This is a genomic window from Streptomyces lancefieldiae (assembly GCF_031845825.1).
Classification (GTDB): domain Bacteria; phylum Actinomycetota; class Actinomycetes; order Streptomycetales; family Streptomycetaceae; genus Streptomyces; species Streptomyces lancefieldiae.
On the sequence record NZ_JAVRFH010000033.1, the window covers coordinates 1 to 56,833 of the forward strand.

The 56,833-nt window shown below is 70.8% G+C and carries 55 protein-coding genes and 1 rRNA gene (1 of these 56 cut by a window edge); 33 read left to right on the top strand and 23 right to left on the bottom strand.

What is annotated here, in order from left to right:
* Window positions 1–3: 3 nt before the first annotated feature.
* Window positions 4–120, top strand: a 5S ribosomal RNA gene (gene rrf, locus RM812_RS27045).
* A gap of 82 nt (window positions 121–202) precedes the next feature.
* On the opposite strand, the gene RM812_RS27050 is transcribed toward rrf, so the two are convergent.
* Entirely contained in the window at window positions 203–868 is a 666-nt protein-coding gene (locus RM812_RS27050; RefSeq protein WP_311577304.1) for a response regulator transcription factor, read from the bottom strand.
* Window positions 865–2,133, bottom strand: coding sequence for a sensor histidine kinase (locus tag RM812_RS27055; RefSeq protein ID WP_311577307.1), 1,269 nt, complete (start codon window positions 2,131–2,133; stop codon window positions 865–867). The genes RM812_RS27050 and RM812_RS27055 overlap by 4 nt, the downstream gene beginning before the upstream one ends.
* Before the next feature lie 94 nt (window positions 2,134–2,227).
* Between RM812_RS27055 and RM812_RS27060 the strand changes: the two genes are divergently transcribed.
* Window positions 2,228–2,791, top strand: coding sequence for a GNAT family N-acetyltransferase (locus tag RM812_RS27060; RefSeq protein WP_311577310.1), 564 nt, complete (start codon window positions 2,228–2,230; stop codon window positions 2,789–2,791).
* 39 nt (window positions 2,792–2,830) lie between these two features.
* Here RM812_RS27060 and RM812_RS27065 read toward each other — a convergent pair whose 3' ends face one another.
* From RM812_RS27065 to RM812_RS27100, 8 genes are all read right to left on the bottom strand, one after another.
* Window positions 2,831–4,333 (bottom strand): type IV secretory system conjugative DNA transfer family protein, encoded by a 1,503-nt coding sequence (locus RM812_RS27065; protein WP_311577313.1) that lies wholly within the window; start codon window positions 4,331–4,333, stop codon window positions 2,831–2,833.
* 23 nt (window positions 4,334–4,356) lie between these two features.
* Entirely contained in the window at window positions 4,357–5,769 is a 1,413-nt protein-coding gene (locus RM812_RS27070) for an ATP-binding protein (RefSeq protein ID WP_311577316.1), read from the bottom strand.
* A gap of 12 nt (window positions 5,770–5,781) precedes the next feature.
* Window positions 5,782–7,341 carry an SCO6880 family protein gene (locus RM812_RS27075; protein ID WP_311577319.1) on the bottom strand — a complete coding sequence of 520 codons (1,560 nt, stop codon included), beginning with the start codon at window positions 7,339–7,341 and terminating at the stop codon, window positions 5,782–5,784.
* On the bottom strand, window positions 7,338–8,690 hold the full coding sequence (locus RM812_RS27080; protein ID WP_311577322.1) for a hypothetical protein: 1,353 nt from the start codon (window positions 8,688–8,690) through the stop codon (window positions 7,338–7,340). Before RM812_RS27080 ends, RM812_RS27075 begins: the two co-directional genes overlap by 4 nt.
* Window positions 8,680–9,495: a hypothetical protein gene (locus RM812_RS27085; protein WP_311577327.1), complete on the bottom strand. Its 816-nt coding sequence runs from the start codon at window positions 9,493–9,495 to the stop codon at window positions 8,680–8,682. Before RM812_RS27085 ends, RM812_RS27080 begins: the two co-directional genes overlap by 11 nt.
* Before the next feature lie 166 nt (window positions 9,496–9,661).
* Window positions 9,662–9,970, bottom strand: a complete 309-nt coding sequence (locus RM812_RS27090; RefSeq protein ID WP_190204669.1) for a hypothetical protein — start codon at window positions 9,968–9,970, stop codon at window positions 9,662–9,664.
* Between the two features lie 218 nt (window positions 9,971–10,188).
* Window positions 10,189–10,587, bottom strand: a complete 399-nt coding sequence (locus RM812_RS27095) for a DUF397 domain-containing protein (RefSeq protein ID WP_311577334.1) — start codon at window positions 10,585–10,587, stop codon at window positions 10,189–10,191.
* Window positions 10,588–10,598: 11 nt separating this feature from the next.
* Window positions 10,599–11,444, bottom strand: a complete 846-nt coding sequence (locus tag RM812_RS27100) for a helix-turn-helix domain-containing protein (RefSeq protein ID WP_311577337.1) — start codon at window positions 11,442–11,444, stop codon at window positions 10,599–10,601.
* Between the two features lie 198 nt (window positions 11,445–11,642).
* Here RM812_RS27100 and RM812_RS27105 point away from each other — a divergent pair, with 198 nt between their 5' ends.
* The 5 genes from RM812_RS27105 (at window position 11,643) to RM812_RS27125 (ending at window position 16,727) form a co-directional block, all read left to right on the top strand.
* Window positions 11,643–12,068, top strand: coding sequence for an ATP-binding protein (locus RM812_RS27105; RefSeq protein WP_311577340.1), 426 nt, complete (start codon window positions 11,643–11,645; stop codon window positions 12,066–12,068).
* A gap of 210 nt (window positions 12,069–12,278) precedes the next feature.
* Window positions 12,279–12,884 carry a Uma2 family endonuclease gene (locus tag RM812_RS27110; protein WP_311577344.1) on the top strand — a complete coding sequence of 202 codons (606 nt, stop codon included), beginning with the start codon at window positions 12,279–12,281 and terminating at the stop codon, window positions 12,882–12,884.
* 86 nt (window positions 12,885–12,970) lie between these two features.
* Window positions 12,971–14,695, top strand: coding sequence for a serine/threonine-protein kinase (locus RM812_RS27115; RefSeq protein WP_311577347.1), 1,725 nt, complete (start codon window positions 12,971–12,973; stop codon window positions 14,693–14,695).
* A 66-nt stretch (window positions 14,696–14,761) separates the two neighbouring features.
* Window positions 14,762–15,766: a C40 family peptidase gene (locus RM812_RS27120; RefSeq protein WP_311577350.1), complete on the top strand. Its 1,005-nt coding sequence runs from the start codon at window positions 14,762–14,764 to the stop codon at window positions 15,764–15,766.
* 250 nt (window positions 15,767–16,016) lie between these two features.
* Complete coding sequence (locus tag RM812_RS27125; protein WP_311577353.1) at window positions 16,017–16,727, top strand: phosphatase PAP2 family protein; 711 nt, start codon at window positions 16,017–16,019, stop codon at window positions 16,725–16,727.
* 15 nt (window positions 16,728–16,742) lie between these two features.
* Here the strand turns inward: RM812_RS27125 and RM812_RS27130 are convergent, their stop codons facing one another.
* Window positions 16,743–18,347 carry an FAD-binding oxidoreductase gene (locus RM812_RS27130; RefSeq protein ID WP_311577356.1) on the bottom strand — a complete coding sequence of 535 codons (1,605 nt, stop codon included), beginning with the start codon at window positions 18,345–18,347 and terminating at the stop codon, window positions 16,743–16,745.
* Between the two features lie 491 nt (window positions 18,348–18,838).
* Here RM812_RS27130 and RM812_RS27135 point away from each other — a divergent pair, with 491 nt between their 5' ends.
* Both RM812_RS27135 and RM812_RS27140 read left to right on the top strand, forming a co-directional pair.
* Window positions 18,839–19,753, top strand: a complete 915-nt coding sequence (locus RM812_RS27135; RefSeq protein ID WP_311577360.1) for a hypothetical protein — start codon at window positions 18,839–18,841, stop codon at window positions 19,751–19,753.
* A gap of 68 nt (window positions 19,754–19,821) precedes the next feature.
* The gene (locus tag RM812_RS27140) at window positions 19,822–20,016 is read left to right on the top strand and encodes a hypothetical protein (RefSeq protein WP_311577362.1); all 195 of its coding nucleotides are present in this window, start codon (window positions 19,822–19,824) and stop codon (window positions 20,014–20,016) included.
* 68 nt (window positions 20,017–20,084) lie between these two features.
* Here RM812_RS27140 and RM812_RS27145 read toward each other — a convergent pair whose 3' ends face one another.
* On the bottom strand, window positions 20,085–20,486 hold the full coding sequence (locus RM812_RS27145; protein WP_311577365.1) for a metal-sensitive transcriptional regulator: 402 nt from the start codon (window positions 20,484–20,486) through the stop codon (window positions 20,085–20,087).
* A gap of 226 nt (window positions 20,487–20,712) precedes the next feature.
* On the opposite strand from RM812_RS27145, the gene RM812_RS27150 reads away from it, so the two are divergent.
* Complete coding sequence (locus RM812_RS27150) at window positions 20,713–21,333, top strand: DUF47 domain-containing protein (protein ID WP_132852521.1); 621 nt, start codon at window positions 20,713–20,715, stop codon at window positions 21,331–21,333.
* Window positions 21,334–21,340: 7 nt separating this feature from the next.
* Window positions 21,341–22,339, top strand: coding sequence for a low-affinity phosphate transporter PitH (gene pitH, locus RM812_RS27155; RefSeq protein WP_311577372.1), 999 nt, complete (start codon window positions 21,341–21,343; stop codon window positions 22,337–22,339).
* 243 nt (window positions 22,340–22,582) lie between these two features.
* Here the strand turns inward: pitH and pstB are convergent, their stop codons facing one another.
* The 7 genes from pstB to RM812_RS27190 all read right to left on the bottom strand — a co-directional run bounded on the left by pstB (window position 22,583) and on the right by RM812_RS27190 (window position 30,928).
* On the bottom strand, window positions 22,583–23,359 hold the full coding sequence (gene pstB, locus RM812_RS27160) for a phosphate ABC transporter ATP-binding protein PstB (protein ID WP_311577377.1): 777 nt from the start codon (window positions 23,357–23,359) through the stop codon (window positions 22,583–22,585).
* A gap of 53 nt (window positions 23,360–23,412) precedes the next feature.
* On the bottom strand, window positions 23,413–24,471 hold the full coding sequence (gene pstA, locus RM812_RS27165) for a phosphate ABC transporter permease PstA (protein WP_311577380.1): 1,059 nt from the start codon (window positions 24,469–24,471) through the stop codon (window positions 23,413–23,415).
* Window positions 24,468–25,487 (bottom strand): phosphate ABC transporter permease subunit PstC, encoded by a 1,020-nt coding sequence (gene pstC, locus RM812_RS27170; protein WP_311577383.1) that lies wholly within the window; start codon window positions 25,485–25,487, stop codon window positions 24,468–24,470. Before pstC ends, pstA begins: the two co-directional genes overlap by 4 nt.
* 130 nt (window positions 25,488–25,617) lie before the next feature.
* Entirely contained in the window at window positions 25,618–26,748 is a 1,131-nt protein-coding gene (pstS, locus tag RM812_RS27175) for a phosphate ABC transporter substrate-binding protein PstS (protein WP_311577386.1), read from the bottom strand.
* 243 nt (window positions 26,749–26,991) lie between these two features.
* A complete protein-coding gene (locus tag RM812_RS27180; protein WP_311577389.1) occupies window positions 26,992–27,429 on the bottom strand; it encodes an NUDIX hydrolase in 438 nt (145 codons plus the stop codon).
* A gap of 57 nt (window positions 27,430–27,486) precedes the next feature.
* Entirely contained in the window at window positions 27,487–28,707 is a 1,221-nt protein-coding gene (locus RM812_RS27185) for a CHAD domain-containing protein (RefSeq protein WP_311577392.1), read from the bottom strand.
* Window positions 28,688–30,928: an RNA degradosome polyphosphate kinase gene (locus RM812_RS27190; protein WP_311577395.1), complete on the bottom strand. Its 2,241-nt coding sequence runs from the start codon at window positions 30,926–30,928 to the stop codon at window positions 28,688–28,690. Before RM812_RS27190 ends, RM812_RS27185 begins: the two co-directional genes overlap by 20 nt.
* Window positions 30,929–31,208: 280 nt before the next feature.
* Here RM812_RS27190 and RM812_RS27195 point away from each other — a divergent pair, with 280 nt between their 5' ends.
* From RM812_RS27195 to RM812_RS27215, 5 genes are read left to right on the top strand one after another with little or no spacing between them, the layout of a single operon-like run.
* Complete coding sequence (locus RM812_RS27195) at window positions 31,209–31,751, top strand: RNA polymerase sigma factor (protein ID WP_311577398.1); 543 nt, start codon at window positions 31,209–31,211, stop codon at window positions 31,749–31,751.
* Window positions 31,748–32,608 carry a zf-HC2 domain-containing protein gene (locus tag RM812_RS27200; protein ID WP_311577400.1) on the top strand — a complete coding sequence of 287 codons (861 nt, stop codon included), beginning with the start codon at window positions 31,748–31,750 and terminating at the stop codon, window positions 32,606–32,608. The genes RM812_RS27195 and RM812_RS27200 overlap by 4 nt, the downstream gene beginning before the upstream one ends.
* 49 nt (window positions 32,609–32,657) lie before the next feature.
* Entirely contained in the window at window positions 32,658–33,518 is an 861-nt protein-coding gene (locus RM812_RS27205; protein WP_311577403.1) for an ABC transporter ATP-binding protein, read from the top strand.
* Entirely contained in the window at window positions 33,515–35,035 is a 1,521-nt protein-coding gene (locus RM812_RS27210) for an ABC transporter permease (RefSeq protein ID WP_311577406.1), read from the top strand. The genes RM812_RS27205 and RM812_RS27210 overlap by 4 nt, the downstream gene beginning before the upstream one ends.
* Window positions 35,023–35,703 (top strand): ABC transporter, encoded by a 681-nt coding sequence (locus tag RM812_RS27215; protein WP_311577408.1) that lies wholly within the window; start codon window positions 35,023–35,025, stop codon window positions 35,701–35,703. The genes RM812_RS27210 and RM812_RS27215 overlap by 13 nt, the downstream gene beginning before the upstream one ends.
* 63 nt (window positions 35,704–35,766) lie before the next feature.
* Here the strand turns inward: RM812_RS27215 and mshD are convergent, their stop codons facing one another.
* A complete protein-coding gene (gene mshD / locus RM812_RS27220; protein WP_311577410.1) occupies window positions 35,767–36,696 on the bottom strand; it encodes a mycothiol synthase in 930 nt (309 codons plus the stop codon).
* Between the two features lie 169 nt (window positions 36,697–36,865).
* Entirely contained in the window at window positions 36,866–37,465 is a 600-nt protein-coding gene (locus tag RM812_RS27225) for a TetR/AcrR family transcriptional regulator (protein WP_311577414.1), read from the bottom strand.
* Between the two features lie 116 nt (window positions 37,466–37,581).
* Between RM812_RS27225 and RM812_RS27230 the strand changes: the two genes are divergently transcribed.
* From RM812_RS27230 to RM812_RS27245, 4 genes are all read left to right on the top strand, one after another.
* Window positions 37,582–38,403 (top strand): SDR family NAD(P)-dependent oxidoreductase, encoded by an 822-nt coding sequence (locus RM812_RS27230; RefSeq protein WP_311577416.1) that lies wholly within the window; start codon window positions 37,582–37,584, stop codon window positions 38,401–38,403.
* Between the two features lie 394 nt (window positions 38,404–38,797).
* Window positions 38,798–40,636 (top strand): bifunctional metallophosphatase/5'-nucleotidase, encoded by a 1,839-nt coding sequence (locus RM812_RS27235; protein WP_311577419.1) that lies wholly within the window; start codon window positions 38,798–38,800, stop codon window positions 40,634–40,636.
* Between the two features lie 359 nt (window positions 40,637–40,995).
* Entirely contained in the window at window positions 40,996–41,181 is a 186-nt protein-coding gene (locus RM812_RS27240) for a phospholipase D-like domain-containing protein (protein ID WP_311577421.1), read from the top strand.
* Between the two features lie 32 nt (window positions 41,182–41,213).
* Complete coding sequence (locus RM812_RS27245) at window positions 41,214–41,504, top strand: hypothetical protein (RefSeq protein WP_311577424.1); 291 nt, start codon at window positions 41,214–41,216, stop codon at window positions 41,502–41,504.
* Between the two features lie 64 nt (window positions 41,505–41,568).
* Here the strand turns inward: RM812_RS27245 and RM812_RS27250 are convergent, their stop codons facing one another.
* Entirely contained in the window at window positions 41,569–41,859 is a 291-nt protein-coding gene (locus RM812_RS27250) for a hypothetical protein (RefSeq protein ID WP_311577426.1), read from the bottom strand.
* A gap of 126 nt (window positions 41,860–41,985) precedes the next feature.
* Between RM812_RS27250 and RM812_RS27255 the strand changes: the two genes are divergently transcribed.
* The 13 genes from RM812_RS27255 (at window position 41,986) to RM812_RS27315 (ending at window position 56,457) form a co-directional block, all read left to right on the top strand.
* Window positions 41,986–42,819: a helix-turn-helix domain-containing protein gene (locus tag RM812_RS27255; protein ID WP_311577429.1), complete on the top strand. Its 834-nt coding sequence runs from the start codon at window positions 41,986–41,988 to the stop codon at window positions 42,817–42,819.
* On the top strand, window positions 42,816–43,019 hold the full coding sequence (locus tag RM812_RS27260; protein WP_311577432.1) for a DUF397 domain-containing protein: 204 nt from the start codon (window positions 42,816–42,818) through the stop codon (window positions 43,017–43,019). Before RM812_RS27255 ends, RM812_RS27260 begins: the two co-directional genes overlap by 4 nt.
* Window positions 43,020–43,075: 56 nt before the next feature.
* On the top strand, window positions 43,076–43,621 hold the full coding sequence (locus RM812_RS27265; protein ID WP_311577435.1) for an RDD family protein: 546 nt from the start codon (window positions 43,076–43,078) through the stop codon (window positions 43,619–43,621).
* Window positions 43,622–43,728: 107 nt separating this feature from the next.
* Complete coding sequence (locus RM812_RS27270) at window positions 43,729–44,061, top strand: hypothetical protein (protein ID WP_311577581.1); 333 nt, start codon at window positions 43,729–43,731, stop codon at window positions 44,059–44,061.
* Window positions 44,062–44,107: 46 nt separating this feature from the next.
* On the top strand, window positions 44,108–44,419 hold the full coding sequence (locus RM812_RS27275; RefSeq protein ID WP_311577438.1) for a pore-forming ESAT-6 family protein: 312 nt from the start codon (window positions 44,108–44,110) through the stop codon (window positions 44,417–44,419).
* A 51-nt stretch (window positions 44,420–44,470) separates the two neighbouring features.
* On the top strand, window positions 44,471–44,857 hold the full coding sequence (locus RM812_RS27280; protein WP_311577440.1) for a DUF6507 family protein: 387 nt from the start codon (window positions 44,471–44,473) through the stop codon (window positions 44,855–44,857).
* Window positions 44,854–47,445, top strand: coding sequence for a hypothetical protein (locus tag RM812_RS27285; RefSeq protein ID WP_311577443.1), 2,592 nt, complete (start codon window positions 44,854–44,856; stop codon window positions 47,443–47,445). Before RM812_RS27280 ends, RM812_RS27285 begins: the two co-directional genes overlap by 4 nt.
* Window positions 47,442–48,293 (top strand): immunity 49 family protein, encoded by an 852-nt coding sequence (locus RM812_RS27290; RefSeq protein ID WP_311577446.1) that lies wholly within the window; start codon window positions 47,442–47,444, stop codon window positions 48,291–48,293. Before RM812_RS27285 ends, RM812_RS27290 begins: the two co-directional genes overlap by 4 nt.
* A complete protein-coding gene (locus RM812_RS27295; protein WP_311577449.1) occupies window positions 48,290–48,589 on the top strand; it encodes a hypothetical protein in 300 nt (99 codons plus the stop codon). The genes RM812_RS27290 and RM812_RS27295 overlap by 4 nt, the downstream gene beginning before the upstream one ends.
* A gap of 16 nt (window positions 48,590–48,605) precedes the next feature.
* Window positions 48,606–49,967 carry a type VII secretion integral membrane protein EccD gene (gene eccD, locus RM812_RS27300; RefSeq protein WP_311577584.1) on the top strand — a complete coding sequence of 454 codons (1,362 nt, stop codon included), beginning with the start codon at window positions 48,606–48,608 and terminating at the stop codon, window positions 49,965–49,967.
* 33 nt (window positions 49,968–50,000) lie between these two features.
* Window positions 50,001–51,095 carry a hypothetical protein gene (locus RM812_RS27305; RefSeq protein ID WP_311577451.1) on the top strand — a complete coding sequence of 365 codons (1,095 nt, stop codon included), beginning with the start codon at window positions 50,001–50,003 and terminating at the stop codon, window positions 51,093–51,095.
* The gene (gene eccCb, locus RM812_RS27310; RefSeq protein WP_311577454.1) at window positions 51,092–55,057 is read left to right on the top strand and encodes a type VII secretion protein EccCb; all 3,966 of its coding nucleotides are present in this window, start codon (window positions 51,092–51,094) and stop codon (window positions 55,055–55,057) included. Before RM812_RS27305 ends, eccCb begins: the two co-directional genes overlap by 4 nt.
* Window positions 55,054–56,457, top strand: coding sequence for a DUF6177 family protein (locus RM812_RS27315; protein ID WP_311577457.1), 1,404 nt, complete (start codon window positions 55,054–55,056; stop codon window positions 56,455–56,457). Before eccCb ends, RM812_RS27315 begins: the two co-directional genes overlap by 4 nt.
* A gap of 22 nt (window positions 56,458–56,479) precedes the next feature.
* On the opposite strand, the gene RM812_RS27320 is transcribed toward RM812_RS27315, so the two are convergent.
* Window positions 56,480–56,833: the 3' portion of a pectinesterase family protein gene (locus tag RM812_RS27320; protein WP_311577460.1), read on the bottom strand. The gene runs 1,710 nt beyond the window's last position; only the last 354 of its 2,064 coding nucleotides appear in the window; its start codon lies off the right edge, out of view; it ends in the stop codon at window positions 56,480–56,482.

Here is a 56,833-nt window from a genome sequence, read left to right on the forward strand (position 1 = left end):
TGTTTCGGTGGTCATAGCGTAGGGGAAACGCCCGGTTACATTCCGAACCCGGAAGCTAAGCCTTACAGCGCCGATGGTACTGCAGGGGGGACCCTGTGGGAGAGTAGGACGCCGCCGAACAATTATTGATAAGGGAAACCCCGCACCGTTCCGGTGCGGGGTTTTCTGCGTTTGTCCGGGCGGCTTCCCGCCCTGTTCTGCATCAGGACGGCTTCACCAGTTTCGTGTCGTACGCCAGGATCACCGCCTGGACGCGGTCCCGTGATCCCGTTTTGGCCAGGATGCGGCCGACGTGGGTCTTCACCGTCGACTCGGCGAGGTGGAGGCGTTCCGCTATCTCCGTGTTGGTCCAGCCCTGGCCCATGACCTTGAGGATCTCGCTCTCCCGGTCGGTGAGCGCGGCCAGGCGGGGATCGGGGACGTCCGCGGGCTCGGGGCCGGCCGGCAGGTGGTGGACGTACGTGTCGAGCAGGCGGCGGGTGAGGCTCGGGGCCACCACGGCGTCACCGCTCGCCACCGCCCTGATGCCGGAGAGGAGTTCCTCCGGCTGGGCGTCCTTGACCAGGAAGCCCGAGGCACCCGCGCGCAGACCCGCGTAGGCGTATTCGTCGAGGTCGAAGGTCGTGAGGATGAGGACCCGGGTGCGGGCGCCCTCCGCGACGATGCGGCGGGTCGCCTCGATGCCGTCCAGGCCGGGCATGCGGACGTCCATGAGGACGACGTCGGGGTGGAGGTCGGCCGTCATACGGGCGGCCTCGGCGCCGTTGGCGGCCTCACCGACGACCGTCATGTCGTCCTGGCTCTCCAGGAGCATCCGGAAGCCGAAGCGCTGCAGCGGCTGGTCGTCGGCGATGAGGACGGTGGTCACTGCGGGGATTCCTCCGGTAGGTGCAGGTGGACGCGCCAGCCCTGTTCCGGGCGGGGACGTGGGCCGGCCTCAAGTGTGCCGCCGTACAGGGACGTTCGCTCGCGCATGCCGGGCAGGCCGCGGCCGCGGCCGTCGGACAGGGCGGGGACCGGGGAGCCGCGGCCCGTGTCGGTGACCGTGAGGGCGACGGCGCCGCCGACCTCGTAGGAGAGGTCGATGTGGGCGGTGGCGTCGGGGCCGGCGTGTTTGAGGGTGTTGGTGAGGGCTTCCTGGATGACGCGGTAGACCGTGAGCTGGCGCCCCTCCGGGAGGGTGGCCCGGCCCCGGACGGTCGTGCGGACGGGGAGGCCGGCCCTGCGGACGCCGTCGAGGAGCTGGTCGAGGTCGGTGAGGGCGGGCTGCGGGGCCAGTTCGGCCGCCTGGGCGCCGTCCCGCTCCTCGTCGCGCAGGACGTCGAGCAGGCGGCGCAGTTCGCCCAGGGCCTGGCGGCTGGTGGTGGCGATGGCGTCCAGGGCCTGGGACGCGCGCTCGGGGGACTTGGCGGCGGCGTAGCGGCCACCGTCGGCGAGGCCGGTGATGACGGAGAGGTTGTGGCCGATGATGTCGTGCATCTCGCGGGCTATGCGGGCGCGTTCGGCGGCGGCGGCCAGCCGGAGCTGCTGGTCGCGCTCGGTCTCCAGACGGCGGGCGCGGTCCTCCAGGGCCTCCGTGTAGTTGCGTCGGGTGCGGACGGTGATGCCGATGAGGGCCGCGACGCCGATGGAGAGGAGCTGCGAGCCGACCTGCTGGTTCCAGGAGCCCGCGCTGTCCCCGTAGCGGGCCACCGCGACGCAGGTCGGGGTGGTGACCAGAGCCACCGCCCACCAGAGGTTGCGCAGGGGCAGGCGCAGGGCGACGTGGTGGACGAGGAGCAGTTGGAGCAGCGCCGCTTGGAGGGCGGGGCCCGACCAGGCGTTCACCAGGGCCGCCGGCATCGTGAGGAGGAGGGCCGCCTGAGGGTGGCTGCGGCGCCAGAGGAGCGGGACGGAGAGGGCGAGACTGAGGGCGACGACGAGGCCGGCGGGGACGTCGGGGTCGTGGGCGACGTTGCGCCAGCCGCCGGAGGCGTCGATCAGGGCGGCCAGCACCCAGAAGCCGGTGAGGTGCAGGTCCCACACGAGCGGTCGGCGTCGGTCGAAGGCGCGGACGCGTCGGTTGACGCGCTGGACGTACTCGGTGAGGGGTTCCGCCGCGCGCTCTTCGGGGACGGGGTTCACGGGCTCCATCCGACCATGGTCGGGGTTCCGGACGCGGAGGGCGTCCGTCCGGGGGGCGTATATCAGGTGAGGGACGTAGTACCCGGGTATTACGGTGACCCGCATGAGTGCCTCGGTCCCCGGTGACTACGTGATCCGCTCCATACGCGCCGACGAGTGGCCCGCCGTGAAGGGGCTGAGGCTGCGTGCGCTGCGGGACCCGCTCGCCCACCTGGCCTTCCTGGAGACGTACGACGACGCCGCGGCCCGGCCGGACTCGTTCTGGCAGGAGCGGGCCGCCAGGGGGGCCGCGGACGCGTCCGGGGTGCGGCAGATCATCGCGGAGGGGCCGGGCGGCCTCTGGCTCGGCACGCTGACCGTGCTGGTGGAGGAGGCGGGGGCGACGGACTGGGCCGGGTTCCCCGTCGAGCGGCGGCAGGGGCACGTGGTCGGCGTGTACGTGCGGCCCGAGTGGCGGGGGAGCGGGCTGACCAAGGCGCTGTTCGACGCCGGGCTGGAGTGGGCCTGGGCGAGCGGCCTGGAGCGGGTGCGGCTCATCGTGCACCCGGAGAACGGGCGCGCGCAGGGCGCCTACCGGAAGGCGGGGTTCGTGCCGAGCGGCCGGACGGTGCCGCTGGCGGGCGGGAAGCCCGGCGAGGTCGAGCTGGAGTTCGTGGTCGAACGCTGACACGTCACTGGCACGTCGTCACTGGCACGCCGTCAGCGGCTACGGGCGCTGCACCGGGAGCTCGTCGTGCGGCCAGCGGGCCCGGCCCTGTTCGCGGGACCGGAGCAGGGCCAGGGTCGGCATGCCCCGGTCCGCGCCCGTGGCCAGCAGCTCCGGGAGCTGGGGGAGGGGAGCGACGGCCGCGACGTCGTCCAGGACGAGCGTCATTGGTGGGTCGAGGCGACCGGAGGATGACCGTTCGGCCATGCGCCGGCCGCGCTCGACCACGCTGGAGACGAGCGCCGTCAGCAGCGGCATCGCGCCCGGGCTCGTACGGGGGTCCTCAATGGATTCACCCACCACGTAAAGGGTTCCCTGTTCGTCGACGAAGGAATCCAAGGCGAGGGCATCAATTCGGTTGGGAGTGCACGCCTCGCGGATGTTGACCATCGAGAGGGCGGCCAGGGCCCGGGTGGTCAGCTGCTGGGCCATGTCCCGCCGTTCGGGGTGGGCGGTGAGGGCCCCCTCGAGTTCGCCCGCGGCACCGGGTGCGGCCTTGGGGTTCGTACGGAGGATGCGTACGGCGTCCTGGATCTGGGTGCCCTGCGACCAGCGGTGGATGTGGCGGACGGTGCGGCCGTCGATGGCCGCGGCGTGGAGGTAGCTGCGCAGGAGCAGCTCGGCGGTGTCGCCGACCGCCTGGTCGAGTCGGGCGGTGGGGCGTACCGGCGCGAGGAGGGCGGCCGCTCTCGACGTGGCGGTCGGTCTGTCCTCGCAGCCGGTGGTGGGGGACCAGTGGAGGCGGGCCGGTGTGTCGCAGAGGTGGGCGGGGTCGTAGAGCAGGACCGGTCCGAGTTTGGACCGGGCGTCCTTGGTCTCCTGCCAGAGGGTGGGATTCGACGTGACGACGAGGGCGGCGCCTTCGGCGGCGCGCAGGGCGTGGGCCGCGGCGGAGTGGCGGGTGTCCGGCGGGCCGTAGTGCACCGCGCCTTCGGGGCGGTTCGTCTCCCACTCACCCGCCCGATCGCCGTCGGCCGCGGCGGCCGGGGGCTCTTCTTCCGCGCGCGTCTCGTGTTGCGGCACCCTCGGTGTCGGCACCTCGTGCACCTGCGTCGGCTGCGGGGTCGGGGCCGGTTCCCGCGTCGGCCGCGGGGTCGGCTCCGGTCCCCGTGCGTCCGCCGCCGCTGCCTTCCCGCGCCGTCGCTGCCGTACCGCCCGCCAGCGGGCCACCGTGCCCATCACGAACACGGCCAGCACCACCAGCACCATCAGCTGGCCGATGAACAGGCCCCAGAAGAGGCCGTACCCGGAGAGCGCGGCGTCGGGGGTGTCCGGCCAGGCGCCGGGGATGTCGTGGGGTTCGGCGATCAGGTGGCGCATGGCCGGGGGGGTGCCGGTGAAGGTGACGCCGGTGGGCCAGGCGCCGTGCGCGAACAGGCCGGCGAGGCCGGTCGCCGTCCACACCAGCAGGGTCATGCCGAGGAGGAAGGCCAGGATGCCGATCAGCAGGCCGTCCGGGATGCCGCCCCCCTGGCCGTCCCGCCGCTGGTCGTCCGGTCTCATCCGTTCCGTCCCTCCCCCTCCGCCTACGCCACCGTCGATTCGGACGCGTCGCCGAGGTGCTGCTCCATGAAGGCCGCGGCCCGTTCCTCCGCCTCCAGTTCGGCGGCGCGCAGGGCGTCGTCGTTGAAGTCGGCGGAGGACTCGGTCATCGCGCGGTCGGTGAAGACCAGGGGGCGTTCGGTCTCGGTGATCAGGTGTTTGACCACCTGCACGTTGCCGTTGACGTCCCACACCGCGATGCCGGGAGTGAGGGTGGGGATGATCTCCACGGCCCAGCGGGGGAGCCCCAGTACGCGGCCCGTGGACCGCGCCTCGTCCGCCTTCTGGGCGTAGATCGTCCGGGTCGAGGCCATCTTCAGGATGGCCGCGGCCTCCCGCGCCGCCGCCCCGTCCACGACGTCCGACAGGTGGTGCACCACCGCCACGAAGGACAGGCCCAGCCGGCGCCCGAACTTCAGCAGCCGCTGGAACAGCTGCGCCACGAACGGGCTGTTGATGATGTGCCAGGCCTCCTCGACCAGGAAGATGCGCTTCTTCCGGTCGGGCCGGATCCAGGTGTGCTCCAGCCACACCCCCACGATGGCCATGAGGATGGGCATGGCGATGGAGTTGCGGTCGATGTGGGAGAGGTCGAAGACGATGAGGGGGGCGTCGAGGTCGATGCCGACCGTCGTCGGGCCGTCGAACATGCCGCGCAGGTCACCGTCGACGAGACGGTCCAGGACCAGCGCCACGTCCAGGCCCCATGCCCGTACGTCGTCTATGGCGACGTTCATCGCCTCGGCCGACTCCGGCTCGGGGTGGCGGAGCTGCTCGACGATGTCGGTCAGGACCGGCTGGCGCTCGACGATGGTCTCGTTGACGTAGGCGTGCGCGACCTTGAGCGCGAAACCGGAGCGCTCGTCGAGGCCGTGCCCCATCGCGACCTCGATGATCGTGCGGAGCAGGGCCAGCTGCCCGGTCGTGGTGATCGCCGGGTCCAGGGGGTTAAGCCGGATGCCGTGGTCCAGGGCTGCCATCGGGTCCAGCCGGATGGGAGTTATCCCCAGCTCCTGGGCGATCAGGTTCCACTCGCCGACGCCGTCCTCGCCCTGGGCGTCCAGGACGACGACCTGGCGGTCCTTGAAGCGGAGCTGGCGCAGGACGTACGTCTTCTCCAGCGCCGACTTGCCGTTGCCGGACTCGCCGAGGACCAGCCAGTGCGGGGCGGGGAGCTGCTGGCCGTAGAGCTGGAAGGGGTCGTAGATGTACCCCTTGCCGGAGTAGACCTCGCGGCCGATGATCACGCCGGAGTCGCCGAGGCCGGGCGCGGCGGTCGGCAGGTAGACGGCCTGCGCCTGGCCGGTCGAGGTGCGGACGGGGAGGCGGGTCGTCTCCACCTTCCCGAACAGGAAGGACGTGAAGGCTTCGGTGAGGACGGACAGCGGGTCCCGCATCAGGCTCAGCCCCTACCTTCGGATGCCGGTGGCGAACGGAAGCGTGTTCACGAAGGCGCGATGGTGCTCGCGGTCGCACCACTCCAGTTTCAGGTACGACTTTCCGGCCGAGGCCCTGATCGTCCGCTTGTCGCGGGCGAGCGCCTCGGGGGTGCGGGAGGAGACGGTGATGTAGCCGACCAGGTTGACGCCGGCCGCGCCGCTGGCGAGGTCCTCGCCGCGCTGGTCGAGCCGGGAGTGGGCGGCGAGGTCGCGGGGGTCGACGGTCCGGTTCATCTTGGCGGCGCGGGACGCCTCGGCCTCGTCGTTCGTCTTCTCGGTCAGCATGCGTTCGATGGCCACCTCGGTGGGTTCGAGGTCCATCGTCACGGCGACCGTCCGGATGACGTCCGGGGTGTGGACGAGCAGCGGCGCGAGGAAGTTCACGCCGACCGGGGTCATCGGCCACTCCTTGATCCAGGCGGTGGCGTGGCACCAGGGGGCGCGGGTGGAGGACTCGCGGGTCTTGGCCTGGAGGTAGGTGGGCTCCATGGCGTCCAGCTCGGCCGGCCAGGCGTTGCGCTTGGTCATCGCCTGGAGGTGGTCGATCGGGTGGTCCGGGTCGTACATGGAGTGGACGAGCGAGGCGAGCCGGCCCTGGCCGAGCGGCTGCCGGACGCGGATGTCGGCCTCCTGGAGGCGGGAGCAGATGTCGGTCAGCTCCCGCGCCATGACGATGGCCAGCCCCGCGTCCCGGTCCGTCCTGCGCCCGTTCTTCGGCCGGGAGGCCCGGGCCATGGCGTTGGCCTCGGCGGCCAGTTCGCGGGTGTAGTGCATGCAGGCGACGAGGTAGGCGCGGTGCTGCTCGCTGCTGGTGGACACCATCGACTGGAGCTGGTCGTACGACTGCTGCAGCCACGGCAGCGCCCTGTCGTCGCCGCGCTGGGCGACGTCCTTGGCGTGCGCGTCGGGGTCGGCCGGGAGGGTGCGGGCGAGCATCTGGATGCGGGTGACGAAGCCGTCGCCGTTGGCCACGTGCTTGAGCAGGGTGCCGAAGCGGTCGACGAGGGCTTCCTGGTCCTCGGAGTCGCGCAGGCCCACGCCGGGGCCCTCGATCTCGATCGCGGCCGTCACCGTCTTGCGGTCGGCGTGCAGGAGTACGGCGATCTCGTCCGGCCCGAAGGGCGCGGCCAGCCAGGTGATGCGGCCGATGCCGGGCGGCGGGCCGATCTCGACCTCCCGGCCGTCGAGCCGGGTGCCGGCCTCGATGGCGCCGGAGCGGTAGGTGGTGCCGTTGCGCAGCGTCCGCTTGTAGCTGCGGTTGATCTCGAACCACTTGTAGAACGTCCGGTGCTTGTACGGCACGTAGACGGCGGCCAGCGCGAGCATGGGGAAGCCGACGAGCAGCATGATGCGCAGGGACAGGACGGGGACGAGGAGCCCGCACATCATGCCGAGGAACGCGCCCACGACGATCAGCGCGATCTCACCGGTCTCGCGGTTGCGGCCGACGATCGCGTTCGGCCGGGCGCGGCCGATCAGATACGTACGGCGGGGCGTGACCGGATGGGACACGTGGGACTCGGTCGTCAACGCCCGTCACCTCCTGTGCTGTTGCTACCGCGATTGGTGCGGCTGTTGCTGGCGTGGGGCGTGTTCACCGGGCTGCCGGAGCGCGGTGCGGGTGCGGCGGAAGGGATATTTCCGCCGCCGTTCGAGGGGCGCGAGCTGTGCGCGGCGACTCCGCCGGAGGCGGGGTTCGAGGGGCGGGCCGCGGCGGAGGAGCCCGCCTGGCCGCCGCCTCCGCCGTCGCCGTTGTGGCGGGTGCTGTGGGTTCTGATGCCCTGGGCGACCAGGTTCGCCGGGGAGCTGATCACGGCCGCGGCCTTGCCCTCGGCGCCCTGCATGATGCGGTTGTTGCGGCCGTTCGCGATCTCGTCGCCGAAGCCGGGGACGAAGCGGTAGATCATCGCCGAGGCGAAGATCGCGAGCAGGATGATGGCGAGGCCGGAGACGACGGCCGAGAAGGCGTCCGGTCCGTCGTCGGTGGACAGCGCGCCGGCGAGACCGAGCACGATGACGATGACGGGCTTCACCAGGATCACCGCGATCATGATGCCCGCCCAGCGGCGGACGTGCCCCCACAGGTTCTTGTCGACCAGCCCGGCGTAGACGACGGTGCCGAGCAGGGCGCCGACGTAGAGCAGGGCGGCGCGGATGACGAGCTCCAGCCACAGGACGCCGGCGGCGAGGATCGACACCAGGGAGACGACGATCAGCATGATCGGCCCGCCGCCGATGCCCTCGCCCTTCTCCAGGGCGCCGGAGAACGTGCCGAAGAACGTGTCCGTCTGGTTGCCGGTGGTCTTCGCGAGGACGTCGGTGACGCCGTCGGTCGCGGAGACGACCGTGTAGAGGATCAGCGGCGTGAACGCCGACGCCAGGACGGTGAGCCACAGGAACCCGATGGCCTCGGAGAGCGCGGTGGCGAGGGGGACGCCGCGCACGGCGCGCTTGGCCACCGCGAGGAGCCACAGGACGAGCGTCAGGACCGTCGACGCCGCGAAGACGACGGCGTACTGCTGGAGGAACTTCGGGTTCGTGAAGTCGACGTTGGCGGTGTCCTGCACGGCGGCACTGAGCTTGTCGACGGTCCAGGACGCGGCGTCGGCGCAGCCCTTGGCGAGGGAGGAGAGGGGGTCGAGGGTGGAGGGGACACCGTCGGGGGTGCTGCCACCTCCACCTCTGGTGGTGCCGCCGCCTTCGCCGCGTTCGCAGTAGTCCTTGGCGGGGCCGCGGATGAGGTCGCAGGGATCCTCGGTGTCGGTCGGCGTGGGTGTGGGCGTGGGTGCGGCGAAGGCACGGGTGGCCAGCAACACCATGGCGGCCTGCACCACGACAACGGCGGTCGTGGCCTTGAGGAGGCGGTGACTAGCGCGCATACGTGAATCCTCCGTACTCCTCGACGGCCTTCGTCATGTCGTCGGCGGTGGAGGCCCTTTGATCGCGCCCGACCGGCACTGGTCCGTCCTTCTGCTGGAAGTCGGTGACCTTCCAGTCGTCATTGGTCCACGTCAGTTGGTACGTGGTGGTGTACCAACTCTCGGTCACCGGGTTGGTGGACGTGCCACCGGAAAGACCGAAGAGGGACGTGTACCAAACCTCAACGGTGGCCTTCTCCAAGCTGGACGCGGTCACTTTCGTGCCTACCGGAATTACCCGCGAGACAAAGGTCTGACCGGTTGGTGCCTTGCCGTTCTTGTCGAGGCCGATGTTCGCCAGGAACTTCTGGCTCGAGTACGCGCCGTCCAGGTCTGCCTGCCGGGAAGCGGCGACATCGGGCGCGTAGACGGTGTTGACAATCTCGTGCCGTCTGGCCTTGTCGAACATGTCGGACGAGCCCAGAGCCACCGCATAGTTCGCCGCCGCGCTCTGCGCCCCCTGCTCGTCGTGGGCGAAGCCCGACTGGACCGGCTGCTTGCCGGTGGGTGCCGTCGCCGACGTCTTCGGCTTGTCGGCGGCGGTGTCGTCCGAGGATGAGGAATCGTCTCCTCCACGGTTCGCGAAGGCGATCGCGGCGATCAGGAGGACGACGACGCCGACCACGGTGACCAGGCTCCGCGAGGACGAGCGACCGCCGCGCCGGGGACCGCCGAAACCGTCGCCGCCCCCGTCGGGCAACCGCGTCCGCGTCTGGCCCGTGCCGCCGTAACCGCCGGAGGACTGGTGATCGTCTCCGAGACTCATGCCGCGTACGCCCCCTCGACGTCGTACCTGCCGTACGAGTACGACGGTAGCCGTGCTGGTTCCCGCGCGGGCGCGGTGTTATGACTCGACATCAGGGAAACGCAACCTCAGCCAGGTTGGCACGACGGGCGGGTGGGGTGGAGGGGACGGACGGATACGCGTTGGGCTACACGGCCATTCCGTACACGATGGTGAAGAGCGTGCCGAGCGAGCCGATGATGAACACGCCCGTCAGGCCCGCGATGATGAGGCCCTTGCCCTGCTCCGCGCTGAACGTGTCGCGGAGCGCGGTGGCACCGATGCGCTGCTTGGCCGCACCCCAGATGGCGATGCCGAGACAGAGCAGGATGGCTACGGCCATGACGACCTGGACCATCGTCTTCGCCTCGGTCCCCAGCGCACCGAAGGGGCCCCAGTCCGGAGCGATCCCGCCGATGATGGTGTTGATGTCTCCCTTGTCGGCCGCAAAGAGCATGTAAGTCACCGCCCCTGTTGGGTAGTTCCGCGCCCTCTGCGGACGTGCAGAGGTCAAGCCTCATTGTCGCCGACAACGGCGCCGTCGCATGTCGACTTGGCGTCATTGATTGGCGGGTTTCGTACGAACAGCTTGCCACCGGTCCGCTCCGACCCCTAGGAGGGCGGTGCGAACCGGTGTGTAAAGAGTCATATGGTCACTCTGTGTATCACGACATGTTACGTCGAGCAATGAGGCTGGGGTGCGATCTGCCCTGTGGTTGCCTCGTCGGGCTCTTCCGCGAAGTGATCGAACTCGCCCGCCTTCACGCCGAGCACGAAGGCTTCCCACTTCTGACGGTCCGTCGTGACGACGGCCCCCGGGGTGTCGGTGCCGTGGATACGGACGGGTGCGTCGGCGTCAGCCCCGTGAGCGAAGGTGACCTGGATGGGTTCCGGCCGGGTGCTCGACTTCAGCGCGGCGAGCAGGGCGCCGAAGGCGGTCGGGGTGGCGGTGAGTATGGAGCGGGTGGGGTCGCTGCTCTCGGTGAGATGGACACCGGTGGGGGTCGCGGCGACGTGGAGGCAGGAATCCCCCTCGCCGCAGTAGGAGGACTTCTGCCAGGTGCTCTCGCTCATGTGCGTTCCCTTCACAGGCCTTGGGCGATGTTGTGGATGAGGTCACGTGACTCCGCCGGGGGAAGAGCTTTGGCCTCGGTGCGGTCCAGCAGGACGCGGTACTTGGCCAGCTGCGCTTCGGCGTCGAGGAAGACGGGTCCGTGGGACTGATCGAGGTGGACTGTGTCCAGTTGCTGCACTGGGCCGGTCGAGTAGAAGATCGACTGGCCTGATCCCGGGAAGCCTCCGGCGGCGAAGGGGATCACTCTGATCGTCACGTGGTCTCGCTCGCTCATGTGGAGCAGGTGGCGCAACTGTGCCCGCGCTATCGCCCGGCCCCCGAACTGCATCCGCAGGGCGGCCTCGTGCACCAGGGCCAGGTAGGGGGTCGGAGGATCGCGGAAGAGCACGGTCTGGCGCTTGATGCGGAACGAGACGCGATGCTCGATGTCCGGTGGCGAGAGGTCGGGCACGACTTGGCGAAAGGTCTCGCGGGCGTGGTCCGTGGTCTGGAGCAGGCCGGGGATGTACACTGTGATGGCCGTGCGCAAGGCAACCGCGTGGTGTTCGACCTCGGCGAGATCGAGCAGTGAACTGGGAAAAATCTCCCTGTACTCCTCCCACCAGCCGCGTTTGCGTTCGGTGGTCATGGCGCTGAGTGCGTCGATGAGAGCCTGGTCGGAACAGGCGTAGTGGCAGGCGAGTGTGTGGATGCGCTCGGCGCTCACTCCCATGCGGCCGGCCTCGGTGTTGCTGATCTGGTTCTGCTTCACGCCGAGCAGTTGACCGGCCTGAGTGGAGGTCAGTCCCGCCCGCTCACGCAGTTTTCGCAGCTCCGCCCCGAGTCGCAGCTGCCGCCCCGTCGGGTTCGTCCTCACGGGCTTGCCGCCTCCTTGGCGCTACGGTCACCCACACGGGTGGAAGCTAAGCCAGATGCCGGGGTTTGGATAACTACTTATCCGGCCACCGCTACCTTACGAGTGGCGCCCCGCCCAGAAGCGCACCGGTCGACGGTCCGGCAGGCCACTGGGCGACCGAGCAGGCTGTCCAACGTCCTTCAACGACCGGAGGCTTCCATGGCCACCGTAAACCCGTCCTGGGGCTACACCCTCCATCTTCCGCACGATCCACGCGCACCGGGGATCGCCCGTACAACCCTCCGCGCGACCCTGGCCGCGCACGGGCTCGCGGAGCTGACGCCCACCGCCGAGCTGGTGGCCGCCGAACTCCTGGCCAACGCCCACCTCCACACCGCCGGGCCCTACGCCCTCCGCATCCTGTCGCGCGAACCGGGCCGGTTGCGGGTGGGCGTGTGGGACAGCGACTGGAGGGTGCCGCCCGGCTTCCGGGAGGGCGAACCCGGTGCCGTACCCCCTGAGGACGCCGAGAGCGGCCGGGGGCTGCACCTGGTGCGGGCCTGTGCGGTCGCCGTCGGGGTCTCCGTCCTCCGGGAGCACGGCGCGTCGAAGGGCGGGAAGCTGCTGTGGGCCGAGTGCCACTGAAGGGAGGGGCGTCTCATGGCGACGCTTGATCAGCCGCTGAACAAAGCGGCTCGGGCCCGGGCCCGTGCGCATGTGGAGCGCGGCGTGGAGGCGGGCACGGAACCCGCACAGTACGGTGGGCTCGGTGCCGAGCGGGGTGCCGGACCTCCCACCGAACCCGCCGGCGTGGTCGAAGGGACCGACGAGGCAGAGGGGCGGAGGCGACGAGCCATGTCCGGGTCAGCGAAGGACCGACCCCGTCCGCGTCCCGGTTACCTGCGTGGCCTCGCCGAGAGGATCGAGGACGCGACGGGTCTGCGGGCGCAGATCGTGGGAGGGAAGCTCGTGATGTCACCGACCCCGCGTGGGAAGCACGCGGGAGTGATCAGGCGCCTGCGCAGGCACCTGGAGACGGCAGGCCTCCCCGACGGACTGGATGCCTACGAGGTGTCGTCCATCGCGCTGCCCGACGATCCGGAGGACTACGTGACGCCCGATCTGGTCGTGCTGCCCACCGAGTGGGAGGACGACGACGCCTGGCTGGCCGACTCGCAGGACGCCGCGCTCGCCATCGAGGTCATTTCCGCATCCGAAAAGGCAAGAGGGATCAGGGACAAGGCCGACTGGTACGCAGTCGCCCGTGTCCCCGTGCTCCTCGTCATCGACCCCCGGAAGGGCGGGTGGGCCCTGCACAGCCGACCTGTCAACGGCGCTTATCAGGACGTGCGGCCGGGCAAATTCGGGGAGGCTGTGCGGCTGCCGGCGCCGCTGGCCGGAGAGATCACCACCGACGATCTCCCGATGTACGGCGCCAAGGAGGCGACCGGCTGCGACTGAGGGGGTGTCATAGACGCGTCGTAAAGGGGATGTTGCTGCCCTGCGGCCCCCTGCGCCTGGCTGGTCTCTGTGGCAAGGTCTGGTACGTGGAGGCACTCAAGGCTCAGGATCCCGCGCACATAGGCGCGTACACGCTGCTCGCCCGGCTCGGTGCCGGCGGCATGGGGCAGGTCTACCTCGGGCGCTCACCGGGTGGCCGGCTGGTCGCGCTCAAGGTGATCCGCGACGAGATCGTGGACCGTCCGGAGGCGCTGGCGCGGTTTCGGCGCGAGGTGGAGACCGTGCGTGCGGTACGGAGCGCGTACACGGCGAATCTGATCGATGCCTCACTGGAGGCCGCGCCCTACTGGCTGGCGACCGAGTATGTGGCGGGACCGACGCTGAGCCTGAGCGTGGAGGGACGGGGGCCGCTGCCCGCGGAGACGTGCCGAGGTGTACTCGCGGCGCTCGCCGAGGGGCTCGCGGCGGTGCACGCGCAGGGCGTGACGCATCGGGACCTCAAGCCGCAGAACGTGATCCTGGCCGGGCAGGGGCCGCAGCTCATCGACTTCGGCATCGCACGTGGAGTCGGGCAGACCGCCCTCACGGAGGCGGGTTACGCGCCCGGTACGCCCGGTTACATCGCGCCCGAGACGCTGGTGCGCAACGACGCCGGTCCGGCCGCGGACGTCTTCGCGCTCGGGGCGACTCTCGCGTACGCCGCGACCGGGCGCCCGCCGTTCGGCACCGGTGACCCGTCGGGTGTGCATTATCGCGCCGTCCACGAACCCATCGACGTGGGTGGTGTGGAGCCGGAGCTGGCAGCCCTCATCAACCAGTGTGTGGCCAAGGATCCGGCTGAACGGCCCACGCCCGGCCAAGTCGTGGAGCGCTGCGGAGTGCGGTCCGCGCTGGTCGAGGACACCCATTACGCGAGTCTGCTGACCCTCGCGGAAGCGGTGCCACGTGGTCCCGGGCCCGGGGCCGCAGGAGCCACTCCGTTGGGGCAGGCGGCTCCCTTGGGAGTGCACGACCTCCCGACTCGAGCACCGGGTCCCGCTCATCCGGGATACACGCCCACCCAAGTCGTCACCGGCACGGCGGCACGGCGCCGGGGGCGCTCCTGGCTGATCGCTGTGGCCACTGGACTCGCCATCGGTGTCGGTACGGCCGCGGTGATGCTGGCGCTGCCCGACGGCAAGGAAGGGGGGAGTGCCAAGGGTGGCCAAGAGGAGACCGGAGCCGCCCGCCCGGCCGCCACGTCCTCCACGCCGACGGACCCAGCCGGTGGAGGGGGTGAGGCTGACGCGCCGATGTACGTCGAGTCACAGAGGCTGGTGCGCGACATGTGGCTCGGCGACACCCAGCAGTGCAACCTGCCTGCGGAGGAGCGCAACGAGTACCTCCAGTACGGGATTGTTCCGGCGGACGGAGGTGAGTCGTACTCGTCCGGTCCGGTGAAGATCTCCGTCCGCCTCAAGTACGCCGACCCCGAACCAGGCGAGAGGTACTACCTCTCGGTCGCCATGAAGCCGCCGTACTTCGTCGACCCGGAGACCGGAGAGGCGCTGCACAACGCGGCTCAGGGCAACGTGTCGCTGGGCTTCACCAGCCGACCCATCGACATGTACGAGGTCTACAAGAAGCCGGACAGCAACGGCACGATCACGCTGACCTACCCGGACGACTTCGACGAGTACGTGCAAGGGAAGAAGTACCAGGACGCGGTTCCCGTTGCCACGACACCCGGGGACTGGACGGTCCTGTTCCTCCACGTCAGAGAGAACAGTGAGTTCGCGTCCATAGCGTGCGACGGCTTCAAGGCGGAGTAAGCCGATGGGGGCCGACATGGCCGAAAATGGCCTCTGAACAGCGTTGCCGTGGGGGAGTGTTGGAGCATGCGCAAAGTGTGGGTCGCTGCCGGAGCAGCTCTTGCGGCTGGGCTTGGCTTCGTCATGCTGCTCGTCGTAGGGGTCTACGTCGTCGCCGGGGATCTCGCAGGGGGAGCGAGCGGAGGCGGCGCCAAGACGCTCGCCAAGGGGACCGTTCCTGCCGCGTACCAGCAGCTCGTGCAGACGTGGGGCAACAAGTGCAAGGCAATCAATCCGGCGCTTCTCGCCGCGCAGATCTATCAAGAGAGCAAATGGCGCACGGACGCCGTCAGCCACGCGGATGCCCGCGGCATCGCTCAGTTCATTCCGACGACCTGGGCGGCGTACGGCATTGACGGGGACGGCGACGGCGATCGCGACGTGTGGGACCCCAAGGACGCGATCCCCTCGGCAGCGTCCTACGACTGCCACCTCGCCAACTACGTGAAGGACGTCCCCGGCGACGTCACCAACAACATGCTGGCCGCCTACAACTCCGGGCCGTACCGGGTCATCGACGCCGGTGGGATTCCGGCGCTGACCGAGACGCGGAACTACGTACGGAACATCCGTGCCCTGGAGAAGAGCTTCGCCGCGCCGACGACTCGGGTCGATCCGACCGAGCAGGCCGCGGGGGCCATCGCCTACGCGCAGAAGAAGCTCGGGACGCCCTATCTGTGGGGCGGGAACGGGACGGCCGACCAGGGTGGGCGGTTCGACTGTTCGGGGTTGACCAAGGCGGCGTACGAGAGCGTGGGGATCGAGCTGCCGCGGGTCGCGAACGACCAGTACAACGCGGGGCCGCATCCCGCCCGGGACGAGTTGCTCCCCGGTGACCTGGTGTTCTTCTCGGACGACCTCACCAACTCGCGGGCCATCCGGCATGTGGGCATTTACGTGGGTGGCGGGTACATGATCGACGCGCCGCGGACGGGCGCTGTGATCCGGTTCGACCCGATCGACACCCCCGATTACTTCGGGGCCACCCGGGTCACCGAGGATGGCGCGAAAGCGCTGCCCACCACGGTGTGACCGCCACGGTGGGAACACAGCGTGAAATCATGCCCTGAGCTGCGGCGATGTGAACCACGGCGTGTCTCTCTTCGATAACGTCTGCGTGATCATTCGGTGGAGCGTGGAACGTATCAACGGGGGCCGTGCGTTCCTGTTGACGAGTAGGTGTGCGGGGACCAGGCGGAGCCGGCGGATCTACGACCACGGGGGTGGCAGAAGAGGCGTGCGCTCGGTGCGCCGGAGGACATGACGAAGGGGCCGCTGCACCATGGCTGGACTCGCCGAATCCGGGTCGAACCCCGACGTCGAGCTGCTCTACGACATCAATGGACTGGCCAAGGCCGCACCGCACTGGTTCGACCGGGTCATGGAGTTCGTGGGTGAGTACGGACTGCTGTTCGCGATCGTGCTGCTGGTGCTGTGGTGCTGGTGGTCCGGGCGGCGGCGGGCCGACGAGGACGCGGCCTCGAACGTCGCCGCACTGATGTGGGCGCCGCTCGCGGCCGGTGTCGCGGTCCTGGTCAACGTGCCGATACGGGGGTTCGTCGAGCGGCCCCGGCCGTTCAAGGACCATGACGGGCTGGAAGTGCTCGTCGACGGGAAGAACGACTTCTCGTTCGTGAGCGATCACGCGACGCTCGTCATGGCGCTGGCCGTCGCGCTGTTCGTCGCCAACCGGAAGTTCGGGATCGTCGCGATCGTGCTGGCCGTGCTCGGCGGGTTCGTCCGGGTCTACATGGGCGTGCACTACCCGACGGACGTCATCGGCGGGTTCGCCCTCGGTACGGCGGTCGCGCTGCTGCTCTCGCCGGTCGCCATGGCCCTGCTGACGCCGCTGACCCGGGCCGTCGAGCGGTCGCCCCGGGCGGGGTGGCTGATCAAGGCGCGGGGCAGCGGCGGTGCCGACGGGCGGGGGGCCGTGATTCCCGGCGCCCGCAAGGAGGGCGCCGGGGTGGAGGAGCGGGATCTCGCCGCCTAGGGAGTGCGCGGGCGCCTACAGCGCCTGCGGGTACGTGAAGACGCGGTCCGGGTCGTACTGGTGCTTCAATTTCGCCAGGCGCGGGGCCGCGTCCGCGTAGTAGGCCTTCCGCCAGTCCGTCAGATGCGGGTCCGTGTAGTTCTGGTAGGCGGCGCCCGAGGCGTACGGACGCATGGCCCGGTGCGCCGTGGCCAGCCAGGACTGGGCCGTGGAGCCGCCGGTTCCCGGCCGCCACGAGGCGATGTACTGGGCCAGCATCCGCGAACGGCGGTGCACGAACGCGGTGGCCGTCGGTGAGACGCGGTTCACCGCTCCGCCGAGCGCGGTGAACGCGATGCTGCCCGCGCCGCCGCGCACCGAGGTGACCTGGGCGAGCAGGGTGCGGATGCCGGACGCCGGGACGGGGCGGTCGTAGAAGTCCGAGCGGGCCGCGTACGTCTCGCGGCCGAGCGACCCCTCCGGTGAACGGCCGGCGGTGGGACCCGGGAGATGGCACTGGGCGTCGGCGGAGAACGAGGAGCAGCCGGCGTACATCTCCATCGACTCCTCGTACGTACGGCGCTTGAGGGAGACGCTGCTCGCCGGGGCGCCGATGCGGTCGGCGAGGCGGTCGACGGCGTTCTGGAGTTCGCCGTAGGTGCCGAGTGAGAAGGCGGCGACGGAGACGGAGGGGGAGCCGCCGGGCGCGGCGGCCAGGTGCAGGGAGGACCAGATCTCGTCGGGCTGGTCCGGGCCCCACTCCTGCCAGGCGCGGACGACCGCGTCCGCCTTCCGCCAGGGCCAGGTGAGGTACGCCGATACGGCGCGGGGCGCCGGGTGGGTCCGGAAGCGGAGTTCCGTGACGATGCCGAAGTTGCCGTTGCCCGCGCCGCGCAGGGCCCAGAAGAGGTCCTTGTGCGTGGTGGCGTCGGCCGTGAGCTGCCGGCCGTCCGCCGTGATCAGGGTCGCCTGGGTGAGGCTGTCGCAGGTCAGGCCGTAGGCGCGGGAGACGACGCCGTGACCGCCGCCGAGGGTGAGGCCGGAGACGCCGACGGTGGGGCAGGAACCGGCCGGGATGGTCACGCCCTTCGCGGCGAGGGCGCGGTAGACGTCGATCAGCTTGGCGCCGGCGCCGACCACGGCCTGGCCGCCGCTCGCGCGGACCCGGCCGAGTTTCGAGACGTCGATGATCAGGCGGTCGTCGCCCGAGGACCAGCCGGCGTAGGAGTGGCCGCCGTTGCGGATCGCCACGGGGACGCGGTGGGCGCGGGCGTAGGAGAGGGCGGTGCGGATGTCGTCGGGGTGGGCGGCGTAGGCGACGGCGGCGGGCTTGAGGGTGTCGAAGCGGGTGTTGTAGAGCTGACGGGCCGTTTTCCAGGACTGGTCGCCGGGGCGGACGAGGGTGCCGTCGAGGGACTTGGCCAGGGCGGTCCAGCTGGCGGGGGTGGGGGTGCCGGTGGCGATGCCGGTGGCAGCGGCGGTGGCGGTGGCGGTGCGAGTGGTGGGGGTTGGGGTGAGGTGGGAGGTGGTTCCCGGGTTTTTGCCGGGGCGGTCGGTGGCCGTGTCCTTGCCCGTGCAGGCGGCTGTCGTCGCTGTGAGGGCGGCGGTGGTGGTGCCGCCGATGAAGGTGCGCCGGTTCATGTGCGTCTCCGGGTCCCGTGGGGGTTCGTGGAGGGAGACGGGGGTGTGGGGGGTGCGGGTTCCCGGCGGGGGGCCAGGGGGGTGGTGTCGGGTGCCAGGTGGGTGGTGCGGGCCCGGGGGTGGGCCGCGCGTCCCGGCGTTTGCGGGGTGCCGCCGCGCCCATACCCGTGCCGCCGCGCCCACCCGGCCGCCCTGGGCGGCACGAATGCCCGCGGTGATGGTGGCGTGGGTGGGTCAGGTGGAGGCGTGGGTTTTCGCGTCGGTGCGGGCCTGGCTTCTGGCTCTGCGGGCCGGGCCTCGCCAGCCGCAGGTGCAGCGGGCCAGGCAGAAGGGGCCCTGTTCGACCGTCGTCGTGCGGTGTTCCGGAACGTCCCGGGGAGCTTCAAGATCGCTCTGCTGCGCCACGGCACCACGTTACCGGGGTCGCCTGCTCCTCGTTAGCCCGGACGGCAGGGGGCCCGGAACGGGCGTGACGGCTGGGGTAGGTGGCGATGGTCGGGCGGGAGAGGGAGCGGCGGGGCAGGAGGTCCGTCGGGGGTCTTGCCGTCAGCGGAGGCGTGGTCTGCGTGTGTCTGGCGGCCGGTGCGTGCTCGGGACCGGGGGCCGCCGTCGAGGGATCCGGCGCCGGTGATCCGGTCGCCGTGCTGCACGGGGCCGCCGACCGGCTCGTGGCCGCCGGAAGCGCCAAGGCGTGTACGGCGATGGAGATGGCCAGCGGCGGGACGCGGGTGACCATCCGGGGCGAGGGCGTGTACGACTTCGAGGGACGGTCCGGCCGGCTGAAGGTGCGTCTGCCGCAGGATCCCGCGGGGACGAGCGGTCATCGGCCGATCACCGAGCTGCTCACGCCGGGTGCGCTGTTCATGAAGAACCGGGGCGCCGGTGTGCCCGCCGACAAGTGGGTGCGGGTGGAGACCGCCTCGCTGTCCGACGGGAACCTGGTGACCGGCGGGGCGACGGACCCCTTCGCCGCCGCCGAGGTGCTGCGGGGGACGCGGACGGCGACGTACCTGGGGCGCACGGAGGTCGCGGGCACCCCGGTGCGGCACTACCGGGGGACCGCCGATCTCGCGCGGGCGGCGCGCGACGCCTCGGACGGCAACCGGCAGGCGCTGGCCGCGGCGGCCGAGGGATTCGCCACCGCCGAGGTGCCCTTCGACGCCTACCTCGACGACGACGGCCGCATCCGCAAGCTCCGGCACCGCTTCAGCTTCGCCAACGGGCGGGACGAGGGCACCGTCGCCGTCGCTTCGACGACACTGCTCTACGACTTCGGCGCCGCCGTCCGCGTACGGCTGCCCGAGGACGTGGACATCTACACCGGCAGGATCGCGGAGCAGCGGGGCGACGGGGCGGGCGACGGGGCGGGCGACGGGGCGGGTGACGGGGCGGGCGGCAAGAACTAGCCCTTCCGTGCCATGCGCGGTGTGTAGGCCGCTCCCTACTCTAGGAAGCCGGTGACGGCAGAGACGAGGTGACGCGCGTGGCTCCGGGCGGTGGTACGGCGGTTCAGGACCACGTGGCCCTCGCCGAGATCGAGCTGTGCGGGGAGCTGATCATCGCGGCGTCGGCCGCCCGGGAGCGGCTCAGTCTGGAGAGCATCGACGAGGTGCTGCGGGTGGCGGAGGAGCAAGCGCGCGGCGCCGCCGGTCACCAGGCCAAGCCCTAGCCGGCGGTGCCAGGTCCTACCGGTGCCAGGCCCCGGCTGGGCCGGAACCTGGCAGTCGGGACGCGCGGTCACGTGCGCAGGAGCCGCCCGATCGCCTTCGTCGCCTCCTCCACCTTCGCGTCGATCTCGGCACCGCCCTTCACGGCGGCGTCGGCGACGCAGTGGCGCAGGTGCTCCTCCAGGAGTTGCAGGGCGAAGGACTGCAGGGCCTTCGTGGAGGCGGAGACCTGGGTGAGTATGTCGATGCAGTAGACGTCCTCGTCGACCATCCGCTGCAGGCCGCGGATCTGGCCCTCGATGCGGCGCAGGCGCTTGAGGTGCTCGTCCTTCTGTTTGTGGTACCCGTGCACTCCGCGGTCGTGATCGGTCACGGGCGCGGCGCAGTGGTCCGTCACCACGTCGGTGCCGTCCGTCTCCACCGCGTCGGCGGTGGCGGAGGGCGCACCTGCGCGGGCCTCAGTGGTCGTCATCGCGTCCTCCTGTTGGACAGATAGCCGGCATATACCCCTGGTGGGTATATCGTACCGAACTTTGCGGGGTAGGGAGGACCTTGCCGGGTCCGGCGAGATCCCCCGGTTCGCCCCCCTGCTCATCACTGTGCCCGATGGGCGACACTGGAGGACGGCCCGTTAGCCGTGGCCGGATGATGCGCCTAGCATCAGCCTGACCGAAACCGATGCACCCCGAGGACCCCACGTGCGCTTTCGTCTGACCCCCAGGGAGACGAGCTTCTACGACATGTTCGCCGCCTCCGCGGACAACATCGTCACGGGCTCCAAGCTCCTGATGGAACTGCTCGGGGCGGACGCATCCGCCCGGGCCGAGATCGCAGAGCGTATGCGGGCCGCCGAACACGCGGGTGACGACGCCACGCACGCGATCTTCCACCAGTTGAACTCCTCGTTCATCACGCCGTTCGACCGCGAGGACATCTACTCCCTCGCCTCCTCCCTCGACGACATCATGGACTTCATGGAGGAGGCCGTCGACCTGGTCGTCCTCTACAACGTCGAGGAACTGCCCAAGGGTGTCGAGCAGCAGATCGAGGTGCTGGCGCGGGCCGCCGAGCTGACCGCCGAGGCGATGCCGAGCCTGCGGACCATGGACAACCTCACCGAGTACTGGATCGAGGTCAACCGGCTGGAGAACCAGGCCGACCAGATCCACCGCAAGCTGCTGGCGCACCTCTTCAACGGCAAGTATGACGCCATCGAGGTCCTCAAGCTCAAGCAGATCGTGGACGTGCTGGAGGAAGCGGCCGACGCGTTCGAGCACGTGGCGAACACGGTGGAGACCATCGCCGTCAAGGAGTCCTGAACGTTTCATGGACACCTTTGCTCTGGTCGTGACCATCGGGGTCGCGCTCTTCTTCACGTACACCAACGGTTTCCACGACTCGGCCAACGCGATCGCGACGTCCGTGTCGACGCGTGCGCTGACGCCGCGGGCGGCGCTCGCGATGGCCGCGGTCATGAACCTCGCCGGCGCGTTCCTCGGTTCCGGGGTCGCCAAGACCGTCAGCGAGGGGCTGATCGAGACGCCCGAGGGCTCGAAGGGGATGGGGATCCTCTTCGCGGCGCTCGTGGGCGCCATCGTCTGGAACCTCATCACCTGGTACTTCGGCCTGCCCTCGTCCTCCTCGCACGCGCTGTTCGGCGGCATGGTGGGGGCGGCGCTGGCCGGCAGTACGACCGTGTACTGGCACGGGGTCGTCGACAAGGTCGTGATCCCCATGTTCGTGTCGCCGGTGATCGGTCTGGTCGCCGGTTACCTCGTCATGACGGCGATCATGTGGATGTTCCGGCGGGCCAACCCGCACAAGGCGAAGCGGGGCTTCCGCATCGCGCAGACGGTGTCGGCGGCGGGTATGGCGCTGGGACACGGTCTGCAGGACGCGCAGAAGACGATGGGCATCGTGGTGATGGCGCTGGTCATCGCCGATGTCGAGGACTACGGCGATCCCATTCCGGTGTGGGTGAAGATCGCCTGTGCGCTGATGCTGTCGCTGGGCACGTACGCGGGTGGCTGGCGGATCATGCGGACGCTGGGGCGGAAGATCATCGAACTCGATCCGCCGCAGGGGTTCGCCGCGGAGACGACGGGGGCGTCGATCATGTTCGGGTCGGCGTTCCTGTTCCACGCGCCGATCTCGACGACGCATGTGATCACGTCGGCGATCATGGGTGTGGGGGCCACGAAGCGGGTGAACGCCGTGCGGTGGGGGGTCGCGAAGAACATCATCATGGGGTGGTTCATCACGATGCCGGCCGCGGCGGTGGTGGCCGCGTGTTGCTACTGGCTGGTGGATCTGGTGGTTCTGTAGAGGGCTGACCGGCGTCTGTGCTGGGCGGGAGTGGGTGCGCAGCCCGGCGCCGGCGGGGCGGCGCCTCCCCCACGGCCCCCCCGTGCCGCCCTGGGGGTACACCTCCCAGGCCGTTCAGGCACTGGGGGAGGCACGACTGCCCGCAGCTGAAGCGTATGGGCCCGCCCCCTGTTTCGGGGGCGGGCCCTTGTGCGCCTCGCGGTGGCACCGCCATGCAGCACCGCGAGGGGATCGGGTTCGGGCCTAGCCGAAGCGGCCCGAGATGTAGTCCTCCGTGGCCTGGACCGACGGGTTGGAGAAGATGCGCTCCGTCTCGTCGATCTCGATCAGCTTGCCGGGCTGGCCGACCGCCGCCAGGTTGAAGAACGCCGTACGGTCGGAGACGCGCGCCGCCTGCTGCATGTTGTGCGTCACGATGACGATCGTGAAGCGCTCCTTCAGCTCGCCGATCAGGTCCTCGATGGCGAGGGTGGAGATCGGGTCCAGGGCGGAGCAGGGCTCGTCCATGAGCAGGACGTTCGGCTCGACGGCGATCGCCCGCGCGATGCACAGGCGCTGCTGCTGGCCGCCGGAGAGGCCGGAGCCCGGCTTGTTCAGGCGGTCCTTGACCTCGTTCCAGAGGTTCGCGCCCTTGAGGGACTTCTCGACGATGTCGTCCAGCTGGGACTTCTTGTACTTGCCGTTGAGGCGCAGGCCCGCCGCCACGTTGTCGTAGACCGACATCGTCGGGAACGGGTTCGGGCGCTGGAAGACCATGCCGACCTCGCGGCGCACGGCCACCGGGTCGATGCCGGGGCCGTAGAGGTTCTCGTCGTCGAGCATGACCTTGCCGTCGACGCGGCCGCCCGGCGTGACCTCGTGCATGCGGTTGAGCGTGCGCAGGAAGGTGGACTTGCCGCAGCCGGAGGGGCCGATGAAAGCCGTCACGGAGCGGGGTTCGACGGTCATCGAGATGTCCTCGATGGCCAGGAAGGAGCCGTAGTAGGCGTTGAGGCCGCTGACATCTATGCGCTTGGCCATGGGAATCACTGCTTCTTTCGAGTCCGAGTCGCTGACTGTTACCGCTGGCCGCGTCAGCGACCGGTCTTCGGGGCCTTCCAGCGGGCGACGCCGCGGGCCACGAGGTTGAGGATCATGATGAACGCGATGAGCGTCAGGGCCGCCGCCCAGGCACGGTCGTACGCCGCGTCGGAGCCGGCGCTGTACTGCAGGTAGATGTACATCGGCAGCGATTCCTGCGGGTCCTGGAACGGGTTGGCGTTGATGAAGTCCGTGCCCCAGACCAGCAGCAGCACGGGGGCCGTCTCGCCGGTGATGCGGGCGACGGCCAGCATCACGCCGGTGATGATGCCGCCGATCGACGTCGGCAGGACCACCTTCAGGATCGTGCGCCACTTCGGTACGCCCAGCGCCAGCGACGCCTCGCGCAGTTCGTTCGGGACGAGCTTGAGCATCTCCTCGGTGGAGCGGACGACGACCGGGATCATCAGGATGCACAGGGCGAACGAGCCGGCGATGCCGGACGGGCCCATGTCCAGGATCAGCACCCACAGACTGAGGACGAACAGACCCGCGACGATCGACGGGATGCCCGTCATGACGTCGACGAAGAAGGTGACGGCCTTGGCGAGCCGGCCGCGTCCGTACTCGACCAGGTAGATCGCGGTGAGTACACCGATCGGCACGGAGAACAGGGTGGCGAGGCCGACCTGCTCCAGGGTGCCGAGGATGGCGTGGTAGATGCCGCCGCCGGCCTCGTCGTCGGCGACCACGCCCATCGAGTGGGTGAGGAAGTAGCCGTCGAGGACTTTCACGCCCTGCTTGACGGTCTCCCACAGCAGGGAGAGCAGCGGGATCAGGGCCATCAGGAACGCGACCCACACCATGCTGGTCGCCACCCGGTCCTTGGCCTGCCGCCTCCCCTCGACGCGGGCCGAGACGGCGAAGGTGCCGAGGACGAAGAGGACCGCGGCGATCAGGGCCCACTGGATGCTGCTGTTCAGCCCGGCCGCGGCGCTGATGCCGAGGCCGAGGGCGACCGAGCCGGCCGCGACCGCCCAGGGGAACCACTTGGGCAGCGTGGCGCCGCGCAGGGAGCCGGCGCTCTTGGGGGTAAGGGTTGCGTTGCTCATGCGTTGGCCCCCGAGTACTCCTTGCGGCGGGCGATGATCATGCGGGCCGCACCGTTGACCAGCAGGGTGATGACGAAGAGGACGAGACCGGAGGCGATCAGGGCGTCGCGGCCCATCGGCGTGGCCTCGTTGAACTTGCTGGCGATGTTCTGGGCGAAGGTGCCGCCGCCCGGGTCGAGCAGGCTGGCGGTGATGTCGAAGGTCGGGGAGAGCACCATGGCCACGGCCATCGTCTCGCCGAGCGCGCGGCCGAGGCCGAGCATCGAGGCGGAGATGACGCCGGAGCGGCCGAAGGGGATCACCGACATCCGGATGACTTCCCAGCGCGTGGCGCCGAGGGCCAGGGCGGCCTCCTCGTGCATGCGCGGGACCTGCCGGAAGACCTCGCGGCTGACGTTGGTGATGATCGGCAGGATCATGATCGCGAGCAGGATGCCCACGGTGAACAGCGAGCGCCCCGCGCCGCCGTTCCACTCCAGGATTCCGGTCCAGCCGAAGTACTCGTCCAGCCAGCCGTAGAGCCCGTCCAGGTGCGGCACGAGGACGAGCGCGCCCCACAGGCCGTAGACGATCGAGGGCACGGCGGCGAGCAGGTCGATCACGTACGCGATGGGGCCGCCGAGCTTGCGCGGCGCGTAGTGCGTGATGAACAGGGCGATGCCGACCGAGATCGGGACCGCGATGGCCATGGCGATGATCGACGACACGATGGTGCCGAAGGCCAGGACCGCGATGCCGAACTTCGGCGGGACGCCGGTGGGGTTCCACTCGAAGCTGGTGAAGAAGTTCGCCTCGTCCTCGCTGATGGCGAGGTAGGCGCGGTAGGTGAGGAAGGCCGCGATGGCGGCCATGATGACCAGCACGAGGATGCCGGACCCGCGGGAGAGCCCGAGGAAGATCCGGTCGCCTGGGCGGGTGGCGCCGCGCGCGGCCCGCTTCTGCTCGGCCCCGGGGCGCTGGGGTGTGGGGGAGAGTGCCGGCTGCTGGGCGTCGGTCGTGTCGGTGGTTATGTCCATCGGGTTCTCCGGTCTGCGGAGCCGTCGTACGCGGCGGCTCGGGCGGAGCCGCCCGACTGTCGGGGGCTCCTGGCGGCGGTGCACCGGACGGTGCGGCCCGGCCCCGTGGGGGGACCGGACCGCACTCGGGTCAGCTCAGGCCCGAGATGGTCTCGCGGACCTTGGTGATGATCTCGGTGGGCATCGGGGCGTAGCCGGCGTCCGCCAGCAGGCCCTGGCCGTCCTCCGAGGCCATGTAGTTCAGGAAGGACTTGGTGGCGGGCAGGGTGTCCGCCTTGTTGCCCTTGTCACAGGCGATCTCGTACGTCACGAGGACGAGCGGGTACGCGCCGTCGGCGGACGGGGTGTAGTCCAGCTCCAGGGCGAGGTCCTTGCCGGTGCCGACGACCTTGGCCGCGCCGATGGCCGCGGTGGCGTTCTCGACGGTGGCCTTGACCGGCTGGGCGGCCTCGGTCTTGATGTCGACGGTCTTGACGCCGTCCTTGGCGTACGACAGCTCGAAGTACGAGATGGCGCCGGACGTCTGCTTCACCTGCGCGGCCAGGCCGGAGGAGCCCTGCGCGGACTGGCCGCCCTTGGCCTGCCAGGACTTGCCGCCCTCGTACTTCCAGTCCGCGGGCGCGGCGGCCTTCAGGTACTTGGTGAAGTTGTCCGTGGTGCCGGACTCGTCCGAGCGGTGGAAGGCCTGGATCTTGAGGTCGGGCAGCTTGGCGCCGGGGTTGAGCTTCGCGATCGCCTCGTCGTTCCAGTTGGTGATCTTGCTGTCGAAGATCTTGGAGAGCGTCGGGGCGTCCAGGACGAGCGAGTCGACACCCGGGACGTTGAAGCCCACGGCGATCGGGCCGCCGACCATCGGCAGGTTGATGGCCTGGCCGTCCTTGCAGACCTTCTTCGACGCCTCGACCTCGTCGGGCTTCAGCGCGGAGTCCGAGCCGGCGAAGGCGGTCTGGCCCTGCGTGAACGCGGTGATGCCCGCCCCGGAGCCGGTCGGGTTGTAGTTGATCTGCACGCCCTTGCAGGCGGTGACGTACTGCTTGACCCAGGCGTCGATCGCGTTCTTCTGCGCGGAGGAGCCGGAGGCCTGGAGCTGGCCCTTGGCGTCCTCGCACTTGATGTTGCCGCTGTTGGCGGAGGTGCTGGCGTCACCGCCGTTGCTGTTGCCGCCGGTGTCGTCGGAGCCGCACGCCGTGAGGGCCAGGGCGCCGGAGACGGCGAGAGCACCGAGAGCAAGGGCCCGCCGGTTCTTGCGCTGAAGCTTCACTTGAGGGAGTTCCTTCCAGGAGCCGCCGTCCTGAACCGGCGGCGTGCGAGGACTGCGATGAACCGCGGTCAACGGTGAACTGCGGTGACTGCGATGAAGGCTGGGTGACACGGACGCGTTCTCGGGACGCGCCCCGTATCGGTAAGGCCGAAATTAGGCAGATCAGGTGAAGCCGCCGATGGGCGGAAATGAACGCGGGGTGAACCCCTGTGGACGGTGCGGTGAGGTCACGGAACGCTCACGTCAAGGACACGGAGTGGTTCCGGCAGGATGCGTGGCGAGCAGCGCGTCGACGAGGGCCCGGTCCCCGGGCGTGGTGAGGCGGGCCCGGGCCGCCGCGGGCGGCAGCCACAGGATGCGGTCGACCTCGTCGGAGGGGGTGAAACCGCCGGTGGTGGCCGCCGCCGCCCAGTACCGGACCTCCTTGGGACGGCCGTCCACCAGGTAGCGCGCCGTGGGCAGCTCGGCGCCCGGTACGGCGTCGTACCCCGTCTCCTCGGCCACCTCGCGCAGGGCGCCGGCGAGCGGGTCCTCGCCGCGCCTCAGCTTGCCCTTGGGGTGTGACCAGTCGTCGTACCTGGGCCGGTGGACGAGGCAGAGCTCCAGGCCGGGGGCGCGCGGGGCGCGGCGCCACAGGACGCAGCCGGCCGCGTGGACGGTGATGTCCTCGGCCGGGGTCACGGGGTGCGCTCTCGCCTTCTGTCCGGTGGGTCCGGTGGCCGGTCTTCGGGGCTCCTTTCAAGGCAGCCTGATGGGCTCCTTGCGCCAACTGTGCTGGAACGCGTACCTCGCCGCCTCCACCTCATGCCGCTGGTCGGCGTGGAGCACACCGAGCGCGTACGCCGTCGCCGGTGCGATGCGCGGCGTGCGAGCCGCCTGGGCGGCGGCCGCGGCGGCTTCCGAGGCGTCCCGGTGGCGGTCCAGGGCCTCGGCGGCGGCCAGCAGGCGTACGTCCTCGGCGACCGCGCCGTCCCCTCCCGCCAGCACTTCGAGTGCGTACCGGTGCAGGCGCAGCAGCAGGCGTACCTGGTGCCACTGGGTGTCCTGGGGATGGGGCGCCGGGTCCGGGGAGAGGCCGTGGACCAGTGCCTGGGCGTTGTACGGGCTTCCCGCGGTGACGAGGGGGAGCGCGGCCACGGCGTCGGTGAGGCGGTCCTCCGCGGCGGCGGCCAGGAGCCGGAGGCCGGTGGTGGGCGTGGACCCGGGCGCGGTGAGCCCCTGGGCCGGCCCGGCGGTGATCCCGGCGGTGGGCCTCAGGGGGACATCGCTGGCCAGCAGGGCGACCTTGTCGGCGACCGCGTGGAAGCGGCTGCTGCCCAGCGCCTGGAGCGCGGTGGAGTGCGCCCGGGTGCGGGCCAGGGTCAGCTGGCGGTCGAGCAGCGCACCCGCCTTGGCCGCGCCCACGGTCAGGTGGGCGCGGTCCGGGGGCGGCCGGTGGGCGGCCGGTACGGTGACGGCCGGGGTTCCGGTCGCGGGTCCGGTGGTGGTTCCGGTGACGGTCGCGGCGGTCCGGCCCGTCGGCCGGCGGTCCGGGAACGCCGATGAACCGGACAGCCGGTGCAGGGCCTGGAGCAGGCGTTCCAGGCGGGACGCGTACGCGTGCTCCAGCGCCAGCGTGCCGGACAGCCAGGCCAGTTCGGGGCGCATGGCCTCGGCCCAGTCGGCGTCCAGCAGCGGCTGGTACGTGTGCAGGGTGCCGCTGAGCCGACGGGCGGCCCGGCGCAGGGCGCGGGCCGCGTCCACGGGGCGCTCGGGCGGGGACGCCGCGTCCGGGCCGTGGGCCCCGTTCGCGCTCGCGCTCCCGCCGCCCCCCGTTTCCCGGTGCAGGCGCAGGGCGCGGAGGAACTCCGTGGCCTGGGCGCGCAGGTAGGACGCGAGGGCGTCCGTGTCCGAGGTCGCGGGTACCGGCGGCCCGGTGGCGGTCGTGGATTCCGTAGGTTCAAGGTGCTGCTGTGCCACGCCGGCGCCTCCGGGCGTCTATGAGCATCTCCTGGACGTTGCGCAGGGGTTGGCCGTCCGCGTCGGTCGCGTGCCGGGTCCACTCGCCGTCCGGGCCGAGGTGCCAGGAAGCGGTGCCGTCGGACATGCCGGTCTCGAGGAGCCGGTTGAGGGCCGCCCGGTGGGCCGGGTCGGTGACCCGGACCAGGGCCTCTATACGGCGGTCGAGATTGCGGTGCATCATGTCGGCGCTGCCGAACCACACCTCGGGCTCGCCGCCGTTGCCGAAGGCGAAGACACGCGAGTGCTCGAGGAAGCGGCCGAGGATCGAACGGACCTGGATGTTCTCCGACAGGCCCGTCACACCCGGGCGCAGCGCGCAGATGCCCCGCACCCACACGTCGACCGGGACACCGGCCTGGGACGCGCGGTAGCACGCGTCGACCACGGCCTCGTCGACCATCGAGTTGACCTTGATGCGGATGTAGGCGGGACGCCCGGCGCGGTGGTGCTGGATCTCCTTGTGGATACGGGAGACCAGGCCGTCGCGCAGGGACTTGGGCGCGACGAGCAGGCGGCGGTAGGTCTCGCGGCGGGAGTAGCCGGAGAGGCGGTTGAACAGGTCGGAGAGGTCCGCGCCGACCTGCGGGTCCGCGGTGAGCAGGCCGAGGTCCTCGTAGAGGCGGGCCGTCTTCGGGTGGTAGTTGCCGGTGCCGACGTGGCTGTAGCGGCGCAGCGTCTCGCCCTCCTGGCGGACGACGAGGGACAGCTTGCAGTGCGTCTTCAGGCCGACGAGGCCGTAGACGACGTGGCAGCCGGACTCCTCCAGTTTGCGGGCCCACTTGATGTTGGCGTGCTCGTCGAAGCGGGCCTTGATCTCGACCAGGACGAGGACCTGCTTGCCGGACTCGGCCGCGTCGATGAGCGCGTCGACTATCGGGGAGTCGCCCGAGGTGCGGTACAGCGTCTGCTTGATCGCGAGGACGTCCGGGTCGGCGGCGGCCTGCTCCAGGAAGGCCTGCACGGAGGTGGAGAAGGAGTCGTAGGGGTGGTGGAGCAGGACGTCCCTGCTGCGGAGGGCCGCGAAGATGTCCGGCGCCGACGCGGATTCCACCTCGGCCAGCTCGCGGTGGGTGCCGGCGACGAACTTCGGGTACTTCAGCTCCGGCCGGTCGATGCTGTGGATGCGGAAGAGGCCGGTGAGGTCGAGGGGGCCGGGGAGCGGGTAGACCTCGGCCTCGCCGATCTTGAGTTCGCGCACGAGGAGGTCCAGGACCTCGCGGTCGATCGACTCCTCGACCTCGAGGCGGACGGGCGGGCCGAAGCGGCGCCGCATGAGTTCCTTCTCGAGGGCCTGGAGGAGGTTCTCGGCGTCGTCCTCCTCGACCTCGAGGTCCTCGTTGCGGGTGAGGCGGAAGGCGTGGTGCTCCAGGACCTCCATGCCGGGGAAGAGTTCCTCGAGGTGGGCGGCGATGACGTCCTCTATGGGGACGTAGCGGCCCGGGGCGGCCTCCAGGAAGCGGGAGAGCAGCGGGGGGACCTTGACGCGGGCGAAGTGGCGGTGGCCCGTGACGGGGTTGCGGACGACGACCGCGAGGTTGAGGGAGAGGCCCGAGATGTACGGGAAGGGGTGGGCCGGGTCGACCGCGAGGGGGGTGAGGACCGGGAAGATCTGGTGCCGGAAGAGGGTGAAGAGGCGGGCCTGCTCCTTCTCCGCGAGTTCGTTCCAGCGGACCAGGTGGATGCCCTCCTCGGCGAGGGCGGGGGCGACGTCCTCGTGGAAGCAGGCGGCGTGACGGGCCATGAGCTCGCGTGAGCGGGCCCAGATCATGTCCAGGACCTCGCGGGGCTGGAGGCCGGAGGCGGAGCGGGTGGCGACGCCGGTCGCGATGCGGCGCTTGAGGCCGGCGACGCGGACCATGAAGAACTCGTCCAGGTTGCTGGCGAAGATCGCGAGGAAGTTGGCACGCTCGAGCAGGGGGGTGTTCGGGTCCTCGGCGAGCTCGAGCACGCGCTCGTTGAACGCGAGCCAGCTGCGTTCGCGGTCCAGGAAGCGGCCCTGCGGGAGCTGGGCGCCGCCCGCCTGGGACTCCTCCGACTCCTCGTACCCGTCGAGGTCGGCGTCGATGTCGGGTTCCAGGTCGGAGACCGTGGCGGCAACGGTGTGCGGGCGGTGCGCGGCGATGGAGCCCACGGAGGGCTGCGTGTGCTGGACCTCTGCCTGGGTGTTCGGCTGCCTCATGAACCCATTCTTCCGCGCCACGCGCAGGACAGGCGCGTCGGAAGGCGCGGAATGCTCTGCTCCTGGTGGCACGGTCGGCTTCATTCGGTGAGGGTCGCAAGGCTGTCTGAATCGATGGTTACGAGGACATGACGTGTGGGATAGCGGGGGGCCTCCGGCGGGTGGGGTGCGCCGTACGCGCCGGGCCCGTACTCACGAGCCAAGGGCACCCACCCCGGGTCGAAAAAAGGCCGGCTGCGATCGTGTGAACCGGTTGGCCGGGCTCGTGCGATGAGGAGATGTGAGCGAAACGAGGAGCGACGGCGCGTTGCTGCGGGCCGTCGCGGAAGACGGCGACCGGCGCGCCTTCGAGGAGCTGTACCGCCGGTACGCCCCCTGGCTGACCGCCCGCATGCGCAGCCGCTGCGCCGACGCCGGTGTCGTCGACGACGTCGTACAGGAGACCTTTCTCGCGGTGTGGCGGGGCAGCGCGCGCTACCGGGAGGACGGGGACGTGGCGGGCTGGCTGTGGCGGATCGGGTCGCGGCGGCTCATCGACGTGCTGCGCGGCGACGGGGCGAGGGGACGGCTGCGGCAGGCGCTGGCCCGGCTGCGGCACCGGGACGAGGTGTCCGCCGAGGAGCGGGTGCTCGCCGGTGTCGAGCACGGGGACCTCGCCGGCGCGCTCGTCCGGCTCTCGCCGGAGCTGCGCGCGGTGCTCCAGGCCACGGTCGTCGACGGGCTGACCACCCGCGAGGCGGCCGTCCTGCTCGGCATCCCGCCGGGCACGGTCAAGACGCGGGCGATGCGGGCCCGTCGGCAGTTGCGGGAGGCGCTGGCATGAGAAGCGAAGACAGTCGCCGGGACACCTGGCACGTGGACGAGGACGACCTGCGGGCCTACGCCCAGGGGGTGTTGACCGCCCCCGCGCTGTGGTCCGCCGACGCGCACCTGACCGCCTGCGCGCAGTGTCGCGGCGTCCTCGCCGAGGTGAGTGACGTCGCCGCCCTGGACCTGGGGTGGGAGCGGCTCGACACCGAGCTGGACGCGCCCCGGCCGGGCCGGTTCGAGGGCTTGCTGGTGCGGTGCGGCGTCGCCGACGGCACCGCGCGGCTGCTCGCGGCCACCCCCGTACTGCGCCGCTCGTGGCTCGGTGCGGTCGTCGCCGTACTGCTGATGACCTGCGCCGTCGCCCTTGCGGCCGGCGCCGCCGGCACGCCCACTCCGTTCCTCGCCCTCGCGTCGCTGCTGCCGCTGGCCGGGGTGGCGCTCGCCTACGGGCCCGCGCTGGACCCGACGTACGAGATGGCGGTCGTCTCACCGGTGCACGGCTTCCGGCTGCTGATGATCCGCACGGTCGCCGTGCTGGTCGTGGCGCTCGGCGTCAACGGCCTGGCGACCCTCGCCCTGCCGGGGTACGGGCTGCGGGCCCTGGCCTGGCTGCTGCCCGGGCTCGCCCTCACCACGACCGGCCTCGCGCTGACGCCTCGGCTGGGTCCCGTGCTCGCGCCGTCCGTGGCCGCGGGGGCCTGGGTGGCCGTCCTGCTGGCCGCGGACGTGGCCCGGGCGGCCGAGGACAGCCCGCTGGCGCCGTTCACCGCGGCCGGCCAGGGCGTGTCCGCGGTCGTGGCCCTCCTGGGGGCCGGGCTGCTGTTCCTGTTCCGCGACCGGTTCGACGTCTTCGCGCGGGGTGCCGCGTGAGTCCTTCCCTCTTCTTGTTCCGTTGCTCGTTCTTGTACGGGAGTGCCGTATGACCGCCACCGTCTCCGCCTCGGGGCTCAGCCTCCACTACGGGCGCACCCGTGCCCTCGACGACGTGTCGCTGCGGCTGACCCCGGGCGTCACCGGGCTGCTCGGGCCCAACGGGGCCGGCAAGACCACGCTGCTGCGCGTGCTCGCCACCGCCGTGCCCGCCGACCGCGGCTCCTTCACCGTGCTCGGACACGATCCGGGGACCGCGCGCGGGCGGCAGGAGGTGCGGCGGCGGCTCGGGTACCTGCCGCAGACGCCCGGCTTCCACCCGGACTTCACCGCCTTCGAGTTCGTCGACTACGTCGCGATCCTGAAGGAGCTGACGGACCGCGGCGCCCGGCACCGCGAGGTGCGACGGGTGCTGGAGGAGGTGGACCTGGGGGACGTGCGCGGGAAGAGGATCAAGAAGCTGTCCGGTGGTATGCGGCAGCGGGTCGCGCTCGCGGCCGCGCTGGTCGGTGATCCCGGGTTCCTCGTGCTCGACGAGCCGACCGTCGGGCTCGACCCGGAACAGCGGATGCGGTTCCGGGAGCTGATCGCCGGGTCGGGGGAGGGGCGGACCGTGCTGCTCTCCACCCACCAGACCGAGGACGTCGCGATGCTCTGCCACCGGGTGGTCGTCCTGGCCGCCGGGGCGGTGCGGTTCGACGGCACCCCGGCCGAGCTGACCGCGCGGGCCGCCGGGCGCGTGTGGAGCAGTACGGAGCGGGACGCGGGGGCGAAGGCCGGGTGGCGTACGGGGACCGGGTCCTTCCGCAACGTCGGTGATCCGCCCGCCGGAGCCGACTTGGTCGAACCCACGTTGGAGGACGGCTACCTGCTCGCCCTCGACGGCGCCGTCCCGGAGGTGGCCGCGTGAGCGCCGTGCTGGTGACGGACCCTTCCGTCGCGGACACCGGGGCGCGCGACGGTGGCGTACACGCCGTGCTCGCCCTGGCCCGGTTCGAGACGCGCCGGATGCTGTCGAGCGTTCCCGTCGTCCTTGCCTTCCTCGGCTACCTCGCCTGGATCGTGTGGCGCGGCCGCAGCTCCTGGGACGGCTACCCGGCCCTTCAGGACGCCGACCGCGCCACCCAGGGCATGCCGATGCTCGTCGGCCTGGCCGTCCTGCTGTACGCCAACTTCGCCGCCCTGCGCTCCGAACGCCACGGTACCGAGGCGCACTTCGCGGTGCTGGTCGTCCAGCCCTGGCGCCGCACGGTGGCCCACGTGCTGTCCGTCGTACCGGCGGCCCTGCTCACCGCGGCGTGCGTGGCCGGGCAGTTCGCCTGGGAGGCGTTCAAGCCGGGTGCGGTCGGGCACGGTTCGCCGGCCGAGTTGCTCGTCGGGCCGCTGACGGTCCTGTTGTTCGGAGCGCTCGGGGTGCTGCTGGCCCGGGTGGTGCGGTCGGCGCTCGCCGGTCCGCTGACGATGGTCCTCCTGCTGTTCGCCTTCGCGCTCGGTACGGGGCCGAGCGGCGCGGACGGTACGTCGTGGCTGGCACCGGTCGTCGCCGGGGGCACCGCGAACAGCTTCCCCTCCGAGCTGCTGGGCCGGCCCGCCGCCTGGCACGCCCTGTACCTGACGGGCGCGGCCCTGTGCGCGGCCTTCCTCGCGGTGCTCCTCGCCGGCGGGCGGAGCGTCGCCGTCCGGGCGGGCGTCGCCCTGTCCCTCGCGCTGGCGGTGACGGGCGGTGTGCTACAGGCCCGGGGCGTGGCGCCGTCACCGGAACTGACGGCGGCCCGTGAGCGTGCCTCGGTACGTCCCGAGCAGACGTGTGTGGAGCGCGGACGGTCGACGTACTGCGCCTTCCCCGAGTGGGTGCCCCGCGCCGGTACCTGGGCCGGCGTCGTGGACCGGGTCCAGTCCCTCGCGGGCGGCTCCGCGCACGACCGGCGGATCGTCGTACGGCAGCGGATCGACGCCCGGTACGGGCTGGAGGCCGACTCCGCGATCCCCGCGCTGACCGCCCCGGACCAGGTGACCGTGGGCACCGCCTGGGGCGGCAACCGGGTCCCGGAGTTCTCCAGCGCCGTCGCCGCCGTGCTGGTCGCGGGCACGGAGGAGGCCGGGGGCGAGATCTGCGACGGGCGGATGGTGACCCTCATGTGGCTCTCCCTGAGCTGGCAGGACGACCCGATGAACGCCCTGCGCCGGGTCCGTCTCGACGACAGCGTGGAGGGTTCCGCCATCGTCCTGTCGCCCACCAACCCGTTGACCATGACGGAGGGGCAGACGGACGTCGTGCGGCGCCTGCTCGAGAAGCCGCGGCCCGGTGTCGGGGACCGGGTGAAGGCGCACTGGGACGAGCTGACCGCGCCGGGCGTCACCACCGCGCGGGCGGCCGAACTGCTGGGCGTGGCCGGGCCGGAGAAGGCGGACTCGTGCGAGGAGTGACGCCGGCCCTGGTGGGTCCGGTGTGGCGGACGCTGCCGTGGCGGGCCCTGGGTGCGGCGGGGGCCCTCGGGCTGCTGCTCGCCGCCGCGCCGGGGCTCACCGGCGCGGAGCCGGCCCCCTGGCAGACGCTCGTCCTCATGCGGGGCATCGCCCTGATCGGAGCCCTCGGCCTGGCCTTCCTGCTGGACGACCCGGCCCGGCACCTCACCACGCCCGTCCCGACCCGGCGTCCGCTGCGGCAGGCGCTGCGGGTGGGCCTGGTCGCACCGCTCGCCGCGCTGTGGTGGGCGGCCGTGCTGCTCCTCGTGCCCTCGTCGTCCCGGCCCCCGGCCGGTGACATCACGCTGGAGGCGGCGGTGCTGGGCGTCCTGGCGCTCGCCGGTGCCGCGGTGGCGGTACGGCTGACGGACGAGGCGCGTCCGGGGCCGGCCGTCGTGGCGGCGCTGCTGCTCACGGCCGTCCTCGCGCCCCTGCTGGCGCCGGACGACTGGGCGCTGTTCGTACCGTCCGAGGATCCTCGGTGGTCGGCGGCGCACGACCGGTGGGCGGTGGTGCCGGCGGTGGTGGTCGTGGCGTGGGGGGTGTGCGGGCCGGAGCCGTTGGGACAGCGGGGGCGGCCGGAGCGGCGGGAGCGCGGGGGGCGGCGGGGGGCACGTGGGGCCGCATGACCGGTTCGCCGTGCGGGTCTCACGTCTGCGTGCGGTCAGTCTGACCGGTTCGCCGCGCGGGTCTCACGTCTCCGTGCGGTACATCAGGTCCGTCTCGTGCGTGACGAAGCCCAGGCGCTCGTAGACGGACACCGCGGCCTCGTTGTCGGCGTCGACGTACAACATCGCCGTGGGCAGCCCCAGCCCCGCCAGATGACGCAGGCCGATGGTGGTGAGGGCCTTGCCCAGGCCACCGCCCTGGGCGTCGGGGCGGATGCCGAGGACGTACACCTCACCGAGCCGCTCGGCCGCGTGCACCTTGGTCCAGTGGAAGCCGATCAGCTCGCCGCCGCGCTCGGCCAGGAAGAACCCCGCCGGGTCGAACCATCCCTCGGCCTTGCGGTCGTCGAGGTCGCGTTGGGTGAGGGCGCCCTGCTCGGGGTGGTGGGCGAAGGCCGCGGCGTTCACCGCGAGCCAGGCGGCGTCGTCCTGCCCGGGGACGAAGGAGCGCACGGTCACGCCTTCGGGCAGGCGCGGGTCGGGCAGGTCCAGGTCGGCCAACGGGCGCCGCAGCTGGCGCAGTTCCCGGAAGAGGGTGAGGCCGAGCACCTGCGCGAGATGCCGGGCGGCGGAGTGGCCGCCGTGCGCCCAGATGCGCAGCCGCTTGCCGGAGGCGGCGAGCAGCGCGGAGCCGAGGGCCCGCCCGTGGCCCTGCCCCCGGTGCGAGGGGTGGACGACCAGTTCGGCGGCCGGCGGCTCCACCGGGTCGGTGTCCTCCAGCTGGGCGTAGCCGACGAGTTCACTGCCGTCCACGGTGAGCAGCAGGTGCGCGATGCCCTCCCGTGCGGCGCCGCGCAGTTGCAGCCGTCCCTGCTCGGACACGGCCTGCTGCCCGTCGTTGCGGGCGGCCTCGGCGAGCAGGGCGAGGACGGCGTCGGTCTGCTCCGGGCTGAGTTCGGCGAGGGTCTCGATCGAGCGGGGGCGGCCGGGCCGTACGGTGTCGTCGCTGGTCATGTGTACGAGGTTAAGGGGAGGGTGCGGCAAAGCGGCGGCAGTCCGGGGAGATGGGCACGCACACGGGCGGGGAGACGGACGGACGGCAAGCCGACGTGTTCCCCGGGCCCGTGCTCCCGGAGTCGGGAGCCGGCCGGGCCGGGCTCTGCGGGTGTGGGTCCTTTCCTGTTCAGGGGCCGAAAGCTCGCAGGGTCGCGTCGACGAGCGAGTCGGCGTATGCGGTGGTCAACGGACCGCTGCGGTGCAGCCACCGCTGGAAGAGGGGGGCGTAGAGCATGTCGAGGGCCAGGTCGAGGTCGGCGTCGGGGTCGAGCTGGCCGGCCTCCTGGGCGCTGCGCAGGCGCGCCTTCTTCGCCTCGTCCAGCGGCCGGGCCAGCTTCTCGCGGTACTCGGCCGCCAGCGCGGCGTCGTTGGCGATCTCGGTGTTGAGGGCGCGGATCAGCCGGTCGAAGGACGGGTCGGCGAACTCCTCCGCCGTGGCCCGCATGACGAGCTTGAGGTCGGCCTCGAGGTCGCCCGTGTCCGGCAGTGCGACCGACTGGCCGTCCGCACCCTCACTGAGGGCCAGAAGGGCGGCGAAGACGACCGCGCTCTTCGACGGCCACCGCCGATAGATCGTCTGCTTGCCGACGCCGGCGCGGGCCGCGATGGCTTCGACCGTGACCTTCTCGTATGCCTCCTCCGCGACCAGCGCGCGGGCGGCCGCGAGGATTGCCTGCCGGGACCGTTCCTTGCGCCGGGAGTGGTCCGGCCCCTTCTCATGGGACATGCGTCCAGGCTACCCGCCGAACGAAACGAGACGATCCGTATTGATGAATCGGCGGCGATGCTCTACGGTGGCATCGAAACGAGACGGGCCGTTTCCTTTACTGAGAGTGAGACACCATGACGCGCGCGAGGGTCTGGCTCATCACCGGCGCATCCCGCGGCCTGGGCAGGGCTTTCGCCGAGGCCGCCCTGGCGGGCGGCGACCGCGTGGTGGCTGCCGCCCGCAACGTCGAGCCCTTGGCGGAACTGACCGGGAAGTACCCCGACCACCTGGTCCCGCTTCCGCTGGACGTCGCCGACCGCCGAGGCGTGTTCGACGGGGTGGAGCGGGCGGCAGCCGCGTTCGGCGGACTGGACGTCGTCGTCAACAACGCCGGCGCCATGCTCTACGGCATGGTGGAGGAGGCCACGGAGGAGCAGATCCGGGCTCACATGGACGTGAACTTCTTCGGCGCTGTGTGGGTGGCCCAGGCGGTGCTTCCCCACCTGCGCGCTCAGGGCGGGGGACGGCTCCTCCAGGTCACCTCGATGGGCAGTGGCGGTGGCATGGCCACCGTCGGCTTCTACGGTGCGGGCAAGGCCGCGCTGGACTCGGTCAGCGAGGCACTGGCGATGGAGGCCGAGGGGTTCGGCGTCAAGGTCACCATCGTGCAGATGGGCGGCTACAACACCGGCCTGTTCACCACCGGCACCACCCATACCGAACCCTTGGCGCAGTACCAGTCCCTGCGCGCCGAGATGGAGGCGATGTGGGGCGATGCCGTCGCCCCGGAGCCGGACACCGCTGCCCCGGTCATCATGGAGCTGGCCGCGTTGCCGGACCCGCCGCGACGGCTGATAGTCGGCAGCCAGTCCTTTGACCACGTCTTGGAGATGGGCCGGGTCCAAGCGGATCAGTACCGGTCCTGGGAGCACCTCAGCCGTATCGCCCCGGGCTGAGACCGGGGCCCGCGCCACGACTCGCCGACGTCGCCCGGCTGCCTGGAACGGGGCCGGGTCGACGAGCCGGTCGCCACCGAGGAGGACGCGGTTCGTAACTTGGCGGGGGTAGTTGGGCGTATCCCTGTGAGAGGGGGCACCTCCGTCCCAGGTCTCGTGCCCGGCCGGACCACGACCCGGGCCGGCGCCCACCACCATGGCCGTTCGGATACCCCCGAGGGCCGACATGACCCGGTCGCGTCCCCGGCGTGAACGCCGGGGCGTTCTGCGAAAGTGCCGGTAGACCAGGATGTAACCCGGAACCCCCTGTCGCGCTACGCGCGTTGACCATAGGCTTCTGCGCCGACGAGCCGTCTCCTCAGCGGCTCGCGACACGCACACCACAGGGGGGCGCATGCCACTCACCGCACCGTCGCACCGACCGCGCCGCAGACGCCGTACGAACCGTCTCCTCGCCGTCGCCGCCACCGTCCTCACCGCCGGGGCGCTCGCCGCGGCGGCGCTGCCCGCGACCGCGACCGCGAGCGCGGACGAGAGCGGACGAGACCACGGCGGTCACCAGCCCGACCACCGCCCGGGCCGCTACCAGGACGTCCAGCTCCTGTCCTTCAACGACCTGCACGGCAACCTGGAAGCGCCGGCCGGCTCCTCCGGCCGGGTCACCGAACTCCAGCCGGACGGTACGACGAAGACGATCGACGCGGGCGGTGTGGAGTACCTCGCCACCCACCTGCGCGAGGCCCGCAAGGGGCACCGTTACTCCATCACCGCCGCCGGCGGCGACATGGTCGGCGCGTCACCCCTCCTCTCCGGCCTCTTCCACGACGAGCCGACCATCGAGGCGCTGAACAAGCTCGACCTGGACGTGACGAGCGTCGGCAACCACGAGTTCGACGAGGGCGCCACCGAGCTCGGCCGCCTCCAGAACGGCGGTTGCCACCCCACCGAGGGCTGCTACACGGACAAGGAGTTCGAGGGCGCCGACTTCCCGTACCTGGCGGCGAACGTCCTGGACGAGAAGACGAAGAAGCCCCTCCTGAAGCCCTACTGGGTGTGGAAGCGGCAGGGCGTCAAGGTCGGCTTCATCGGCGTGACCCTGGAGGGCACCCCGGACGTCGTCTCGGCGGAGGGCGTGAAGGGTCTGACCTTCAAGGACGAGGTCGAGACGATCAACAAGTACGCCGAGGAGCTCCGGCGCCAGGGCGTGAAGTCGATCGTGGCCCTCGTCCACGAGGGCGGCTTCCCGGCCTCGTCCTCCTACAACTACGACTGCGACTCCCCGGGCGCCGGCGACGGCATCTCCGGCCCGATCGCCGACATCGCCGAGAACGTCACACCCGAGGTCGACGCGCTGGTCACCGGCCACACCCACGCGGCGTACGTCTGCACGATCCCCGACCCGGCGGGCAAGCCCCGCATGGTCACGTCGGCGGCGTCCTTCGGCCGCCTGTACACGGACACGACGCTGACCTACGACCGCCGCACGGGTGACATAGCCCGTACGGCCGTGAAGTCGGCGAACCACGTGGTGACGCGGGACGTCCCGAAGGCGCCGGACATGACCCGGCTGATCGACAGGTGGAGCAGCCTCGCCGCCCCGATCGGCAGCCGCCCCGTCGGCTACATCTTCGGCGACATCCCCCGCGACGGCACCGAGTCCCCGATGGGCGACCTGATCGCCGACGCGCAACTTGCCTACGGGAAGTCCCAGGACCCGGAGACCGACCTGGCCCTGATGAACCCGGGCGGCATCCGCGCGCCGCTCACGTACGCGGCCACGGGGAGCGAGGGCGACGGTGTCGTCACGTACGCCGAGGGCTTCGCGGTCCAGCCCTTCGCCAACACGGTGAACCTCAAGGACTACACGGGCGCCCAGCTGATCCAGGTCCTCAAGGAGCAGGTGAGCGGCCCGAACGAGTCGGCCCCGAAGATCCTCCAGATCTCGTCCGGCCTGACCTACACCCTGGATCTGACGAAGACGGGCGCCGACCGCGTCGTCATGGACTCCGTCCGCCTGAACGGCTCGGCGATCGACCCGACCGCCACGTACCGCGTCGCGTCGAACAGCTTCCTCGCGGGCGGCGGCGACGGCTTCACCACGCTGGGCCAGGGCACGAACGAACTCGTCGGCGCGGACGACCTGACGGCACTGGAGCAGTACCTGACGGCCAACTCGTCGGCGACCGCCCCGATCACGCCGCCGGCTGCGGACCGGATCACGGTCGTCCGGTAGCACTCCGCGGTTTCCAGCGGGCCCATGACCTCGTCCGTCATGGGCCCGCTTCTTCTGCCTGCTGTGGTGGCCCCGCCTGATTCACGAGGTCGGAGGTGCCGCTGATCCTCGCCCGACGGGCGTGGTGATCAGGCCCCAGGACGCGGACGCTCCGGCTATGGTCGTAGACACGACGCAGTGAAGGAGCACATCGATCATGAGCGTCCACGCCTCGGACTTCCAACCGGTCGTCCCGCCCATGCCGGAGCGGAGCCCCAAGGCGCTGCGCGCGGCCATCGCCCAGAACGCCACCGCAGCTGCTCACCGACTTCGACGAGCACTGGGCGTGGGCCGTCGCCGAGGCGTACGACATCAGCACGGTGCCCGCTTTCATGGCTCGCTGGTGGGGTGCGTACGCGATCGCACGTGATCCCAAGCTCGAGGCCCACCTGACAGAACTTGAGCAGCGCGCAGCAGAGTCCACCGACCTCGTCGAGGCCAGGGCGCTTCTCGAAGAAGCGTCCAATATCCGCTACCAGGCGCAGCGAATGGAGCCCGGTCAGTGACCGATGGTGGATTCATGGGGCCGCCCTGGTAGATGGAGTGGACGCTCAAGGCGCAGGCTGCCCGCGACGCACTGCCTGAGAAGGTGCGGAAGATCGTTGACGCAGCGCGTGCCGAGCTGGTCTCGGCGAAGGACCCGTACTTCCGGGGTATCGAGGCTGATGCGGACCTCCCGGATGGCATGAGGGTCGGACCGGTGCGGTCCAGTGATCCGAAGGGCGCGCGCATCTACTTCTTCGACCATGGGCACGGCTGGCTGATCTACACCTTCGTGCGCCGCGTCGAGGACCCGCAGCTGGTGGTGGAGGAAATCTTCTGGCAGTGAGCGGTCCTCGCCCTCCCGATGGACGACACGACGTCGTCCAGCTCGGGACTGTTTCCAGGTCGGTTCACTCGACCGGGTAGGGGATGCGCCGCCCGCGACTCACCGCGATGCGGAGCACGTCCTCCAGGGCTTCCGTCGCCCTGGTCAGCGCGAACCGCACCGCCCGCTCACCGGCGTTCCGGTCGGCGAGTACGGCCCTGGCTCCCACGAGTACCTGTTCGCCCGAGTCCAGTTGGGCCGCCTCGATGTCGTCGGCGAGCCGGGAGAGTCGGCTGTGGTCGCTGTCGGTGCTCAGGTAGCAGGGGTTGCCTTCGGGGGTGGTCCAGGGGAGGAGGCGGAGTGGCGATGACTTCATGACTCATGTCCCTTCGAGGTACCGACCAGCGGTGACTACCGATCGTGCGTCGATCGTCACTGCTCCGTCGTACGCTGCGGAAGAGGCCTGGTGTTGCCTGCGGGTCAGACAACGGGGAGGGGTGAAGTGGCCGAAAGCCCGGATGTTGAACCGGATTCGAGGCGTGCCGAGCTCGGACAGACGCTGCGGATACTGCGCGAGAAGGCAGGCAGATCGCTCGGGCAGCTGGCCGAGGAGACGTCGTACGACAAGAGTTACCTGTACCGCTTGGAGAAAGGGGAACGGCTCTCCAAGCGAGCGGTGATGGAGGACCTGGACAGGTACCACGGCACGGGTGACCTGCTGGTTCGCTTGTGGCGGGACGCGCACAAGGAAGTCATCAAGGACAAGTACAAGGCGTTCATGGAACTGGAGGCGACAGCCCGGTTCATGTGGCTCTTCCAGCTCCGCGTGCCAGGGCTGCTGCAGACCGAGGACTACGCCCGGACGGTGTTGTCGGGGTTGTCCGGCGCACAGACAACGGCGGGCAACGGTGAGGCGGTAGAGGAACAGGTGGCGCTGCGCCTGGGGCGTCAGGAGCTGCTGCACCGTCGGCCGGCGCCGAGTGTCCGAGTGATCCTGGACGAAGGCGCGCTGCGACGACGTGTCCCGGACGTGAAGGTGTGGAGGGATCAGCTGACGCACCTTTTGCACGCGGCGGAACTGCCGTCCGTCGCGCTCCAGGTGCTGCCCTACACGGCAGGCGTGCACGACCTCATGGACAGCCACCTCTGGCTCCTGTGGCAACGAGTCGGCGATCCCGTCGCCTACGTGGAGGGCAACGGCTTCGGTGAGTTGGTCGATGATCCGGACAAGGTGCTGTCGTTTCGCTTGTCCTACGATCTGGTCAGGGACGTGGCTCTGACTCCGGTGGAGTCGATGGCGTTCATCAAGGGCCTTCTGGAGGAGCGCAGACCATGAACCGACTCCCTGACCTCACCATCGCGAGCTGGCGCAAGTCCTCCTACAGCGACGGAGGCGGCACGAACTGCGTCGAGGTCGCCGACGGCTGCCCCGACCTCGTACCGGTCCGGGACAGCAAGGTCCGGGGCGGACAGGTGCTCGTGTTCGGCGCGGCACCGTGGAGGGCGTTCGTGGCGGGCGTGAAGGGCGGCGCCTGAACAAGGCCCGCCGCAGCCGCACTGAGCCACCCATTCATCTCCGTACCGAGGAGGACGTGACCGGTCTCCCGCACTACCCCGTCAATTCCAACTCTGGCTCTCACGGCGCGCGGTACTACCCGCCGCAGCCGCCCTACAACTACCCGATGCCGCACGCCCCGGGCCTCTTCCCCGTACCTACGGGTCTCGTCGACCCCGGGTCGCGTCTCGGAGCCCGGCTTCTCGACATGGTCATCTGGTTCGCCGGGTACGTCGTCACGGGCGTGCTCCCGGTGAACGTCTGGAAGGACAACGGGGGCGGCGACGCGGCCGACGCGATCTTGTTCAGCTGGTTCATCGCGACCTTCCTCTTCTACTTTCCTTTCTGCGTCTCCGAGTTCGGCTCGACGCTGGGCAAGCGCATCTGCGGGATGCGCGTCGTGCACCGCGACACAGGACGGAACATCGGCTTCGGACGCGCGCTGGTCCGGGAGATCTCCTGGCCGGTCTTCTCCTTCGTCCCTGTTCTCGGGCTGCTCAACTCGCTGTGGTGCTGCTGGGACAGGCCGTACCGGCAGTGCCTGCACGACAAGCTGCCGGACACCGTGGTCGTCGACCACTGATCAGCGTCCGGATCGCGCCAAGTCGGGCCAACGACGTTGCATATGCGACCCGGTGAGCGCAAGGATGTTCGAGATCGTGGGGTTTGAGTGATACACGGGGGTGGATGATGAAGTTCGACATGGGCTCGACGACCCTGTCGGATCTGGGGAAGAGCACGGTCGGCTCAGTCGACGACCTGGGCACGTTGATCACGTGGCTGATCCAGGCGGCGGAGCCGCTGGAGGGGAAGTTCAACGGCGCGGGCAAGGCGGCGTTCGACACGTTCAAGCTGCATGCCGACGAGATCACGAGTGACCTGAACGGCTCGCTCAACGCGATCCTGGGCGGGCAGTCCGGCATGGACACTGCCTTCGGTACCGGTGATCAGGAGCTGGAGGGCAACGCCCACCAGAACATGGGCACCGCCAACTTCGACGCGGCTCGCTTCGGTACTCGCTAGGGCCGGGTCCGCGAAGCCGTCACCGTTTCCAAGGGGGAAGTTGAACATGGGACAGAATCTGGACCGCCGTTCGTACGACACCGGTGCCTCGGCCGATGTCCAGACCAGCCTGCACGGGGTCATCGCCCAGCTCGAACGCGTACTGACCGACCGCGACCGAGCCGTGAAGGCCGCGATGGCCGAATTTCAGGCCGACGGGGTCTCGGACGAGTACCACGGCAAGGAGGTCCGCTGGAACAGGGCCGCCGCCGAGGTCCGCGAGATCATCCGGCTGGTCCGCACGACGATGGAGCAGAACGACGGCACCGCCCAGTCGACGCTGGCCAAGGCGCGGGCGGCCGTGGACAACATCGGGTGACGCGGCGGGCAGCCGTGGCAGTGAGACGGTGAACCGAACGGGGGATTCGGAATGACGGGGTGGGACATATCGCCGCCGGGGGTCGAGTTCGTGACCTCGCTCGTCGAGGACGCGATGGACGACCTGGCCAAGGACGTCAAGGCGTACGGCACGGACGTCATGAGCGCGGCTGCCTCTGCCGGGACCATCAGTGGCGTGTATTGCGGTGAGGCGCCTACGGGGCTCATCGGCGTGGCGTTGTCGCTGTTCGCGGAGAGGACAGCGGGTGACGTGCTGTTCCTCGGTGCTCGTGCCGCTAAGTCCGTGAACGGTGCGCGGGAGGCCACGGCGTACTACGTGATCGGCGACGAGGAGACGGCTGCTCGCGCGCAGCGCAACGCTCTGGCCGCGCCGAGAATCGACATGCCGGGTGACGGCAAGGGGGACGCGAAGAAGTGATCAGTCCGGCCGGCATACCGCAGTTCACAGGCGACTTCGACCAGCTGGACAAGGACGTCTCCTCGTTGCGCAGTGATGCCATCGGCATCCGTGACGGTGGCTCGGACGTCCACTCCCGCTTTCAGATGCTGGAGGCCTTCTACACCGCGCCGGAGGCGGAGACGCTGTTCGCCACCACTCAGCCGGTGATGGACAAGGCAGACACCTTCGCAGCGAAGCTGGAGACGGTCGCCGACGCGCTGGACACGTTCGCCATCGAGGCACGGCCGTTGGCCAAGCGCCTGGAACAACTCAAGGCAGACGCCATCGCGTTCGTCAACAGCGTCGACGGTGACGACGTCTGGACCGAGGACGAGGACAAGGTCGATCAGAACCGGCAGCTTCTGGACGACGTCACCGCTGCACAGTTTGCGTTCCAGGAGTCGGAACGCCGGGCGGCCACCAAGATTTCGGCGATCGTGGGCGGTCCGAAATTCGTCGCAGACAACGGCAGCGGGCTGATCAGGTTCGACACCGTGCGGTACGGCTACGAGGCCGACTTGCTCGAAGAGGCCGAGGACCTGCCCTGGGGGACTCCCGAGGATCAGACCTATGAGGCGTGGAGCCTGGGCTGGTTCGGACACGGGGCCAAGAGCCTCTTCTGGGACGGCATATACAAGGACGGCATCGAGGCGGGCGCCAAAGGCCTGTGGGACCTGGTCACTGGGGACAGCGAGGCGTGGAGCGGCCTGAAGGATGTCGTCACCGGCATCGGTCTCTACACCATGACGCCGTACGACGCGTTCATGGACTGGGCGGTCGGCCCGGACGAGGAGAGCGCGGACGAAGCCAGGGCGAAAAAGGCTACGAAGGAGTTCGGCAAGGCTCTTGTGGCATGGGACATGTGGCAGGAGAACCCGGCCCGTGCGACCGGGACCGTCGTCTTCAACGCACTCACGCTCGGTGCCGGGCCGCTGGCGACCGCTTCCAAGGCCAGCAAGGGGGGCACGGCCGGCAAAGCCGCCGGTGTCGCCGCGAAGGCCGGGATGTTCATGGACCCGGTCTATGTGGGCCTGAGAGCGTCAAGCACTGCGGTCGGCAAGCTCCCCAAGATCTCCGAGCTCACCTCCCGGACCACAGGAGTAACGGGCGCGACGGCGGATGTGCAGCGCGTACACAGTGTCATCGAGCTTGATGACGGGTCCAAGGTCGTACTGGAGAACGGTGAATTCGTCCCCTACGACAAGCATGGCGAGGCCATTTCGGATACGCCGAAGCAGGAACGATACGCCGCCGCCGAGCCCGCTCCGGAGCAGGTGGCGCCGAGGCGAGAGCAGGAGCTCGCCGGGGTCGGTGCCATGTCACGTACCTCGGACGCCACCGCTCACGCCGGTGACACGCTTCCGCCCGGGGCCGGCCGCGATACGCACACCAGTCCCAGCGGTGCGGGTATGCCTCGTGGCAGTACGGGGGAAGCAGTCAGCAGTGTGGGAGCCGGTCACGCCGTCGGCTCCCACGTACCTGGATCAGGGGGTGGTACTACCAGCGACGGTCATATGGGTAATGGCTCCGGTAGTCGCGGGAATGGCGGCCCGGACGATCTCGGGCGACCCGGCGGCGAGGCGTCGGGTGCTGGAATCGATGGTGCGGCCGACGCGGCTGGTAGCGGCCTTCCTCGTCAGTACACGGACAGTCAGCGTCCCAGTTTTATGGGCAACGGGCCCAACCCCTATGGCCCTCGGGGCTCGCTCACGCTGGAGCAAATCGAAGAGATCCAGGTCTACCGTGCCAACCATGAGCCCGGGTACCGCAAGCAGTACTACCGGAAGAACGGCACGCGCCTGGACGTGGAACTCCACGACGAGAGCGGGCACACACCACCCCAACTCACCCAGGTGCCGGACAACGGTTTGTGGATTCGAGCAAAGGACGCTCCCGAACCGCCCAAGCCGCACTACATAGACGCCGAGTACATCCGCGTGGGCGCGGACACCGTGACGAGTGCGGAGAGGCTCCGGGTTCTGCAAGAGGCAGCGTGGGAGCGCCATGCCGCCGTCCAATACGACAACCTCGTCGCGGACTGGAAGGCGCAGACGGGCGCTGCCCACGGGATGCACGGAACCGTCGACACAGCCGCGCAGTGGGGAGAGGCCAAGGGGGCATATAAGGAATCGCATACCGCGATGAGGGACGCCACCGAGGCTTTCGGTGAAAAGGCCGCCGAGTATCACTATATTGCGGAGAATCACCCCGACTTCAAGAAACAGACACTGCTTGGCCCGAGGAACGGTAACGATCAGTTCGACCAGGTATGGAAGCATGAAGACGGTCGAATAGTCGTCATCGAGGCGAAGAGTAGTCCCGATACCGAGCTTGGCAGACGGACCCTGCCAGGTGGTAGACAGGTCTCTCAGGGGAGTAAGGAATACTTCTATGACATCCTCGCGGCCATGGAAAAGCGAGGTGAGTATGACCTCGTGGAAGACATGGAGAAGGCGATCGGTGGAGGGAAGCTGGATTATGTAGTCATCAGGGGTGAGAGAAACGCGGGCACGTACACTGGTTACAGGTATCGACGGTTTGACATCAGCAGGGGGACGCTTCCGTGACCGTACATATCTCCCGGCATGGGCTCCCGGCGGACACTGACGCTGGTCGGCTCAGTGAGCGCGTGGCCAGGCGTATCGACGGCCTGGAAGAGTCGGCAGGCATGATCGACTTCACCTTCGATACTGCTGTCATGGCGCTACGTGCCCATTGCGTGAATGACCCGCGAGCAGCGAAGGCGGAGACATGGGACGCCGCAGTGAACGCGATGCAGCTAGGGTCTGCACTGTTTGCTGTTACCGGCGCGATCGAGGGTCCTGTCGAGTGTCGTATCAACAATAAGATGCGCAGCCTCCCAGTCGTCGGCCCGCTTTCGACGGCCGACGCGGGCAACTGGCTCACCGCCTTCTGGCTGGCAGTCATCTGCCGTGAGACGCAGCGGATGACTCAGCTATGTGAGATCCCCTTGGAGCGGCTGCGATCGCCGGAGGGGCAGTACGACGAGTACATCTACCATTGGGTGGACACGCTGCAGACATACTGGCTGCGGCGGCCCGGTCTGGTGGAGAAGCTCACGAGTACCCTTCAAACCTCGAATCCCTCTGTGGCGCGCGTCGCGCCGCGCGACTTGCTCGACGGCGTGCTCTATCCGCCGATCAACCTCTTCTACCACCTCGTACGCAACGACCGGGAAGGCTTTTCTCCCGCTTTGGCCGGGGCGTTGAAGCTGCATCAGTCGTACTGGACCCTGAACGAGGAACGGGCGGCGGACATTGACGGGAGTATCGCCCTGGGCCCGCTGGCGATCGCCTGCTGGGCGTACGACGGGGAGTTCCCCATCGAGGTCGAGTCGGATTATCTGCCCAGGCATCTCCTCCAGCACACGTGGCTCGGCGAGTTCCCGACATGACCGCCCACGACTACGACACCCAGCTCCTCGAGTCCGTCTCCGTCCGTCGCCGACGCCTGCGCGACGCGCTTCTCTTCGGTGCCCAGCGGCAGCGGCGGTCCGTCGATGAGCGGCTGGGGAAGGTGGTTGCCGGGGTGGTGATCGCGGCTGTGGTGTGTGCCGGGTGTGTGGGGTGGTCGTTCGTGGAGAACCGGGTCATGGGGGAGAGTGGGAAGAGCCCGTACGGGGCTTCGGTGGGGCCGGCCGGTGAGGGCGCCTCGGGTTCGTCACTCTCAGTCAGGGCGTCTGTACGATGATAGGTTCGAACGCGTGATGTCCACGGGGTCCTTGAGTCGTGCCGCGACCACTGGTCGTACCGCGCTCAGCAGAGTCACCCTGGTCGGTGAGCGGCGTCGGGTCGATCTCGTGTTGCCGTCGCGGGAGCCCGTCGGGGTGCTGTTGCCCGAGGTCATGCGGTTGCTGGACGACCGGGTGGGGGAGCGGCCGGAGTTGCGGCACCTTGTTCTGCCGGACGGGTCCGCCCTCGCGCTCGACAGCACGCTCGAGTCGGCGGCCGTTCCCGACGGAGCCGTGCTGCGGCTCGTGCGGGTCGAGGACGCCCCCTCCGCACCCGTCGTGCACGACGTGACCGACGAGGTCGCCGATGACCTCGACGTGCGGGCGTGGCGCTGGCGACCCGCGGTGCGTCGTGTCGTCGCCGGGGGTGCGACCGTCCTCTTCGCCTTCGTCGCAGCCCTGTTGGCGCGCGGTGAGTTCGCGGCTTCCGGCTTGGGAGCCGGGGTGCTCGGCGGCGCGGCGTTGTGCGCGGTGGCCGGGGTGCTGTGCGGGCGAGGGCGGCGGCAGGCGCCGGCAGCGACGCTGCTGGTCACCGCGGCCGCGCTGGCCGCCTTCGGTGTCTGGGCGTGTGCCGACGCCTACGGGTGGAGCGGTGCCGCGCGGCTTGCTGGCCTGGTCGGTGCCGTGGTCGTCGTCCTGCTGCTCGCCGGGTGGGTCACGCCGCTCGGGCGTGGTGCGCTCGTCGGGGGTGGGGCCCTCGCCGGGTGTGCAGTGCTGTGGGAATCGGCGCTCGCTGTGCAGGACGACGTGGCCCGGGTCGGTGCCGTGGCGGCCGTGGTCTCGGTAGTCGCCCTCGGGGTGCTGCCGCGGCTGGCGTTGATGGCGTCCGGTCTCACGGCGCTGGACGACCGGCGGGCCGGCGGCGCGTCCGTCAGCCGGTACGACGTCTCCACCGCCCTCGCCGCCACCCACCGCGGGCTGGTGCTCGCCACCGTCGCCCTCGCCGTCTCCGCCGGAGCGGGCGGCGTGCTGGTGCTGCGCACCGTGTCCGTGTGGACCGTGCTGCTGGCCGTCGCCGTGACCGTCGCGCTCGCGCTGCGCGCCCGTGCGTTTCCGCTCACCGCCGAGGTCGTGGTGTTGCTCCTCGCCGCCGCCGTGGTCGCCGTGCGGCTCGTATGGGTGTGGAGCGAGTACGCCGGGGCCGGCGGGCCTCTCGCCGCGCTCGGTGTGCTTGCCCTTCTGCCGTTGCTGGTTCTCACCGTGGAACCGGCCGAGCACGTGCGGGTGCGCCTGCGGCGGGTCGGTGACGTGCTGGAATCCGTGGCTGTGATCGCCCTGCTGCCGCTGGTCCTGGGGGCGTTCGGCGTATACGCGCGGCTCCTCGGCACCTTCGCCTGAGAGCCTGGAAAGCGGACACACGGTGGGGAGCGTATGACCGGGAGCGGTGGCGGCGACTGGCAGCGCGACCTGGTACGGGAGCTGACCGAGGGCCCAGTGCCGGGCAGCCCGGCGACTCACACGTCCGAGCCGGAGCAGCAGCCCCAGACGCAGCCCCAGCCCAGGCCCCCCGCCCCACGGCAGCCTCGCGACCCCCGCACCCCGGCCCCCGTCCCCGAGTCCCTCCCCACCGTCGACCCCCGCCTCGCCATCGCTCTCGGCCGCCCCCGGTACGGCGACTCCGCCGCGCGGCGGGCCGGGGCCGGTCTGCGGCGGCTCACCGCCTCCGCCGGGCGGGAGGTGGCCGAACAGACCAGACACGCCCAGGAGTTGCAGCAACCCGTTACCACCGGGCGGGTCGTCGCCGTGACCTCGATCCGCGGTGGGGTCGGCAAGTCCACGGTCGCGGCGCTGCTCGGCCGTACCTTCAACCACTACCGGCAGGACCCCGTCCTGACCCTGGAGGCCGATGCCGCGCTGGGCACGCTGCCGGTGCGCATGGGCGCGGAGTCGGTGCGGTGGTCCGCGGCCGACCTCGCTTCCCTGCTCAGTCCCGCCATGCAGCTCACCGACGTCACCGGATACCTGGTGCCCGTGGCCGACGGAGGCTGGCTGCTGCCCGCCGGGCAGGGGCGGGTCGGCGCCCCGCTGGACGTGGCCACCTACCGCACGGTCACCCTCGCCCTGCGCCGGTACTTCGCCGTCACCGTCGTGGACTGCGAGACGCTGCCCGGCGAGGTGGCCCGTACGGCGATGGACACCGCCCACGCCCGGGTGGTGGTGGCGCCGATGACCGCCGAGGGCGTCCACGGCACCCGGCAGGTCCTCGACTGGCTGGCCCGTCTTCCGCACTCGGCGCTGGCCTCCACCGTCGTCGCACTCAGCGCCGCCACCCCGGACGCCACGCTCGACGCCAAGGCGGCCACCGCCCACCTGCGCGAGCCCGGCGTGACCGTGGTCCCCCTGCCCTACGACCGTCACCTGGCCCAAGGAGGCCCCATCCACACCGCCAAGCTGGCCCGCGACACCCGGGACGCGGCCGTCCGCCTGGCCGCCGAGGTGATGCGGCGGGCGGTGAGGGTGCGATGACCCAGCGGCTCGTCCACCGCCCGGCGCGTTCCACCCGCCCGCTCGCCCCCGCCGAGCCGCGCACGATCGAGCCGCCGCCGAACCTGCCCGAGGGCAAGGTCGGGAGCGCGGCGACCGCCCTGCTGCCGATGGCCGGCGTCATCAGCTCGGTCGTGCTGATGACCGTCATCCGCAACAGCCGGTTCGCCGTGCTCGGCGCGGTCGTGCTGGTCGCCGCGCTGTTCGGCGCGGTCGCGCTGTTCCTGTCCCAGCGCGGGAAGGCGCAGCGCACCCGGCGGGTGCAACGGGAGCGGTATCTGGAGTACCTGGAGGAGCTTCGGGAGGACTTGGGCGCCGAGGAGCGTGAGTCGCGGCGTGCCGCGCGTGAGCTGAACCCGCCGCACGCGGCCCTGTACGACCTCGTCCGGGATCCGGCGCGGCTGTGGGAGCGCCGTCGTGGGGACGCCGACTTCCTGCACCCGCGGCTGGGCACCGGTCACGTGCCCGTCCAGGAACTGGCCATCGGACAGAACAGCGCGGGCGGCGTGCTCACTCCGCCGGACCCCTTCATGCTCAACGAGGCCCGGGCGCTGCGAGGCCGCTTCGCCACCGCCGCCGACTTCCCGCTCACGGTGCCGCTGGACCGGGCCGGGAACGTCAGCGTCATCGGTGAGCGCGACGACGTACTGCGCGTCGCCCGCGCACTGCTGGTCCAGACCGCCGTCACGCACGCCCCCGACGACGTCTCGTTCGCCCTGGCCACCGCCGACGAATCGGCGTGGGCCTGGTTCAAGTGGTTGCCGCACGTCCTCGACCCGCAGACGTACGACGGTCCGGTCGCCGCCCGGCGGATCGCCCCGGACCTCGCCCGGCTCGCCGGGTTGTGCGGCGCCGACCTGCGACAGCGTGCCGCGTACGCGGCCGAGGTGCGGCGCGGTCTGTCCGGCCCGGACGCGCTGCGGCTCACCGGCCGGCTCCTCGTGATCAGCGACTCCTACGGGGACACCGCCTCCGATCTTCCGCTGCCGGACTCGGCGGTCGGCCCGGCCCACATGGGCGTCACCGTGCTCCACCTGCTGCGTGAGCAGGTGCACGAGCCGGACCAGGTCAGCGTCCGCATCACCGTCGACGGTGACCGCGTCGTCGTCGACGACCTGCGCGGCACCCTCACCCGGGGCACCGCCGACCCCGTCACCGCCGCCGGCGCCGAGGGCGTCGCCCGCATGCTCGCCCCGCTGCGGCTGTCCGCGGAGTCCGCGGCCGAGGGCACCCCGGTCTCCGGCGCGGTCGACTTCCCCGCCCTGCTCGGCATCGAGGACCCGGCCGACCTGGACCTGGCGAGGCTCTGGGCACCACGCGGTGAGCGGGACTTCCTGCGCGTGCCCGTCGGAGTCACGGACCGGCACGAACCCGTGCTGCTCGACCTGAAGGAGTCCTCACAGCTCGGCATGGGCCCGCACGGCCTGTGCGTCGGCGCCACCGGCTCCGGCAAGAGCGAGCTGCTGCGCACCCTGGTCCTCGCCCTGGCCACCACCCACTCCCCGGACGACCTGGCGCTGGTACTCGTCGACTACAAGGGCGGCGCCACCTTCGCCCCCTTCGCGCAGCTCCCGCACGTGGCCGGTGTGATCACCAACCTGGAGAACCAGGCCGGCCTCGTCGAACGCGTCCACTCCAGCCTGGCCGGCGAGGTCAAGCGCCGCCAGCAGGTGCTGAAGGACGCCGGAGACGTCGCCGACATCGGCCACTACGCCACGCTGCGCGCCACGACCCGGCCCGACCTGGAGCCACTCCCGCACCTCTTCGTCGTCATCGACGAGTTCGGCGAACTGATCGCCGCCAAGCCCGACTTCATCGACCTGTTCCTCTCCATAGGCCGCATCGGCCGCTCCATCGGCGTGCACCTGCTGCTGTCCAGCCAGCGCATCGAGGGCGGCAAGCTGAAGGGCCTGGACACCTATCTGTCGTACCGACTGGGGCTGCGGACGTTCTCCGCCGACGAGTCCCGCACCGTCCTGGACACCACCGACGCCTTCCACCTGCCGCCGCTGCCGGGCTTCGGCTACCTGAAGGTCGACACCTCCACCTACGAGCGGTTCAAGGCGGGGTACGTGTCCGGCGCGTACCGCGGTCCGACCCGGCGCGAGGAGCGCGCCGACGAGCCGCTCGCCCGCCCCTACCCGGCGTACAACACACCAAAGGAGCCCGAAGAGAACGACGAACCGGTTGCAGCCAAGCGGGAGACCGGGCCGACCGTCCTGTCCGTCATGGTCGGTCGGCTGGCCGCGGCGGCAGCACCGGTACGCCGGATCTGGCTTCCCCCGCTGCCCGACGTGACGACCCTGGACCGGGCCGCGGGCCCTCTGCGGGCGGGGCCCCAGGGGCTGCGCCTCGCCCACGAGGACGGCCCGCTGCGCGTCCCGCTCGGCACCCTCGACGACCCGGCCCGCCAGTGGCAGCGGCCCTGGCTCCTGGACCTCACCGTCGCCGGCGGTCACGCGGCGGTCGTCGGCGGACCGCAGTCCGGCAAGACCACCCTGCTGCGCACCCTCGCCCTGTCCCTGGCGCTCACCCACACCCCGTACGACGTCGCCGTGTACGGCCTCGACCTGGCCGGGGGCGGGCTGTCGGCCCTGTCGGGGCTGCCGCACGTCGGCGGCATCGCGTCCCGCGCCGACCACGAGCGGGCCGCCCGCACCGTCGCCGAGGTGCGGGCGATGCTGGCCCGGCGGGAGGAGCTGTTCCCTGAGCACGGCATCGACTCCGTCGACCGGCTCCGGCAGTTGCGTACGCAGGGTCGGCTCCCGGAGCTGGGCGCCACCGACGTCGTACTCCTCGTCGACGGTTTCGGCGCCCTGCGGGACGAGTTCGCCGACCTCGAGGACGCGGTGACCGACCTGCTCAAGCGGGGCGGCGGCTACGGCGTCCACGTCGTCGCCGGCATGCTGCGCTGGAACGACGTCCGCATCGCCACCCAGTCGATGTTCGGCACCCGCGTCGAGCTGCGGCTGAACGACCCCGCAGACTCCTCCATCGACCGCAAGCTGTCCGAGACCCTCGCTCCGGACGTGCCGGGCCGGGTGCTGACCGACGGCAAGCTGTTCGCCCACACCGCGCTGCCCCGCATAGACGACCGCCCCGTCGCGGACGACCTGGGCCCGGCCCTCGAACGCACCGCCCGTACCCTCCGCGCCTCCTGGCACGGCGCCGTCGCCCCGCCCGTGCGGGTCCTGCCCACCCGGCTGCCCGCCGCCAAGCTGCCCTCCCCGGCCGAGGAACCGCACCGCATACCCCTTGGCGTCGACCAGGACACCCTCGCCCCCGCCCTGCTCGACCTCTTCGCCGAGGACCAGCACCTGCTGATCCTCGGCGACAACGAGTGCGGCAAGACGAACCTGCTGAAGCTGATCGCCGGCCGGCTCGTCGAACGCCACACGGACAAGGACCTCGTCTTCGGCGTCTACGACCCACGGCGCGGCCTGCGCGGCGCGATCCCCGAGCCCTACCGCGGCGGCTACGCCCACAACGCCAGACTCGCCGCGGCCCTGTCCACCGGCATCGCCGCCGAACTGGACAGACGCCTGCCGGAGAGCGCGGACCCCGACGCCGTCCCCGAGGACGAACCGGCCTTCACCGGACCGCGGATCGTCATCCTCGTCGACGACTACGACATCCTCACCACCGCCGGTCAGCAGCCTCTGGCGCCCTTTCTGCCCTACGTCTCCTCGGCCCGGGACATCGGCCTGCACTTCGTCGTCGCCCGCCGCGCCGCCGGGTCCTCCCGTGCGCTGTACGAGCCGCTGCTGACCACCCTGCGCGAGACCGGCACCACCGCGCTCCTCATGACCGGCGACCGCACCGAGGGCCAGATCTTCCCTGGCCTGTACTTCTCACCGCAGCCGCCGGGCCGGGGCACGCTCGTCCGGCGCGGCCGTCCCCACCAACTGATCCAGACCGCCCTCACAGGTGAAGAGACCCCGTGACCAAGGATGTCATCGCCCTCACCCCCGCCATGCCGGACCTGCGTACCCTCCTGGCCGGCCTCTACGCGGGCGGCCCCGATCTGGGCGTGAGCACCCTGGCCGACGGGGCCGTCGTGCAGCTCTGCGCGCCCGACGGCCACCCGCTCGTGTCGGTGGAAGCACCCGTCCTGGTCCAGGTGCCCGGCGAGACGACCCGCCTGCTGGGCAGTGCCGGGCCGGAAGCGCCGGTGTGGTGGACCGAGGCGCGGGCCTCCACGGCGATCGCCGAGGCCGGGCGGCTCGCGGGGTCCTTCGCGGGGCGGCTGGCCGCCGTGCTCGGCGGCACGGTCTGGCCGCCGTCGGCCGCGACGACCGAGGTCGTGCCCCTGACCACCGACGTCTCCGCCGTCCGGGTCCCCGCCACCGGCACGCCGGCCGTGGACGTCCTCACCACGACCACCGCCGTGGTCATCCAGGACCGCCCGCTCGTCCCCCTGACCAGCTGGCTCTCCGACGCCCTGCGCACCGCGGCCGACAGCGACCGGGCCCTGCAGATCGTCACGCCGCCCACCGCACGCCTCACCCTGCCCACCCGCGCCGCACTGCACGGCCTGCCCAACCGCTGGGTGGTCCAGGACCCCGAGCACGGCTACTACGACGGTCTGTCCGGCGCCGTACTCCACTGGAAGGGCGGCACGTTCACCCCCGTACGCGACGAGGAGGGCAAGGCCCGCCTGGCGGAGGCGTTCACCGCCGCCGCCCTCGTCCCCGGCGACCGCCAGTTGCTGCTCACCCTGCGCACCCGTCACACGCCCGACACGGACCTCGTGCTGGGCCGCTCACTGGAAGCGGCCTTCAGGCATCTCACCGGCAGCCCGCCCGTCGGCTGGAGCACGGCCGAACCGGTCAACCTGCCCTGGTCCACCCGTGAGCTGACCGACCTGGCGCGAGCGCGCGCACCCCGGCCCACCTGGCTGGTTGCCGTCGGGGCCCCCGACCGTCCCGCCATCGCCACCGTTCGCGTGCTGCGCACCCCGGCGGGCGTCGAGGAGGACATCTCCCTGGCCCTCGGCTACGGCGACGGTGGACCACCGCCGCTGGGCGCCGTCGAGGAGCTCGTCGCCGAACTGGGCACCGGGCACGGACTGGTCACCCTGCTCACTTCGATCCGGTCCGCGCGCCGGGACCTCACCGTGCCCGCCCAGGCCGAACAACCGCCGGTCCCCGCGGCGTTCACCCTCGGCCACGGCGAGGCCGGGCGTGTGGGCAGGGGCCGGGCCGAGCGTCCCCCCGTCGGGCCGCCGCCCGTGCGCCTCGGCCACGTCGGCGAGCCCGCGCTGCACTACCGGCTGGGCGACGGATCGGATCCCGGCGCGTGGCGCAGGTTCCGGGCGCTCCTCGGCCATCTGCGCCCGGCGTAGCGGGTGGGTTCCGCGGGACCCGCTACGACGCCGTGGGCACCCAGCCGCCCAGCCAGTCGCCGATCTCCTGGTCCGCCGCCTGGGCGTCGGTCAGGTGGGGGCGGTCGGTGCCCGCCGGGCCCGCGCCGGGGCCCGTGTTGCGGTACTCGGCGAAGCGGTCGTCCTTCCAGGAGAAGCCGCTCATGTCGCTCCAGGGGGTGGACCTGATCGCGGCGCTGAGGGTGGTGTCGCGGACCGTGGTCTGCGGGTCGAGGGAGGCGTCGCCGCCCGCGTGCCAGGGGCGGCCGAGGTGGAAGGTGCGGTCGGCGACATCGCCGTTGACGGCGGAGTTGGCGATGAGGATGCCCTTGCGGTTCGCGGGGGTGCTCGGGGCGGT

Coding starts and splice junctions, on each gene's coding strand:
- RM812_RS27055 (WP_311577307.1), bottom strand. CDS start 2,133: ATGGAGCCCGTGAACCCCGTCCCCGAAGAGCGCGCGGCGGAACCCCTC.
- RM812_RS27060 (WP_311577310.1), top strand. CDS start 2,228: ATGAGTGCCTCGGTCCCCGGTGACTACGTGATCCGCTCCATACGCGCC.
- RM812_RS27065 (WP_311577313.1), bottom strand. CDS start 4,333: ATGAGACCGGACGACCAGCGGCGGGACGGCCAGGGGGGCGGCATCCCG.
- RM812_RS27070 (WP_311577316.1), bottom strand. CDS start 5,769: ATGCGGGACCCGCTGTCCGTCCTCACCGAAGCCTTCACGTCCTTCCTG.
- RM812_RS27080 (WP_311577322.1), bottom strand. CDS start 8,690: ATGCGCGCTAGTCACCGCCTCCTCAAGGCCACGACCGCCGTTGTCGTG.
- RM812_RS27085 (WP_311577327.1), bottom strand. CDS start 9,495: ATGAGTCTCGGAGACGATCACCAGTCCTCCGGCGGTTACGGCGGCACG.
- RM812_RS27090 (WP_190204669.1), bottom strand. CDS start 9,970: ATGCTCTTTGCGGCCGACAAGGGAGACATCAACACCATCATCGGCGGG.
- RM812_RS27095 (WP_311577334.1), bottom strand. CDS start 10,587: ATGAGCGAGAGCACCTGGCAGAAGTCCTCCTACTGCGGCGAGGGGGAT.
- RM812_RS27105 (WP_311577340.1), top strand. CDS start 11,643: ATGGCCACCGTAAACCCGTCCTGGGGCTACACCCTCCATCTTCCGCAC.
- RM812_RS27110 (WP_311577344.1), top strand. CDS start 12,279: ATGTCCGGGTCAGCGAAGGACCGACCCCGTCCGCGTCCCGGTTACCTG.
- RM812_RS27120 (WP_311577350.1), top strand. CDS start 14,762: ATGCGCAAAGTGTGGGTCGCTGCCGGAGCAGCTCTTGCGGCTGGGCTT.
- RM812_RS27125 (WP_311577353.1), top strand. CDS start 16,017: ATGGCTGGACTCGCCGAATCCGGGTCGAACCCCGACGTCGAGCTGCTC.
- RM812_RS27130 (WP_311577356.1), bottom strand. CDS start 18,347: ATGAACCGGCGCACCTTCATCGGCGGCACCACCACCGCCGCCCTCACA.
- RM812_RS27135 (WP_311577360.1), top strand. CDS start 18,839: ATGGTCGGGCGGGAGAGGGAGCGGCGGGGCAGGAGGTCCGTCGGGGGT.
- RM812_RS27145 (WP_311577365.1), bottom strand. CDS start 20,486: ATGACGACCACTGAGGCCCGCGCAGGTGCGCCCTCCGCCACCGCCGAC.
- pitH (WP_311577372.1), top strand. CDS start 21,341: ATGGACACCTTTGCTCTGGTCGTGACCATCGGGGTCGCGCTCTTCTTC.
- pstB (WP_311577377.1), bottom strand. CDS start 23,359: ATGGCCAAGCGCATAGATGTCAGCGGCCTCAACGCCTACTACGGCTCC.
- pstA (WP_311577380.1), bottom strand. CDS start 24,471: ATGAGCAACGCAACCCTTACCCCCAAGAGCGCCGGCTCCCTGCGCGGC.
- pstC (WP_311577383.1), bottom strand. CDS start 25,487: ATGGACATAACCACCGACACGACCGACGCCCAGCAGCCGGCACTCTCC.
- RM812_RS27190 (WP_311577395.1), bottom strand. CDS start 30,928: ATGAGGCAGCCGAACACCCAGGCAGAGGTCCAGCACACGCAGCCCTCC.
- RM812_RS27200 (WP_311577400.1), top strand. CDS start 31,748: ATGAGAAGCGAAGACAGTCGCCGGGACACCTGGCACGTGGACGAGGAC.
- RM812_RS27205 (WP_311577403.1), top strand. CDS start 32,658: ATGACCGCCACCGTCTCCGCCTCGGGGCTCAGCCTCCACTACGGGCGC.
- mshD (WP_311577410.1), bottom strand. CDS start 36,696: ATGACCAGCGACGACACCGTACGGCCCGGCCGCCCCCGCTCGATCGAG.
- RM812_RS27225 (WP_311577414.1), bottom strand. CDS start 37,465: ATGTCCCATGAGAAGGGGCCGGACCACTCCCGGCGCAAGGAACGGTCC.
- RM812_RS27230 (WP_311577416.1), top strand. CDS start 37,582: ATGACGCGCGCGAGGGTCTGGCTCATCACCGGCGCATCCCGCGGCCTG.
- RM812_RS27235 (WP_311577419.1), top strand. CDS start 38,798: ATGCCACTCACCGCACCGTCGCACCGACCGCGCCGCAGACGCCGTACG.
- RM812_RS27245 (WP_311577424.1), top strand. CDS start 41,214: ATGGAGTGGACGCTCAAGGCGCAGGCTGCCCGCGACGCACTGCCTGAG.
- RM812_RS27250 (WP_311577426.1), bottom strand. CDS start 41,859: ATGAAGTCATCGCCACTCCGCCTCCTCCCCTGGACCACCCCCGAAGGC.
- RM812_RS27260 (WP_311577432.1), top strand. CDS start 42,816: ATGAACCGACTCCCTGACCTCACCATCGCGAGCTGGCGCAAGTCCTCC.
- RM812_RS27270 (WP_311577581.1), top strand. CDS start 43,729: ATGAAGTTCGACATGGGCTCGACGACCCTGTCGGATCTGGGGAAGAGC.
- RM812_RS27275 (WP_311577438.1), top strand. CDS start 44,108: ATGGGACAGAATCTGGACCGCCGTTCGTACGACACCGGTGCCTCGGCC.
- RM812_RS27280 (WP_311577440.1), top strand. CDS start 44,471: ATGACGGGGTGGGACATATCGCCGCCGGGGGTCGAGTTCGTGACCTCG.
- RM812_RS27295 (WP_311577449.1), top strand. CDS start 48,290: ATGACCGCCCACGACTACGACACCCAGCTCCTCGAGTCCGTCTCCGTC.
- eccD (WP_311577584.1), top strand. CDS start 48,606: ATGTCCACGGGGTCCTTGAGTCGTGCCGCGACCACTGGTCGTACCGCG.
- RM812_RS27305 (WP_311577451.1), top strand. CDS start 50,001: ATGACCGGGAGCGGTGGCGGCGACTGGCAGCGCGACCTGGTACGGGAG.
- eccCb (WP_311577454.1), top strand. CDS start 51,092: ATGACCCAGCGGCTCGTCCACCGCCCGGCGCGTTCCACCCGCCCGCTC.